Here is a 56,366-nt window from a genome sequence, read left to right on the forward strand (position 1 = left end):
GGCTGGGAAGTGGTCACGGGCGGCGGGGTCGGCGGAAAGGCGGCGATTTTAACAGGCCGCATTGGCGCTAGGCCCGCATTCGGGCAACAATTCGCCCCGGATACGCCGAGTACTGGACCCTTCATGCGCCGCAGCCTTGCCTTCCTCCTGTCTTTCGCGCTGTGCCTGCCCGCCGCGACCGCCCTGGCCCAGGCCGAGCTGCGCACCGAGGGCGACGTGGCCGGCGCCACCGGCCCCTACGATGCCGAGGTGCCGGTCAACAGCCAGAGCGAGGCCGACCGCAACGGTGCCCTGTCCCGCGCGCTCGGCGTGGTGCTGGGCAAGATCTCCGGCGACAAGGGGGTGATGTCGCGGCCCGGGGTGACCCAGGCGCTGCGCAACGCCAAGAACCTGGTCGACACCTTCGACTACCGCCAGGACCAGGGCACCTCGCCGAGCGGTGCGCCCACCTTCCGCACCATCCTGGTGGCGCGCTTCCGCCCGCAGGACGTGGACGGCCTGGCCGCGGCGCTGGGCCTGCCGGTGTGGCCGCAGCCGCGGCCCAAGCCGGTGGTGTGGCTGGCCATCGACGACGGCAGCGGCCCGCGCCTGGTCGGCGTGCAGCAGTCCAACGCCGCGCGCAGCCTGCTCGACCGCGCGATCGAGCGTGGCTTCCGCCTCGGCCTGCCCACCGGCAACGCCGCCGAGCAGGCCCTGGCCGGCGCGATCTGGCGCCAGGACACCGCGGCGGTGGCCAGCGCCTCGTCGCGCTACAGCCCGCCGATGCAACTGATCGGCAAGCTGTACCGCGGCAAGGCCGGCGGCTGGACCGCGGACTGGACCTTCGTCGATAGCGGCAAGGTGCTGTCGACCTGGTCGTCCAGCGACGCCGACGCGCGCCGCGCCATGGCCAGCGGTGCCGACGGCGCCGCCGATGCCCTGGTCAAGCGTTATGCCAAGGCGGTCAGCGCCGGCCCGGCCGGGATCTATCGGGTGGTGATCACCGGCATCCGCAGCGCCGACGATTACCTGCGCGCCTCCGCCGCGCTGCAGAACGCCTCGGTGGTGCGGCGCATCGTGCCGGTCCGCGCCAACGGCGATCGCCTGGAACTGGATCTGGATCTGCTCAGCGGCGTGTCCGGCCTGAACCGCATGCTCGGCCCGGACGCCGCGCTGCAGCCGGTGGTCGCGCCGGTCGACGGTCCGGTGATCCTCAACAGCGAGCCGACGGAGTACCGCCTGAAATGACGCTGTCGCCCGAAGCCGAGATCGCGCTGTTCCTGCGCCGCCTGAAATGGACGGCGGTGATCGTCGGCGTGCTGTGGGTGGTGTGGCTGCTGGCGCCGATCCTGACCCCGTTCGTGCTGGCGCTGCTGCTCGGCTGGCTCGGCGACCCGCTGGTGGACCGCCTGGAGCGCGCCGGGCGCTCGCGCAACATGGCGGTGACCCTGGTGTTCGTGCTGATGGTGCTGCTGCTGGTGCTGGCGCTGGTGATCCTGGTGCCGATGCTGGAGCGGCAGATCGTCACCTTCATCGACGTGCTGCCGCAGGCGCGCGACTGGTTCATCGGCACCGCGATCCCGTGGGCCGAGCGGAAGACCGGGCTGGAGCTGATGGGCTGGCTGGATCCGGAGCGGCTGATCGACTGGATCCGCGGGCACTGGCAGCAGGCCGGCGGCGTCGCCGCGACCTTCTTCGGCTACCTGTCGCGCTCGGGCTTCGCGATGGTGACCTGGGTGGTCAACCTGGTGCTGCTGCCGATCCTGACCTTCTACTTCCTGCGCGACTGGGACCTGCTGGTCGCGCGCGTGGCCGCCACCATCCCGCGCAACCACGTCGGCACCATCACCCGCCTGGCGCAGCAGTCCAACGAGGTGCTGGGCGCGTTCATCCGCGGCCAGTTCCTGGTGATGCTGGCGCTGGGCGTGATCTACGCCGGCGGCCTGACCCTGGTCGGGCTCAAGCTCGGCCTGTTGATCGGCATCGTCGCCGGCCTGATCAGCTTCATCCCGTACCTGGGCGCGACCACCGGCATCCTGCTGGCGGTGCTGGCCGCACTGGTGCAGGCCAAGGGCTTCGACCTGCAGTTGCTGATCCTGGTCGGCGTGGTGTTCACCGTCGGCCAGTTGCTGGAAAGCTACGTGCTGACCCCGCGCATCGTCGGCGACAAGATCGGCCTGCATCCGGTGGCGGTGATCTTCGCGGTGATGGCCGGCGGCCAGCTGTTCGGTTTCCTCGGCATGCTGCTGGCGCTGCCGGTGGCGGCGGTGGCCAACGTGCTGCTGCACTACCTGCACGAGCAGTACCGGCAGAGCGACCTGTACGCGGGCGAGAAGTCGGCGATCCTGCTGGATACGGTCACCGAGCGCACCACCATCATCGAACTGCCGCCGCGCAGCCCCGACCAGCCGTGAGCGTGCCGCAACTGCCGCTGGCACTGCGCTATCCGCCGGAGCAGCGCCTGGATCGCTATCTGGGCGCGCCGGACGGGCTGCTGGCGCAGCTGCAGGCGGTCGCCGACGGCGCCGCCGACGACTGGGTGTACCTGTCCGGCCCCGCCGGTACCGGCAAGACCCATCTGGCCCTGGCGCTGTGCGCGGCCACCGAACAGGCCGGGCGCAGCGCCGCCTACCTGCCGCTGCAGGCCGCCGCCGGCCGCCTGCGCGATGCGTTGGAAGCATTGGAGGGCCGCGATCTGGTCGCCCTCGACGGCCTGGAAGCGATCGCCGGGCAGCGCGAGGACGAAGTGGCGCTGTTCGATTTCCACAACCGTGCGCGCAGCGCCGGGGTGACCCTGCTGTACACCGCGCAGGCGATGCCCGACGGCCTGGCGCTCAGCCTGCCGGATCTGCGCTCGCGGCTGTCGCAGTGCACCCGCATCGCCTTGGCGCCACTGGACGACGCCGGCCGCGCCGCGGTGCTACGCGAGCGCGCCCAGCGCCGCGGCCTGGTGCTGGAGGATGCGGCGATCGATTGGCTGCTGACCCACGCCGGCCGCGACCTGGCCGGCCTGATCGGCCTGCTGGAGCGCCTGGACCGCGAATCGCTGGCGGCGCAGCGGCGGGTGACGGTGCCGTTTTTGCGGAGGCTGGGAATCGGGAATGGGGAATCGGGAATGGGTAAAAGCTGAAGCGCGAGGACTGAAGCAGTACGTAGAAGCCAGAAGAACAAAAAGTAGCTTGCAATCGATGCACTGGTTGCCGCTGCAGACAAAGATGGTTGCGGGGGCAGGATTTGAACCTACGACCTATGATGGGCGACGACGTATGCCGTGGTTGAGGCTGCCGAAGCTCGCGGGAAATCAGCTTTTCCCGATTCCCGATTCCCGTTTCCTCATTCCCAGCCCCTCATCCAACTCCGCCAGCCGCTGCGGCGTCCCCACGTCGGTCCAGCGGCCAGGGTGGTGCAGGCCGTGCAGCTGGCCTCGTTCGGCCTGCGCACGCAGCAGCGGCACCACCGAGAAGCGGGGCGGCACGCCCGGCGCGGTCGGCGCCGGGGCGGCGATGGTCTGCCAGTCGCGCAGCAGGGCGGGGCGGTACATGCCGATGCCGGCGTAGGTGAGCAGCGGGTCGCCGGCGTTGTGCACGTGCCCGTCCTCCTGCAGGGCGAAATCGCCGTGCGCCGCATAGGCCGGCGGATCCACCAGCACCAGTTGCGCCAGGCCCGGCGGTTCGGGCGCCAGTCGGGCGAAATCGAAGTCGGTCCAGATGTCGCCGTTGACCAGCAGGAACGGCGCCTCGCCGAGCAGCGGCAGCGCGTGCAGCATGCCGCCGCCGGTTTCCAGCGGGGTGGCGCCTTCGTAGGAATAGGCGATGCGCAGCCCGAACGCGCTGCCGTCGCCGAGCGTCTGCGGGAACTGTTCGGCCAGCCACGAGGTGTTGATCACCACCTCGCGCACCCCCAGCGCGGCGAGCTTGCGCAGGTGCCAGACGATCAGCGGCGTGCCACCCACCGCCAGCAGCGGCTTGGGCGTGTGCGCGGTCAACGGACGCATGCGCTCGCCGAGGCCGGCGGCGAAGATCAGCGCCTTCATGCGCCGGCCGCCGCGCGCTGCGCCAGGGCCGGCTTGATCCGCGTCTGCAGCAGTTGCGCCAGCGGCTGCAGGCTGGGGTGCCGCGGCAATGCCTCGTCGAGGTAGGCGATGAAGCGCGGCACGTTGTCCAGGTACCAGGCCTTGCCGTCGCGGTAGTTCAGCCGCGCGAAGATGCCCAGGTTCTTCAGGTGGCGCTGCACGCCCATCCACTCGGCGTCGCGCAGGAATTGCGCCAGCGGCGGCACCGGAATCCCGGCCTGCAGCGCACGCGCGTGATAGCTGGCGAGCCAGGCGTCGACCTGCGCCAAAGGCCAGCTGACCGTGGTGTCCTTGAACAGGCTGACCGGGTCGTAGGCCACCGGTCCGGTCACGCAGTCCTGGAAATCCAGCACGGCGGGACCGTCGGCCGCCGGCATCAGGTTGCGCGGCATGAAGTCGCGATGCACCAGCACCTGCGGCTGGGTCAGCGCGTTGTCCATGAGCTGGCGCTGCACGCCGTGCAGGGCCGCGCGTTCGTCGGCATCCAGGGTGATGCCCAGGTGGCGTTGCAGGAACCACTCCTCGAACAGGCCCGCGTCGCGTTGCAGCAGCGCCTCGCCGAACACGCCCATGCCCGGCGGCGGCGCGATCGCCTGCAGCCGCAGCAGCTGGCCGAGCGCGGCGTCGAAGTGCGCGTCCGCCGTGTTCGTGTCCAGGCTCTGCGCCAGGGTCGGTTGGCCCAGGTCTTCCAGCAGCAGGAAGCCGGCCTCCGCGTCCTGCGCCAGGATCGTCGGCACCCGCACGCCGCCGCCGTGCAGCAGCGCGTGCATGCGCAGCCACGGCCGCACGTCTTCCAGGTCCGGCGGCGAATCCATCACGATGCGGCTGACGCCCGGGCCATGGCTGCGCCAGTAGCTGCGCTGGCCGGCGTCCACCGAGGCGCGCTGCAGCGTCGCCTGTGCGTCGTCCAGGGCCGTGCGCGCCCAGGCCAGGCGTTGCGCGGCGCGTGCCGCAAGGACATCGGGAACCATCGGGCTGGCGCTCATCGGCAGGCTGCGGCGGAAACGAGCCGCACAGCGTAAACGGGCGCCGCCGCCGTGGCGAGCGGCGCGCCGTGCCTCAGCGCTTGCTGGAGAACAGCCGCAACAAGGCGAGCAGGGCGATGGCGCCGAGCAGCGCACCGAGGAAGCCCGCCGGCTCGCCACGGCTGTACCAGCCCATGTAGTGGCCGAACCAGCCGGCCAGCAGCGCGCCGGCGATACCCAGCAACACCGTGAACAGACAGCCGGAGCGTCCGCTGCTGGGGCCGAGGAAACGCGCCAGCAGGCCGACCACGAAGCCCACCAGGATGATGTAGAGCCAGCTGTCGCTGCCGAACAGAGTGTGCATGGAGAGCGTTCCGAGCGCGGAGGGGGATCAGCGTCGGATCGTGCCAGATCGACTGTGATGGCGTCGATGCTTGGATGCGCGGCGCAGGCGGCACGCCCATGGAAGGCGGCCGCCCGCGCTGCACCGATGACACCATCGGAAAGGCGCCGCTTCGGAGCCGACGCCTCTCCCGCCGCAAGCAGGGGACGGATCAGTCACTCAGGAAACAGGCTTCGCCAATCCCGACTCCCGCCATCCCGACTCCCGCCATCCCGGCCCCATCAACAGCACCCATGCCCACCATGCTGCTCGCCGCCGGCCACCGCCGCGCTGCCGGTGGTCTCGCCGCGCAGGCTGGCGGCATGGTGGGCGGCGATCACCCGCGACACGCAGGCGGTGACCCGCTTGCCCATCGGGATGTGCAGGAACTCGTTCGGGCCGTGCGCGTTGGAATGCGGGCCGAGCACGCCGGTGATCATGAACTGCGCACCGGGGAACTTCTCGCCGAGCATGCCCATGAACGGGATCGAGCCGCCTTCGCCCATGTACATCGCCGGCTTGCCGAACGCCGCCTGCGAGGCCGCTTCGATCGCGTCGGTCAGCCACGGCGACTGCGCCGGTGCGTTCCATCCGGAGGAGGACTTCTCCAGCGCCAGCGACACCTCGGCGCCGTACGGCGGATCGCGCAGCAGCACGTCCTTGAGCAGTTCGCCGGCGTGCTTGCCGTCCAGTGTCGGCGGCAGGCGCAGCGACAGCTTCACCGCGGTCTCGGGGCGCAGCACATTGCCGGCCGAGGCCAGCGGCGGCAGGCCGTCGGCACCGGTCACCGACAGCGCCGGGCGCCAGGTGCGGTTGAGCACCAGCTCGGACAGGTCCTCGTGCATCGGCCGCATGCCGGGCAGGAACGGGAACTTGCTGTAGACCTCGTCGCCCAGCACCTCGGCGACCTTGCGCGCCTGCGCCAGCCGCTCCTCGGGGATGTCGGCGTACAGGCCGTCGACCTTGATCTTGCCGGTGGCTTCGTCCTCCAGCCGCGACAGCAGGTCGCGCAGCACGCGGAAGCTCGACGGCACCACGCCGGAGGCGTCGCCCGAATGCACGCCTTCGCTGAGCACCTTGACGCTGAAGTTGCCGCCGGCCAGGCCGCGCAGCGAGGTCGTGCACCACAGTTGTTCGTAGTTGCCGCAGCCCGAATCCAGGCACACCACCAGCGACGGCTTGCCGATCCGTGCCGCCAGATGGTCCACGTAGGCGGGCAGGTCGTAGCTGCCCGATTCCTCGCAGGCCTCGATCAGCACCACGCAACGCGCGTGCGGGATGCCCTGGTCCTGCAGCGCCTGGATCGCCGCCAGCGAACCGAACAGGGCGTAGCCGTCGTCGGCGCCGCCGCGGCCGTACAGGCGGTCGCCCTTGAGCACCGGCGTCCATGGGCCCAGGTCGGCGTCCCAGCCGGTCATTTCCGGCTGCTTGTCCAGGTGCCCGTACAGCAGCACGGTGTCCTCGCCGGTGGCGTCGCTGCTGGCCGGCACCTCCAGGTAGATCAACGGGGTGCGGCCTTCCAGTTGCACCACCTCCACCTGCAGGCCGGGGATCGCCTGCGCGCGCGCCCAGCGCTCCATCAGCGCCACCGCATCGGCCATGTAGCCATGCGCGACCCAATCGGCGTCGAACATCGGCGATTTGTTGGGGATGCGGATGTAATCGACCAGTTGCGGGACGATGTCGTCATCCCACTTTTCGCTCAGGAAACGGTCGATCTTGGCACTGTCCATGAAAAGCTCCGAAGTGATTGCACACGTGTGCAGCCATTCTACGCCCCGGTGCCCGTGTAGGGTTTTTCCTACACGGCGACGCGCCGTTTACCTGCTGTTTGTGACGCGTTCCGACGATAGGCTGTACCCATGTGGCGAGCGATGCTGACAACGCCGGCAGGAAAGGCCGGCGAAGTCCCCATCCAAGTCACAAGGAGCGTTGCCATGCAGTCTTTTATCGTGGTCCTGAAGTCGCTGGTCGTTGCCCTGATGCTGTCCGGTTCCGCGCTCGCCGCGGACAAGGTCAACATCAACTCTGCTGGAGCGGAGGAAATCGACCAGGTGTTGGTGAACGTGGGGGCCTCCAAGGCCCAGGCGATCGTCGACTACCGGCAGGCGCACGGACCTTTCAAGAGCGCCGAGGAACTGGCACTGGTGAAAGGCATCGGACTCAAGACGGTCGAGCGGAACCGCGACCGGATCGATGTGGGCGCCACGAAGGCACCCGCACCGACAGCCGCCAAGCAGGCAGCTGCCAAGCCGGTGGAAAGGCGTTAAAGGGATTTGCAACGAAAGGATAGGGCCGGCGCTGGACGCGCGGCCGCAGCCTCACTGAGCAGGATGCGAAGGGGGAAGGCAGGAAGCCGACAGGGAGGTACATCGTCGCCCGGCGTTGCACAGTGACGTGCAGCCGGGCGATGTTTTTTTTGGGCGCCATGGCGCCTCTTGCGTCGCATATTCGGGCTGGCCAAGGACAGGCCCCTTGCCCTGATCGTGCAGAATGCGCGCATGGACTGGTGCACGCTGCCCGCGCGGGTGATCCCCGCCAATGAGTATCGCCGCGAACGCTGGCGCAACGGCCTGGGCTGGACCCGGGAGATCCTGCGACTGCCGGCCGCCGGCGATGACTGGGTGCTGCGCCTGTCCATCGCCGAGATCGAGCAGGATGCCGCCTTTTCGCCTTTCCCCGGGATCGACCGCGAACTGGTCCTGCTGCGCGGCAACGGCGTGCGCCTGCGTTTCGACGACGGCGAGGAACAGGTGCTGCAGGATCCTTGCGCGCGTCTGCGCTTCGCCGGCGAGCGGCCGCTGCGTGGCGAGTTGCTGGACGGGCCGACCCACGATTTCAACCTCATGTGGCGACGCGACCGGCTGCGCACGCAACTGCTGCACCGGCCGCTGGTCGGGCCGATGCTGTTCTTCGCCGAACCCGGTGTCGCCTGGGCCGTTCATCTTCTGGCAGGGCAAGCGCAGTTCGATGCGGCCAGCGGACTGCCGCCATTGGCGGCCGGCGACAGCGCCTGGTTGGCCGCCGATGCCAGGCGCCGCTTTGCTTTGAGCGGGGGCGGGGAGGTGTTGGCGATGCGCATCGAGGCCCTGCCGACGCCGGCGGACTGAGCCCGCTGCACCACGCGCGCGGCTCTTGCAGCGTCGACGCCGACCGCGTCCAATGCGCGAACGCGGCCATCCGGGCCGTACAGCGGAAGCCGACAGGTGCTCTCGGACAACAGGTGGTTGGCGAAAATTCTGGTGGCGGACGCGGACGCGGTCTTGCGCGACCGGATTCGCGATTACCTGGCGTGTTTCAACCTGCAGGCCCACGACGCCGACAGTGCGCCGCACCTGCAGGCGCAACTGGCGGCCGGGCATTACGACGCGGTGGTGCTCGATGCCGGCCTCGACGGTGCCGAGGGCCTGCGCTTGTGCCGGCAACTGCGCGACCGCGGCGACATCGCCATCGTGATGATGGCCGACCGCGCCGAGCCGGTGGACCGGGTGATCGGGTTGGATCTGGGTGCGGACGACTTCCTGGTGCGGCCGCCCGACCTGCGCGAACTGGTGGCGCGGCTCAACGCGGTGCTGCGTCGGGTGCGCGCGACCCAGCCGCCGGCAGCGGCGCATGGCGGCTGGCAGGTCGATGCCGCGCGGCACCAGGCGGTGGCGCCGGACGGGCGGACGATCCCGCTGTCGCCCGGCGAATTGCGGCTGATGGCGGTGTTCCTGGAGCAGCCGGGCGAGGTGCTCACGCGTGAGACGCTGCGCACCGCGCTGGGCGACGGCGAGGCCAGCATGCCTGCGGGCAGCCGCGGCATCGATCTGCAGGTCTCGCGGCTGCGCCAGAAGCTCGGCGACGACCCGCTGGTGCCGCAATGGATCCGCACGGTACGCGGCAAGGGCTATGTGTTCGAGCTGCAGCGCATGGGGTTGCCGGCGTCGCGCTGATGGCGCGACGGCGTGGCGTTCCTGGCGTCGCCGCGGCCGAAGCCGCAACCGTAGCAGTGGCGGTCGGGTCGCGGCGCGTTGTCCGGAACACGCCGGCGCCAGGTCTCGCGCGGTGCCCTGGTGTTCTCCCGGCCGCGGCTCATCCAGCAGCGTGCCGCGCTCAGCTCAGCCCCGTGCTAACGCCGCGAAGCCGCTGCTGAGCCGTTCCTGCACTGCGCCGTCCTGGCGCACCAGGAAGCGCACCGCCAGTCCTTCGCGCTCGGCGCAGGCCAGCCCGGCCTCCACACCGAGCACGCTCAGGGCAGTGGCCCAGGCATCGGCACGCATGGCATCGGCGGCCACCACCGTCACCGCGGCCAGCGTCGCGGCGATCGGTCGGCCGCGACGCGGATCCAGCAGGTGTCCATAGCGTCGTCCGTCCTGTTCGAAGTGGTGCCAGCGGTCGCCGGAGGTGGCCACCGCCAGGCCGTCGACCGCGAGCGCGCGCGGCGATGCGTCGCCATGCACCTGCTCGTCCGCAGCGGCCTCGATCAACACCCGCCACGGTTGCGCGTCCGGCTTGCGACCGTAGCCATAGAGATCGCCGCCGACCTCGACCAGTGCGCTTTCCACGCCATGCGCACGCAGCGCCGTCGCTGCCAGGTCGACGCCGTAGCCCTTGGCGATCGCCGACAGATCCAGATGCAGCCCGCCCGGCTGGTGCCAGCGGCCCGCGTCGTCGACGGTCAGCCGGCGCCAGTCGCCCGCGGCGCGGGCCTGTTGCAGTGCGGCGGGCTCCGGCACCCGCCGATCTCCGGCGGTGGCGCCGAAACCCCACGCGCCGACCACGGCGCCGATCGTGGGATCGAAGGCGCCGCCGCTGCGATGCGCCACTTCCAGCGCGCAGCGCAGCACCGTGTCGAACGCGGCGGGCAAGGCGTGCCAGGTATCGGCGTCGGCGCGGTTGTAGCGGCTGAGATCCGATTGCGCGTCCCACGTGCTCATCTGCGCGACGACCAGATCGAGCTGCGCCTGGATCGCATCGCGCAATGCGTGTAGGTCGCTGCGTTGGGGCGGCAGCAGCCTGGCGCTCCAGCGCGTGCCCATGCTGCTGCCGTGCAGCGTGGCGATGCCGGCGCTGGCGCGGACTGCGGTCGGTGAAGCGGGGCGACTCACGCGTCGACCCAGTGCGACCGTACAACGGCAGCGCGCAGGTGCCCTACGCTGCGCGACTGTGTGCCGGCGGCATGTTCGGCGTTCCGGTCGCCACGCCCGCTCATGTCTCCGACCAGTCGCGCAGCAGGTTGTGGTAGACGTTGGTCAGGCGCAGCAGCGCCGCCGCGTCCGCGCCGCTGGCGGTCAGCGCCTGGATCGCGGTGTCCAGGTCGAACAGGGTCTGCCGCCGGCCGGCGTCGCGCACCAGGCTCTGCACCCAGAAGAACGAAGCCAGCCGCGCGCCGCGCGTCACCGGCGCGACCCGATGCAGGCTGCTGGACGGATACAGGATCAGGTCGCCGGCGGGCAGCTTGACCTCGTGTTCGCCGTAGGTGTCGTGGATCAGCAGTTCGCCGCCGTCGTACTCCTCCGGCGCACTCAGGAACAGGGTGCAGGACAGGTCGCTGCGCACGGTCAGCGCCGGCTGCGCGGCGGTGGCGGTCTGGGTCATCACGGCGCCGTCGACGTGCAGGCCGTAGCTGCCGCCGCCGCTGTAGCGGTTGAAGCGCGGCGGGATGGTGCGCAGCGGCAGCGCCGCGGCGAAGTACAGCGGGCTGCGCGCCAGCGCGCTCAACACCGCCTGGCCGAGCTCCTGCTTCAGCGGCGAGGCGTCGGCCAGTTGCAGGTTGCGCTTGACCTGCGCGCCCTGCGCGCCGACGGTTTCGCGGCCGTCCACCCAGTCGGCGGTCTCCAGTGCCTCGCGAAACCGCGCGACTTCAGTGGCGGTGAGGATGTCGGGAATGTGCAGCAGCATGCGGCGCTCCGGCGGTGGACGCCCAGGATAGGGCGTCCACTGCGCGTTGGCAGGCGCGGTCGGTCAGAACCGGACCTCGGCGGTCAGCAGCACCGAGCGCGGCGCGCCGGGCGTGTAGCGGAAGCCGCTCTTGTTGATCGCGGCGACATAGTCCTTGTCGAACAGGTTGTAGGCGTTCAGGCGCAGCGCCACGTGGTCGTTGACTGGATAGCTCAGCACCGCATCCCACACGGTGTACGACTTCACGAACGCCGGCGTGCCGACCGCGCCGTCGCGGCCGCGCTTCATCTCGCCCGAGTAGCGCACGCCGCCGCCGACGGTCAGCCCGAACGGCAGGGTGTAGGTGGTCCAGGCGGTGAACGCGCTGTCCGGCGTGTAGGCCAGATCCTGGCTGCCGTCCTGCGAGACGGTCGTGCCTTGACGCACCCGCGCATCCAGCTTGGTGTAGCCGCTGGACAGCGACCAGCGCTCGGTCAGCTTGCCCACCGCCGACAGTTCGATGCCCTGCACGCGCTTCGCGCCGCTCTGGTAGTACAGCCCGTCGCTGCCCTGCACGATCTCGTTGTTCACGTCGGTACGGAAAAGCGCCAGCGTCGCGAACAGCGCGTCGTCGAGGAAGTTCCATTTCGTGCCGACCTCGGCGGTCTTGGCCTTCTGCGGATCGAAGCGCGGATTGTTGGCGTTGTTGGCCGAGGCGCTCAGTTCCAGCGTGCTGCCGCCGGGCGGCTGCTGCGAGGTGGCGAAGTTGGCGTATACGCTCACGTCCTCGTTGGCCTTGTAGACCGCGCCGAGCTTCCAGCTGAACAGCGTGTCGGCGATGTCGGTGTCCAGGCCGACCACGGTGGTGCAGGGCGCGGCGGTGGAGGTGGCGGAACTGCACACCAGGCTGTCGAAGTCGGTCTTGTAGCGATCCGCGCGCACTCCGGCCGTGACCAGGAAGCTGTCGCCGAACTTCAGCGTGTCGAAGGCATAGGCCGAGTAGGTGGTGGTGGTGCCATGGCTGCGCGCGCCGTTGCGCGCGGTGCGCAGCGGCGTGGTGTTCAAGTCCGGCGCATACAGGTTGGCCGGATTGGCCGCCAGCCAGGCGGCGCGGTCGACGATGTTGTGGCCCCAGCTGCGCAGTTCCTCGCGGGAGGCTTCCACGCCGGTGCTGAGGTTGTGCTGCACTGCGCCGGTGGCGAAGTCCACGCGCAGGTTCAACTGGTCGGCGAGGGTGGTGTACTGCTGGTCCTTGAAGGTCGGCAGGCTGCGCAGCATTGTCCAGGTCGCAGGATCCGCCGGATTCGGCGTGCGCAGGTTGGCGGCGTTGGGCATGAACGCGAACAGCAGGTAGTCCTGCTCGTTGCGGCCCCAGCGCGCGGTATTGGTCAGCTTGACCGTGTCGGACACGTCGTGCTCGATGCGGAAGGTGGCCATCTTCGCGGTCACGTCGTCGTGGTCGTCGCGGGTGCCGTAGAAGTTGCTGCTGTCCACGCGCGCCGCGCCGCCGAGCCACGGCCGTGCGGGGTCGGGCGAGCTGTAGCCGGGCAGGCCGATCGTCGGCACGCCGCCGTCGGGCACGTTGTCCTGCTTCACGTACAGCAGGTCGAGCAGGTAGCGCGTGTCGGTGCCCAGGCCGAACGCCAGCGACGAGGCCAGGCCCCAGCGCTTGTTGACGACATGGTCGCGGCCGATGGCGTCGCTGTCCTGGCCCATCACGTTCAACCGCAGCGCGCTGCTGGCGCCCAGCGCCTGGTTCCAGTCCGCGGTCGCGCGGCGCTGGCCATGGTCGCCGCCGGACAGCGTGGCGCTGCTGGCGTTGTCCAGGTGCGCCTGCTTGCTGACCAGGTTGATCGCGCCGGTCGGCGCGCTGCGGCCGTTGTCGGTGCTGGCCGGGCCTTTCTCGACCTCGATCTGCTCGATGTTGAACACGTCGCGCGAGATCGAGCCGAGGTCGCGCAACCCGTCGACGAAGATGCTGCTGGAACTGTCGAAGCCGCGCATGTAGATCGCATCGCCGGTGCTGGTGTTGCCGTTCTCGCCGACATAGAACGTGCCCACGCCCGGGCTGTTGCGCAGCGCTTCGGTGAGAGTGGTGGCGCCCTGTTCGTTGAACAGGTCCTTGCCGATGATGTTGAGGGTCTGCGGGGTGTCGATCAGCGGCTGGGTGAACTTCGGCGAGTCCGGCACTTCCACCAGGTAGCGCTTGGCGCGCTGGGCCTGCACGTCGACCTTGTCCAGCGTGGTGGGCTGGTCGCCGGTGTCCGCATGCGCGGGGGAAAGCAGGCTCAGCCCACCGAGCAGCACGGCGGTGGTGAGGGTCGGCGCGGCGGCCTGGCGGGTCACGGTGTGTTTGCGGCGCTTGATCGGGGAGGTCATGGGCGGTTCGGTTTGCAGGAGGGACGGCACCCCGATCGCGGACAGCGGCCGTCCCCCAGTGGGAGCGGCCGCGGCGGCGAGATCGGGCGGCTGGGCGAAACGGTGTCTGCCGCGCATGCGATGCAGGCAGTGCATTCATTTTCCATGCAAATGCGAATTGTTTGCAATCTCTTTGTCATCGGTGCCGGTCCGCCGCGGTTCGGATAGCCGGACTCGCCAGAAAATGCGGACCATCGACCGAGGCGCGCAATCGGCCAAAGGACCCGGCACTGAGTGGTTTGGGGCCCGTCCGTGCGGGCGCGCGACGCCAGCGCCGACCAGACGGGCGCTGCGGGTAGGTGGAAGTCCGAACTAGGGGCGGTAGAGAGGCGCGCCGGTGTCAGGCAGCCGATGCTGCCCGGAGATGGCGTGGTACCGACGGCGCAGGGTCGCTGCCGGATCGTCGCACCAGGTGCGTTTCAACGTATGCCGAAGGAGCGGGTGGTGCAGTGCCAGATTGCGTGTCGCCATGAGCGTCGCCAGTGTCGGCGGACCACGAAGCCAGGCCGATACTCGCCCTCTGTGCAAGGGCGGCACGCGCCAATGCTGTCGGGATTGGCCGCTTGCGGCGCCGTCCTGCGGCACCGCAAGCAGCGGGGTTCAGGCCGCCGCGGCCTGTGCCACGCGCGGGCCTTCGCGCAGGGCGCGGCCGATCAGCCCGACCAGCAGATCCAATTCCTGGCTGTCCATCGCGAAGTGCGGGGTGAAGCGCAGCGAGTTCTCGCCGCCGTGGATCACGTTGACGCCGTGCTGGCGCAGCCACTCCTCGGTGGAGCCGGCGCCGTAGCATTTGTACTGCGGGGCCAGCGCGCAGGAGAACAGCAGGCCGGTGCCCTGCACCTGGGTGATGGCGCCGCCGAGTTCGGCCTTGAGCTTCTCCAGCTTCTGCACCGCCTCGGCGCCGCGCTCGCGGATGTTGGCGCGCACCTGCGGGGTCAGCTGCGCCAGGGTCGCGGTGGCGACGTCGAGCGCGCGCGGGTTGCTGGTCATGGTGTTGCCGTAAGTGCCCTTGCGGTACACCTGCGCCGCGTGCTCGGTCACTGCCAGCACCGACAGCGGGTACTGCGCGGCGTTGAGCGCCTTCGAATAGGTTTCCAGGTCCGGCGGGTCGAGCTGCTCGAAGCCGGGATAGTCCACCACCGACAGCACGCCGTGCGCGCGCAGGCCGGCCTGGATCGAGTCGACCAGCAGCAGGCTGCCGTGGGTGCGGGTCAGTTCGCGCGCGGCGGCATAGAACGCCGGCGGCAGCGCGCGGCCGGGGTCGCCTTCGCCCATCACCGGCTCCAGGAACACCGCCTCGATGAACCAGCCGTGCTGCTCGGCCTCGGCGAAGGCGCGGCGCAGCGCGTCCACGTCGTAGGGCGCGATGGCGATCAGCCCATCGTCGCCGCGGTAGCTGGCCAGGTGCTGCAGATAGGTCTTGCGGCTGGAGTCGGAGTACATGCCGGGCCGGTCGGTGCGGCCGTGGAAGCTGCCCTTGACCACCAGGCGCTTGATCCTGGCGCCGGCGTGGCGTGCGCCCGGATCGGTCTGCAGCTTGGCGTTGATGTCGACGATGCGTGCGGCCAGGCCCACCGATTCGGAACCGGAATTGAGGCACATGAAGCGGGCGTACGGACAGCCGCCGCGACGGTGGCCGATCTCCGCACGCAGCGCGCGTTCGAAGCGCAGCTGCGACAGGTTGGGGGTCATCACGTTGGCCATCACCTGCGGCCGCGCCATCGCCTCCAGCACCGCCTCCGGGGTGTGGCCGAAGCCGAGCATGCCGTAGCCGCCGGCGTCGTACAGCACGGCGCCCTTCAGCGTGACCACCCACGGGCCGCGCGCGCTCAACGCCACGTACGGGGTCACCGCGTCGTCGGCGTAGAAATTGACGAACCCGGCCTGCAGGCGGCGGATCTGCTCGGTCTCGTCGAGGTCGAGCAGGTCGCCGAACTCCGCGGCGATGCGCGCGTAGTCCGCACCGGCCGCGTCGATCGCCGCGCGCAGCGACGGATGCGAGGCCGCCAGGCGCGCGATGCTGGCGTCGTCCAGGCCCTGGGTCAGGCGATCGCCGGCGTGGGCACGGAGCGGGGCGAGGGGGCCGAGTACGGTCATGGAGATCTCCTGAAGGCGGGCTGTCTGGCGACGATCCTTTCTATTATCGGGACAGGATCGTCGAATGGCAGCGTGAATCCGTGCAGGAATTGACGCATTTTCGTCGATTCGACGAAAATCGGTGGTCATGAAGATCACCGCCTCCGACGATGCCCTGCTGTCGCTGCTGCGCGAGGACGCGCGCGCCTCCACCGCCCAGATCGCCCGTCGCCTGGGCGTGTCGCGGACCACCGTGCAGAGCCGGATCGAGCGCCTGGAGCGCGAGGGCGTGATCTGCGGCTATACCGTGCGCACCCGCGACGACTACGAACAGGGCCATATCCGCGCGCACATCCTGATCACCGTGCTGCCGAAGAAGATGACCTCGGTGGTCAAGGCACTGCGCGAGATCGATGCGGTGCGCGTGCTGCATTCGGTCAGCGGCTCCTTCGACCTGATCGCGCTCGGCGTGGTACCGGGCGTCAACGACATGGACGAACTGACCGACCGCATCGGCGCGCTGGACGGGGTGGAGCGCACTACCTCGTCGATCATTCTGTCCACAAAATTCGAGCGCTGAAGCGCCGGGATTCGGAATTGGGGATTCGCAAGAGCGGGATCCCGCTTCTGCTTCAACGAATCCCCAATCCCGAATGCCCAATCCCGGCGCCGCTACAATGGCCGGCCCATTCCCGATCTCCCCCGGCGCCTTGAAAAAGTCCGATTTCCACTACGACCTGCCTGAAGACCTGATCGCGCAGGAACCGCTGGCCGAGCGCTCGGCCAGCCGGCTGCTGCTGGTGCCGCCGGCGCCGGCGCCCTTCGCCGATGGGCATGTGCGCGACCTGCCCGAGTTGCTGCGTGCCGGCGACCTGCTGATCTTCAACGACACGCGGGTGATCCCGGCGCGGCTGTTCGGGCAGAAGAGCACCGGCGGGCGGGTCGAGATCCTGATCGAGCGGCTGCTCGGCGGCCAGCGCGCGCGGGCGCAACTGGGCGTGAGCAAGTCGCCCAAGGCCGGCGCACGCATCGCCCTGGATGCCGGCGGCGAGGCCGAGGTGCTGGGCCGCGATGGCGAGTTCTACCAGTTGCAGTTCCATGTGGACGGCGCGCTGGAGCACTGGCTGCAGCAGGCAGGACGCTTGCCGTTGCCGCCGTACATCCGCCGCGAGCCGGGCCTGGACGACCGCGAGCGCTACCAGACCGTGTTCGCGCGCGAGGCCGGCGCGGTCGCCGCACCGACCGCCGGGCTGCATTTCGACGCGCCGCTGCTGCAGGCGCTGCAGCAGCGCGGGGTCGAGGTCGGGCACGTGACCCTGCACGTCGGTGCCGGCACCTTCCAGCCGGTGCGGGTGGAAGCGCTGGAGCAGCACCAGATGCATCGCGAGTGGCTCAACGTCGGCGCCAGCCTGGTCGAGCAGGTACGGCACACGCGTGCGGCCGGCGGCCGCGTGATCGCGGTGGGGACCACGGTGGTGCGCGCGCTGGAGAGCGCCTCCAAGGACGGCGAACTGCATCCGTTCGCCGGCGAGACGCAGATCTTCATCTTGCCGGGCTATCGCATCCGCAGTGTCGACGCGATGGTGACCAACTTCCATCTGCCGGAAAGCACGCTGCTGATGATGGTCTCGGCCTTCGCCGGCCGCGAGCGCATCTTCGCCGCCTATCGCCACGCCATCGCCGAGCGCTACCGCTTCTTCAGCTACGGCGACGCGATGCTGTTGTGGAGCAGCGAGACGCCGGCAGACCGCGTGGGCTGACTCGCGTGAGGTCGTGCGGTCGTGGCGGCCGTCGATCGAACGCGTCGGCGAAGATGGTGGCGTTGTTACGCCCAGCCGGTGAACGCATCGACGACGCGTGCGCCGCGCACCGATGAGCGGGCGTCGTCGCGCTGGCGGTGCATGACCTCGCGCCTCGCCTCTGGCCTGCCGCTGCACAAAATGCAAGCCACCGCAAAGCGTCGCGAAACCAGCCTGCATCCGCGTGATTGCACGAGGCGGCGCTCGTACCCTCATCCGCCCCTTCGGGGCACCTTCTCCCGAGGGGAGAAGGGAGAGGCCAAAGCCCCTCTCCCTCCGGGAGAGGGGGGTGAGGGTGAGGCAGTGCGCAGCGACAGCCCATCAACCCCGCATCGCGCAGACACGGTATCGCGCCCGTATCAACGACCATGCAGCAGCAGGGGCCAGACGTTCTTGCCAATCCTCAAGGGCTTCACCACGGCCGCAGGCCCGTCATCCCGACTCCCCGATCCCGACTACTTGATCGGCTCGTCCAGCATCAGTTCGCGCACGAACCGCACCGGCGGGGCGCCGTAGGACAGCACCTGGTCGTGGTAGGCCTTGAGGTTGAACTTGTCGCCAAGCTTGTCCTGCATCGCCTTGCGCAGGTCCAGGTGCTCCTGCACGCCGACGAAGTAGGTCGGCAGCTGCGCCGAGGTCAGCTGTGCGCGCACCCACTTGCCCTCGGCTTCGCTCTGCTGCTGGAAGGTGTCGTGGACCATCAGGTGCAGCGCCTGTTCCTTGCTCCAGCCGTCCACGTGCACGCCCTGGTCGAGCAGTGCGTTGGCGATGCTGCGCAGATAGAACTTCAGCTGCACCAGGTGGAACAGCGGATCGTTGTCCAGATAACCCTGCTCCTGCATCATCCGCTCGGTGTACACCGCCCAGCCTTCGGCGAACACGCCCGAGCGCAGCACGCCGCGCAGCGTGGACGGGAACTTGGCCGAATGCCAGCCTTCCACGTAATGCCCGGGCACGCCCTCGTGGATGCTCAGCAGGTGGATCATGCGGCTGTTGTACTCGCGCAGGAACGAGTCGGCCTGTTGCGCGTTCCAGTCGTCGGGGATCGGCGACACCGCGTAGAAGGTCTTCAGGTTCTTGTCCAGCGGACCGGGCGAATCGCAGTACGCCACCGCCACGCCGCGCTGGAATTCGGGCATCAGGATGATGTCCACCGGCGCGTCGGGCAGGGTCACCAGATCCTTCTTGCGCACGAAGTCGGTGGCATCGGCCAGCGAGGCCTTGGCGTCCTCGACCACCTTGTCGCGCGCCGGATGCTGCGCATAGGCCAGCTCCAGTGCGGCCTCGATCGCCTTCTGCTGCTGTTCGTCGCTGGGCGCATCGACCAGGGCCGGCGCGCCGGGTTTGTCCTTGAGCACGGTGCGGGCGATGCCGTACATGTCCTGGCGCACGCGCGAGAGCTCGGCCTCGGCGCGCTGTTTGATCTCGGCGCGCGACAGCGAGGAGTTGAGCGCGAACTTCAGCTTCTGGTCGTACTTCTCCGCGCCGAGGCGGAAGTCGCCCTTGGCGTTGGGCACCAGGGTCTGGTCCAGCCAGGTCTGCTGTTCGGCCACGGCCTTCTTCAGGCCCTCGATCGCCGCCTGCAGGCGCTGCGCGTCGGCCTGCGGCAGTTCCTGGATGTGCGGGGCGATGAAGCTGTCGACGATGCTGAGGATGCCGCGGTTCTGCTTGGCCACGGTCTTGGCGCTGATCTCCGACACGCGGGCCGGGTCCAGGTTGGCGCGCGCCTGCGCGAACAGCGCCGGGATCTTCTCCATGCGCGCAGTGGCCGACTTCAGCCGCTCCGGCAGCGGCGCGAACTCGCGCGCCATCAGCCCGTAGATCGCGCCGCCGGCCAGGCCGTTGTAGACCTGTGGATCGGTCGCCCAACCTTGTGCCACCTCGCTGTTCCAGATGTCCGACTGCAACTGGTTGCGCAGGATCGCCGCGTCCACCTGGTTCTCGCGCGAGAGCTTGGTGACGTCGAGCTTGTCCAGCTCGGCCAGCAACTGCTTGCTCGCGTCCAGGCTCTTCTGCCGGCCCGCGGCGCTGAGGTCGTCCAGTTCGCTGTCGTAGCGGTGATCGCCGGTCTGGGTGGCGCCGACCGGGGACAGCTGCATCCAGGTGTCGACGGCGCGCTTGGAAAGCGCGTCGAACGCAGTGTCGGCGGCCGGGTCCGCCGCGGCGGCGGCCGAGCCGGGGGCGGCGTTGCTGGCGGCAGGCGCGTCGGCGGGTTTCTGGCAGCCGGCAAGGGCGGCGAGCAGGGCGGCGGCGAGCAGGTGCTTGCGCATCGGGGTTCCTGGAGTGGGTCGATCCACCAGGGTAGCTGCGCCGTGCTGCCAGCGCCCCTGCCATTGGATTACCCTGAACGCTTTCGCCATTCAGGAGCACTGCAATGCAGGACAAGGGACGCCGCCATCGTGGCCATGTCGTAGGTGACACCGCGTTCGATCCGGATGGCGTCGCAGCAGCGGCTGGCACGCTCGATGTCGTCGCGCCTGCGCGTGGGCGCTGGTGTCGTTGGGGCGCTTCCCTGGCGCTGGCGGTGTCGATCGCTGCCTGCAGCCGGGGAGGCGAGAGCGCGGCGCTGCCGGCCGCTCATCTCTATTCCGCCGATGCCGCCAGTAGCGCGGCCAGTGCCGCCGAGGCCGCAGCGCAGGCGGCAGAGGCAGCCGTCGCAGCGCCGCCGCCGAGTCCCGGCGCTTTCGCCATGCCGTCCCTGGCCTATGAGCACGAGGTCGATGTGGCATTGCCGGTGGCGCAGATTCCCGCACGGCTCAAACAACTCCAGGAAAGCTGCCTGAAATCCAGTTTCGGCGCATGCACCGTGTTGCAGGTCGAGCAGCGCGGCGGCGAGCAGCCGCGCGGTGAGCTCAGCGTGCGGATCGCGCCGGCTGGGGTCGAGCCGTTGATCGCGCAGGCGGGCCAGGACGGCCAGATCGAAAGCCGTACCACCCATGCCGAGGACCTGGCGCAGGCGGTGCAGGACAACGACGCGCAGCGCCAGCGCCTGCAGGCCGAGCAGCGGCGCCTGCAGGAGTTCCAGCAGCGCCGCGATCTCAGCGTGGCCGACATGATCGCGCTGTCGGAGAAACTGGCCGCCGTGGAGACGCAATTGCTCGCCACCAGCCAGGAAGCCGCACAGCAGCGCCGGCGCCTGGATACGCAGCGGGTGACGCTGACGTTCTCGGCGCCGACCGCCGAGCGGAGCCGCAGCGACATCGGCGAGGCGCTGCACGACAGCGGCGAAATCTTCGCCGGATCGATCGCCTGGGCGATCCGCGCGGTGGTGGGGTTGGCCCCGTTCGTGCTGCTCGGCTATGCGTTCTGGCGGCTGATCGCCTGGCGCCGACGGCGGCGTCGTTCGGCCTAGGAGACAGGCGCGGTTCCCGTCCGATGAAATCGGGCGGGAGCGGATGGAGGTGAGCGCGCGCGGTGTTGCCACGCGTTGCCGACGGAACGGTGGCATGTCATCCAGGAGCCGTGAACGACGATGGGTGGCGGGTCGCGGCTGAAGCGGCTGCTACCGTTCTTCTCGTCTGACACTCAAGCTTGAGCAACAGCAAAACGACTCCTGCCGGGGCTCGCGATACATTGGCTGGGAGCACTGTGGGAGGGACTTCAGTCCCGACGCCTTGAAGTCGGGTACCTGAGGCACGGCTGGCCCCTCTGGAAATCCCGGATGCTGGCCATGGGCATGCCAGGACGCAGCGCCGCGCGGCGCAACGCCCCGGATGCAGGCCCTCAGCCTTCGTCCTGTTCGAACTCCACGACCACGTCCAGTTCGAACGCCAGGGCTTCCACGGCCTCGCGCACCTTCTGGGCGGTGGCGGCGTTGCCGGCCTCCACTTCCACTTCGTGGGTGCCCGGTCCCTGGTCGTCGGGCAGGCCGGCGGAACTGGAATCGTCGTCGTCCATGTGCGGCATCAGGTCGTCGATTTCCTCGACGTGCTCGATGCCGTCCAGGCTCGACAGCAGGTTGATGATGGCGCGGGCATCGTCCTCGCTGCCGGTGATGCGGATGCGGAGCTGGGGCATGGGCCTTCCTCTTGGGGGGAAGGCGCAGGCTAGGCAGGCGTCGGCTAAGGCGGGGTGATGACGCGCTCAATGCATCGGCGCGACCGCATCCGGCCCGGCATGCTCGGCGATGGGCAGCAGCAGCGCCTCGGCGGCCGCGCGCAGCAGCGTCGGGGCAATGTAGCGGCGATGCGCGGCGGCGATCAGTGCCATGTACAGGTGCCCGAAGCGGTTGCGGCAGGCCACCCGCGTTTCCAGGCTCAGTTCGGCGCTGCCGTCGTCGCGCAGCGTCACCCCGACGCAACTGCGGAACACCAGGTGGCGATCGTCGGCACCGAGCAGCACCTGCACGCGCCGCGCCTGCGCGGTGGAGGCCTGCGCCAGCACCGGGAACCGCCCGGCAAACAGTTGATCGCGCTGCGGCGACAGCAGCGAGGACACCGGGCAGCCCAGCGGCGAGGTGCGCAGCCGCAGCGGCGCCACCAGCACGTTGCGCAGGCGCATCAGCCAGGTCACGCCGCGCGGCGGGTGCTGCAGGAAACCGTCCAGCAACGCCGTCATCAGCGCATGCGCTCCCAATGGCCGCAGCGCCTGCGCCGGCACCGTCAGCCGCACGCTGTCCTGGTGATGGTGCGCGGGCAGCTGCGGTTCGAGCAGCGAGCCGGGCAGCAACTGCGGCGTCACCCGCGCCCGCGACAGGCGCGGCGCCAGTGCCGCGAAGCCGGCCGGATGCCGCCAGGCACCCAGCCGCTGCCGCAGGCGACCGCTGAGCGCGCGCAGGCCGCCGCACCAAGCCAGGCGCCGGCTGCCCGGCGAGGCCGCCAGCGACAATCGCACGATCGGTACGGCCAGCCCCTGCGCCTGCGGCGACGCCAGCAGGGTCGCGACCGGCGCCGGCAGCAATTCGGTGAGCGTCGCGATATCGGCGGTGCCGGCCAGCACCTGCGCGCGCACGTCCTCGGCCAGCGTGCCGCCGGCTTCGTCGCTGTGGCAGGACAGGGCGAAGAACGCCGGATGCCCCGACTGCGCGCGCAGCGGCGCGAACTGGTGCCAGGTGCCGCCGCCGAAGCGCACGCTGAACAGGCAGTCGGCGGGCAATTCGACATGCCGCAGCGCGGCGAGGAAATGCTGCGGATCCTGCGCCAGCTGCGCCGGCGAGGCGGTGCTGAAACGCAGCAGCGCGCCGCCGCTGCCGGTGATCGCGGTGAACATGCGATGCCCGGCATGGCAATGGAACGGATGGCCGCCGCTGCCGACCGCGAACGAATACAGCGCGGTCGACTCGCCGTTGCCGAAGTCGGTGCCGGCCAGGCGCGCCGAGGGTTCGTCCAGCGCGTCGCGGAACTGCGGATGCGCGCGCTGGCGCAGGCAGGCCTGGGCGATCAGCGGATCGCCGGCGCCGACGCCGAGCTGGGCGATCAGGATGACCTCCACCGGCAAGCCACCGCTGTAGGACGGCAGGCGCACCGAGGGGAATCCGGTTTGTGCGGCGGCGTGTTCGCTGAGCGGTGCGGCGGTCATCGGCGGACTCCTGTTGCCGTGGCGGAAGGGTCAGGCGGTGCGCTTGGCCTGCCTGCGCGACTCGCGCTTGAGCGGGCCGGCGCTGGGGCAGATCTCGAAGGCGAAACCGCTGAGAGTGTTGACCAGGTTGTCGGGGGTGAGCCGGTAGACCACGAACTGGCCGCGGCGCTCGCTCGCCACCAGCCCGGCCGCTTCCAGCACGGACAGATGCCGCGAGATCGCCGGCGCGCTCATCGCGAAGCGCTGCGCGATCTCGCCGGCCGTGAGTTCCTGTGCCGACAGGTAGGCCAGGATCTCGCGGCGGGGGCGCGAGGCGAGGGCTTCGAAGACGCGGTCGATGGACATCGGGGATTATCTAATTAACGAATTAGTTAATTAATGACGTGTTGCCTTGTCTATGTCAAGTGCCGAATCGGCGCGGTGACGCGGTTTCCCCCAAGGAGGTTCGCCATCCATGAGAAGAGCCGCCGTGTTGAAGAGGTGACGGGCGCAGCCCCCCGTTCGTCAACCTTCCTTGTGCGTCGTCACCAGGCGCAGGAAGGCTTCGTGCTGGTAGCGGCTCATGCGCAGTTGCTGCCCCGTCTCCATGGTGACCACGTGGTGACCGTTGAACCAGGGGTGGATCGCCCTCACCCGACGCAGGTTGACGATCGCCGATCGATGCACGCGGGCGAAGTGGCGCGGGTCCAGCCGTGCGGCCAGCGTGGCCATGGTCTCGCGCAGTTCATGGGTGCGGTCGGCCAGGTGGATCAGCACCGTGTTGCGACTGGCCTTGATCCAGACGATGTCCTCGACGGCGACCAGCACCACCGCTTCGTCGACGCGTACCGGAATCCGTTGCAGATAGTCGTCGCGTTGGCGCAGCGCATCCAGGGTTTGCAGAATGCGCGTCTCGACAAAGGAACCCGCGCCGCTGCTGAAGGACAGTCGTCGTTTGGCGCGTTGCAACGTCTCGGCGAAGCGTTCGCGGCTGAAGGGCTTGACCAGATAGTCCACCGCATTGGCCTCGAACGCACGGACCGCGTACTGCTCGTAGGCGGTAACGAAAATCGTCGCCGGCATGTTGGCCGCGCCGATCGTGGCGACGACGTCCATGCCGGTCATGGCCGGCATCTGGATGTCCAGGAACACCAGGTCGGGCGACTGGCTGCGGATCGCGATCACCGCGGAGGCGCCATCGCCGCATTCGCCCAGCAGTGCGATATCCGGATCGGCGCGCAGCAGTCGCACGATGGCGTGGCGCGCGATCGGCTCGTCGTCGATGACCAGCGCCGTGATGCTCATGCAGCGACGTGCTCCGGGGCGTCCTCGGCGTCCAGTTCGCGGAACGGTAGCCGGATACGGCAGGACACGCCCTGCGGATAGAGCATGTCGAGCCGGATGTCGGCGTTGTCGCCGTAGAGTTCCTTCAGCCGCAGGCGGCTATTGGAGAAACCGATGCCGTGTCCGCCCACACTGCTGTTGTCCTGCAGCGTGCTGTTGCCGTTGCGCACTTCGATGGACAGCGTTTCGCCTTCGCGTCGGCACTCGATCTCGATGCGGTCGCTGCCGACACGTTGGCCGATGCCATGGCGGATCGCATTTTCCACCAGCGGTTGCAGCAGCAGGCTGGGCACTGCGCAGTGCAGCGTGCCGGGCGCAACATAGAGCTTCGTGCTCAGGCGCTCGCCATAGCGCTTGCGCTGGATGCCGAGATACAGGTCTAGCAGGGCCAGTTCGCGTTCCAGGGTGATTTCCTGGCCGTCGTAGTCTTCCAGGAAGGCGCGCAGCAGTTCGCTCAACCGCAGCAGCATGTCCTCGGCGGCGACGGTGTCTTCATCCAGCAGGGTGACGATGGCATGCAGCGTGTTGAACAGGAAATGCGGTTGCAGCTGGCTCTTGAGCGCTTGCAGGCGCGACTGCGCGAGTTCGGCGGCCAGACGGCTGGCTTCCACCTCGCGCCGGGCCTTCTCGGCGTGAAAGTGCAGCGCTTGCTGGATCGCGAACAAGGTCCAGTAGGTCAGCAACCCGATGGCGAAGTGCTGCTCCAGGAAATACCTCAGTTGTTCAGCGAAACCGCTGGGCTCGAACAGAGTGGAGACCAGCGCGCCGATGACCATCGCGGCGAACGTCACGCACAGGCTTGCGGCTGCCTGCGCGCCAAGCCCGTGGAAGCGCTGGGCGCCGCGGACGGGGAAACGTTCGGCGAGCCGGAAGACGGTGGGCGCCAGGAGGGCCCAGCTGTACCACTGGATCAGCGACCACCGGATGAGCACCTCCAGAGGCCACCTGCCGGCAGACGCACCGTTGTTGATGATGTTCTGGAGCATGAACACCATGGCCACCAGCGTCCACAGCGCGACATAGCGCCACAGGCTGATTTGGGTACTGCCGAGTCGGACGTTCATCCAGGGATGGCCGAGGGGTGACGGGCGCATCCTAGGCGCAGCGACACGCCATGGAAAGCGCCGATGCGCGCGCACTACGATTGGGAGCGCGAGAACGACGATTCGTCCCGAATCGATTTGCAGCCGCACGGCCACGCGGCCTGATGGGCACGTCAGCACCAAGGGAATCTGTTCCCTCGCGGCTGGCGAATCCTTCCTATCGGAGCTCTGTCATGCCCTCGATCCGTGTCCTTGCCTTGACCCTTTCCCTGTCCGTCGCGACCGCAGCGGCGGCCGCCGCCGAGCCGGTTCGCTATCTGGAATTGAGCAACCGCGCCTACGACGCGCTGACGGCGCTGGCAGTCGCTGCCCCAGGCAGCCATGCCTTCCGTGACGTCGCGCTCGGTGCGCCGTTGCGGGGTGGCGGTGACGCAGCGACCTTCCCGCTCGCAGGCGCCGCATGCCGCTACGACCTCCGCTTCACCTTTCGCAACGGACGTTCGATGCTGTATCCGGATGTGGACGTCTGTGCCCACCGCGTGCGCATCCGGCCGTTGCCGCGCCTGCAGCCGGGCGCGCGTGCGTTGCAGGTCGCGGGAGCCGCAGGAACGTCGCCCTGACGCGCGCCGCGTTCGGCTTCGTCGCCGTGCGACTGTGTCGTCGCAAGGCGCTCTCCGTCGCGGCGGAGGCCGCGCCTGCGAATGCGTGCGGAGAGGGGCGCTAGCCCGCCTTCGGTGGCAGCCCGAGCAGTTCCGCCGGCAGCGCCGGCATCGGCGTGCGCTCGTCCAGCGCCTCGCGCTTGAGCCAGTCGACGAAGTGGCTGGCGGCCGGGCTGAGCAGGCGGTGGGTCGGATGCACGATGTAGTAGGAATAGCGCGCGGTCAGCGCCGGGCCGGGCAGGCGCACCAGTTCGTAACGCTGCAGGTAGGGCTGGGCGATGTGCTTGCGTGCCAGTACCGCGCCCACGCCGTACACCGCTGCGCGCATCGCATCGGTGCTGTCGTTGAAGGTGTGCATGGGCGGCAGCGCCACGCCGCGCACGCCGGCGGCGCGGAACCAGTCGCGCCAGCCCTGTGGCGACATGTCGGTGAGCAGCGGCAACTGCGCGATCTGCTCGGGTCGGCGCAGCGTCGCCAGTTGCGGCAGGGCGGGCGAGGCGACCGGGAACAGTTCGTCGTCCATCAGATGGTGCGAGGTCAGGCCCGGCCAGGCGCCCTGGCCGTAGCGGATGCCCAGATCCGGGCCGCCCTCCTCGAAGCGCGAGAACGCCGCATCGGTCTGGATGTCCAGCCGCACGTGCGGATACGCCTGGCAGAAGCGCGGCAGGCGTGGCAGCAGCCAGCAGTACGAGAGCGAGCGCAGCGTGGTGAGGCGCAGCGGCGCGGTGTCGGCCTGCGGATGCAGGTTGCCGGCGACCGCGGCGATGTCGGCCAGCGCCGCGCTGGCGGCATCGGCCAGTTGCCTGCCTTCGGCGGTCAGCTTGACCCCGCGCGCGTGGCGCTGGAACAGCGTGGCGCCGAGCAGGGCTTCCAGGCGCCGCACATGGTGGCTGACCGCGCTGGCGGTGAGATGCAGTTCCTCCGCGGCATGGGCGAAGTTCTGGTGGCGCGCGGCGGCGGCGAACACGCCGAGTGCGGGCAGCAGGGACGGGCGCAGTTGCATGAGCAGACACGCGGCAGATTTGTGGCTCGCGACGATACTACGCGCTTGTCGGCCCCGTGGTGCAGGGCGATGCTGGCAGCCGAACACGACATGCGCGGCGGGCAGCGGTGATGCGGAGTCGGTGCGGATGTGCCGCCCGGCGTCCTCAGCCGGCAGCGGATGCGTGGCGTCGCACGACCGCTGCGGCGCGTGTCCGATCGACCGCGAGCCTCTTCCATGCCCACCTCCGATCCTTCCCTGCAGCCGGCCATCGCCTCCGCGGCTGCTGCCTCCGCATCCGACGGCGCGCCCGCCCGCGACTGGCGCACGCCGCTGGAACTGGGTTTCCTCGGCGTCGTCTGGGGCTGCTCGTTCCTGTTCATGCGCGTGGCCGCGCCGCAGTTCGGCGCCTACGCGCTGGTGGAACTGCGCCTGGCGCTGGGCGCGGCGGTGCTGCTGCCGTTCCTGTGGCTGGCGCGGGCGCGCTTCCCGTTGCGGCGCTGGCCGACCCTGGCGGCGATCGGCTTGCTCAACTCGGCGCTGCCGTTCCTGCTCTTCGCCTGGGGCGCGCAACATGCGCCGGCGGCGATCGGCGCGATCTGCAACGCGATGACCGTGCTGTTCACCGCCTTGATCGCCTTCCTGTTTTTCGGCGAGAAGATCGGCACGCGCCGCGCGCTGGCGCTGTTGATCGGCTTCGCCGGCATCGTGGTGCTCGCCACCGGCAAGTCGGCCGGCATCAGCGTGGGCCCCGCCGCGCTGGCCGGCACCACTGCCTCCCTGCTGTACGGCATCGGCTACAGCCTGGTGAAGCGGCACATGAGCGATCTGCCGCCGGCCGCGGCGGCGGCGTCAACCCTGGGCTGCAGCGCGTTGCTGCTGGCGCCGCTGGCCTGGACGCACTGGCCGGCCGCACCGGTACCGGCGGTGGCCTGGGCCTGCGCCGGCGGCCTGGGCGTGCTCTGCACCGGCCTGGCGTTCCTGTTGTACTACCGGTTGATCCAGCGCATCGGCCCGGCGCGCGCGTCGACGGTGACCTATCTGGTGCCGGTGTTCGGCGCGCTGCTGGCCTGGGCGATCCTCGGCGAGCCGCTGACCTGGACCATGTTGCTGGCCGGCATGCTGATCCTGGGCAGCGTCGCCTTCAGCCAGCGCGCGCGGTAGCGGCGCAACTGGCAGGCGTGCGCGAGGACGTCGGCGCGCCGCAATTTCCGTGTCACCCCTTTGCCTGGAGAACGACGCAATGACCGATTCCCTGCTCGCATCGCAGTTCGCCTTCAAGGCCTGGGCCAACGCCGAACTGCTGCAGGCGCTGGCGCAGATCGATGGTGCGGCGTTTCCGGCGCAGCGGCAGCGCGCGATCCGGCTGTTGAACCATACCTACGTGGTGGACCGGATCTTCGCTGCGCACCTGGAGGGCGGCACGCATGCGTTCACCGCGAGCAATACGCCGCAGACGCCGGAACTGGAGGCGCTGGGTGCGGCGGTGGCCGAATCGGACCGGTGGTATGCCGACTATGTCGCCCGGATCGACGCGCCCGCCTTGCAGCAGACACTGGCCTTCCATTTCACCGATGGCGATGCCGGCCGCATGAGCCGAGAGGAAATGCTGTTCCACGTGCTCGCGCATGGCGCTTTCCACCGCGGCAACATCGCCATGCTGCTGACCGAGTGCGGCGTGGAGCAGCCGCGCGAACTGTTCACCCGCTTCCTGCACGCGCAGCAACCGCAGCGGCGCAGCGTCGGCGGCGCCTGAGCACGCACCGTCCGGCGCGCGCATGACGCGTCACTTCGGCGGCGTACGCACCGGCAGCGGCACATTGCACAGGTCGATGTGCCCGGCCGGGCGCTTGTAGAACGCGTCGCGGCGGTTGCGTCGCGCCTCGACCACCTCGCGGAAGGTGCGCGTATCCGTGCGCAGCAATTGCAGCGGGGTGCGTTCGTTCTCCGGCACGTCGCTGGCCAGGCGGATGGCGCGGATCGGGGTGCGTTGTTCGGGTTTTTCGTAGAAGCCCATCGGGTCCGGCCCGCGCGGGATCACGCTGAGCAGTTCCATGCCCTTGACCACGCGGCCGACCACGGTGATGTTGCGGTCCAGTTGCCGCGGCGATTGCCCGGTGACCACGTACAGTTCGGCGCCGATGCTGCTGTCTTCGTCGTTGTTGCGGCCGGCGCCGAGCGTGCCGTAGCAATGCGCCAGCCAGGCGGTGCCGGCCTTGGGATCGCGCGCCACCGGAAAGCCGTCGACGAAGCCCACCTGCGGCGCCCAGCCGTCGCGGTCGGGCAGGGGCTGGAACGCCAGGCCCGCGGCCGGGCGCTGGAATTCGGCGGGCAGGTGGGTCTTGGCGCTGCCCAGCGACCTGGCCTTGCCCGGCTCCTCGCCGTCGGGGTCGCCGAACTGCACCACGAAGTTGTCCTGCGCGCGGTAGATGCTCAGGCCGTCCCAGAAGTGCTCGTGGGCCAGGGTGCGGATGTTGCCGACGTGTTGCGGCGCGAACGCCGGCGCCAGTTCGATGATCACCCGGCCGGTGTCCAGTTCCAGGTACAGCGTGTTCGCCGGATCCAACGTGCGCCAGTCGCTGGGCTTGGATGCGTCCAGGATCTGTTGCGGGCTGCGGTAGGGCACGGCCGGCGGCGGTGCCCCGGCCGACGCGGCGAAGGTGGACAGCGACAACGCGAGGGCGAGCAGGGAAGTGCGCAGCGGCATGAGGGCGGCCCGGTCGGTGAGCGCCCGATTCTCACCGAAGCGGCGGCCGCTGCCAATGTGCCGGCGGCATGGCGCGACCGCCGTGCCGCCGACAGCGCTGTCTACGACAGCGCGCGCTTCTGCGGTTCCTGTGTGTCCTGCACCGGCGCCTGGTTCGGCAGCGGCGGCAGCGCGGCCAGTTGCCTGGCGCTTTCCGCCGCCGGAATGGTGGCCGCCTGCGCGGCGTCCACGTAGGCCACCCGCTTGTCGCCGGCGCCGGGGTCGCCCTGCACCGCGAACACGCGGCCGTTGTCGTTGCGCAGCACGTGATCGACCTGGGTCAGGCCGTCGCGCCTGGCCGCCAGCAGCAAGTTGCTGGCGACGTTGGCGTCGTACGGGGTGAGCTTGCGCTCGATCGCCTGCTGCATCGCCTGTTGCCGCGGGTCGGCGGCGGCAGCGGCGTGCGGCTCCGGCCCGCTGCCGGTGGCGCGTGTCGGCGCCGTCGGCGACTTCTGCTCTGGCGTTTCGGCCTTGGCGTCGATGCGTTGCAGATCGCCGCCCGGCGTGCCGCCGGCGCTGTCGGCCACGCGGAACAGGCGCTCGCTCAGGCCGTACTGGGAATTGCCAAGGTTGCGCGCCAGGCCGATCGCGAAGTCCTGCGGACTTTGCTTGGCGTACTGCGTCGCCTCGTGCGCGGTCATCGGGCTGGCCTGCGCTGCGCGCTGGTACTGCTGACGCAGCGCATCCATCTGCCGCTCGGAGAAGTGCAGGGTGAGGTCCTGGCCGGCCTTCGCCGGACCCGCGGCACCGGCCTTGCCGGCGAGCACCGAGTTGAGCAGCTGCGCTTGGTTCTCGTCGACCTTGTCGAACTTGAACTGGTAGCTGCGTTCGTCCACGCGCTCGTTGTTCGCGGCGTCGAACTGGCGGGTCATGGTCATCGGCACGTTGCCGGCGTACTGCACCTTGCCGACCAGGCTGTAGCTGCCGTCGGCATAGGTGGTGCGCACGTTCTCCCCGGTGTTGCGCTGGCCGCCCAGCTCGGCCTTGAACGGGCCTACCCCGAGTTGGGCGCGGGTTTCCGAACTCATCGTGAGGCTTTCGACCTTCTGTACGTCGCTGACGCCGGGTACGTTGGCGGCGAGCTTGCCGCTGGCCAGGAAGTCGCGATAGGCGGCTTGCGCCTGCGGCTCGCGCAGGTCGAAGGTGGCGGTGCGCATGGTCGCCTGGCCGAGCGCGTCCTGGCGGCCAAGCATGGCCTGAGCGATGTCGGTCTTGAATCCGACCGCCTCCAGCCGCTCCAGCGCCTGGGTCGGGCCGACCGCCACGCGCACGCTGTGCTCGTCCACGCGCTGCACGGCGTAGCTCATGCCGGCCGCATCGGTGCGCTCGCTGGAGGTGGCCAGGCCGCGAAACGTCGCCTCCATCGAGGTCTTGGCGAAGGCCTGGCCATCGAGCTTGACGCTGCCGTCCACCGGGATGGTCTGCGGGTCGAACGGATTCACCTGGGCAGCGGCTTCGGCCTTGGCCTCGCCGGGCAGGCGCACCTCGTAGCGGCCGCGCTCGCCGACCGCCTGGGTCAGGCTACCGTCGGCGGCCAGGCGCCCGGCCTTGAATGCGCCCTCGATGCGATGGCCCTGGGTGAACTCCATCTCCACGTTGAACACGGTCTTGCCGTCTTCCTGCTTGCTGCCGGCGCCGACCTTGCCGGTCTGCACCAAGGCGTACTCCAGTGGGCCACGCCTGGCTTCGGTGACCGTACGGCTGTACTCGAGGGAGCCTGCGCCAGCGTTCGGATCCCGCTTGATCGGGCCAGCGGAGTATTGGTTGCCGGAACTGGCGAAGCTCGGGTCGGTGGCCTGGCCGGGTTGCTGTTCGGTGGGGGACGGGCTCATGCGATACCTCCTGGAATGCATGTGGAACGGAACCGTCACGAGTGTAGGGCGCGCGACGTTGTCGAAACGTTTGCCGCGGCAATCGCGGCGCCTGAGCGGTGTGCATGACCAATGGCACGATCACTATGTCGAACTCGTTACTAGTATCTAGCTCAACCTAGCGAGGGCGTCATGGTCGAGCCGGATGCACAGCTGAAGAAATTCCAGAAGGAGCTGAGCGCCGGCACCGTGTCGCTGGCCCTGCTGGCGGTCTTGGCCGCGGCCGAGGCGCCGCTGTACGGCTACCTGATCGCCAAGCGCCTGGAGCAGGTGGGCGAGGGTGTGCTCAGCGGCAAGCAGAGTGCGCTGTATCCGGTGCTGCGCAACCTGGAGGCGGCCGGCCTGCTGTCCAGCCATGTCGAGCCGTCGGTGGCGGGGCCGCCACGGCGTTACTACCGCATCACCGCGGCGGGCCTGGCCACGCTGCGGCAGTGGGCCGCGGCGTGGCGCGCCACCCGCGATTCCGTCGATTCCGTGCTGAAGGGGATTTCAGAATGAGCAGCGCACACACCGCACCGCGGCCCTTGCCGACCACCATTCCCGACTACCTGGCGCAACTGCGCGCGGCACTGGCCGGCGCCGACCCGGCGCTGGTCCAGGACGCGCTGTACGACGCGGAGGAATACCTGCGTTCGGAACTGGCCGAGCAGCCGGGCAAGAGCGAAGCCGAGGTCATCGCCGGCGTGGCCGGCAGCTACGGTGCGCCGGACGAGGTGGCCGAGATCTACCGCGATACCGAAGTGACGGTGAACCGCGCGCTGAAGCCGCCGGCGCCGCCCAAGCGCAAGTCGTTGCTCGGCCGCTTCTTCGGCGTGGCCGCCGACCCGCGCACCTACGGCAGCCTGTTCTACATGTTGCTGTCGCTGGTCACCGGCATCTTCTACTTCACCTGGGTGGTGACCGGGGTCAGCGTATCGGCGGGCATGCTGATCCTGATCGTCGGCGTGCCGCTGCTGGTGCTGTTCTTCGGTTCGGTGCGGCTGCTGTCGCTGGTGGAAGGGCGCGTGGTGGAAGTGCTGCTGGGCGAGCGCATGCCGCGGCGGCCGCTGTACAGCGAGCCCGCACAACCCTGGCTGCGGCGCATCGGGCAGATGTTCACCGATGCGCGCACCTGGACCACGATGCTGTATTTCCTGCTGATGCTGCCGCTGGGGATCTTCTACTTCGCGGTGTTCGCGGCCTTGCTGAGTACGTCGCTGCTGATGCTGCTGGCGCCTGCCGCGCTGTTTGCCCCGGACGTCGCCGATCTGACCGTTCATGTCGGTCCGCTGCACTGGATCGGCAGCGAGGCGTGGCTGCCGTTGCTGCTGGCCAGCGTGCTGGGCGCAGCGCTGTTCTTCGTCACCCTGCACCTGTCGCGCGGCTTCGGCAAGGCGCATGGCCTGCTGGCCAAGCACCTGCTGGTGCGCAGCGAGGCGCCCTGATGTCCTGATGCACGATCGCCCGCGGCGTGGTCGCCACGGGCGAGATGCCGCTCAGCCGGCCTTGCGGCTGCCGCGACGCTTGAGCGGGGTGACGTTGCCGGCCGCCGGCGCGCGGCTGGCGCCGGCGTTGGCGTTGGCGGCGATGAAGCTGCGCACCTGCGGATACACGATGTCGCGCCAGCGACGGCCGCTGAAGATGCCGTAATGGCCGGCGCCTTGCACTTCCAGGTGCTGGCGGCGCGCGGCGGGAATGCCGGTGCACAGGTCCTGCGCGGCGGCGGTCTGGCCCAGGCCGGAGATGTCGTCCAGTTCGCCTTCGATGCTGAGCAGCGCGGTGTCGCGGATCGCGGCCGGGTCGACGCGTTCGCCGTCGATCACCCATTCGCCGCGCGGCAGCAGGAATTCCTGGAACACCACGCGGATGGTGTCCAGGTAGTAGGTGGCCGGCATGTCCAGCACCGCGTTGTACTCGTCGTAGAAGCGGCGGTGCGCCTCGGCGTCCTGCAGGTCGCCCTTGACCAGGTTGGCGTAGAAATCCCAGTGCGACATGAAGTGCCGGCTCGGGTTCATCGCCAGGAAGCCGATGTGCTGCAGGAAGCCCGGGTAGACGGCGCGGCCGTGGCCGGGGTAGGCCGGCGGCACGGTATGGATGACGTTGTGCTCGAACCAGGACAGCGGATTGCGCGTGGCCAGGTTGTTGACTTCGGTGGGGCTGCGGCGCGCATCGATCGGGCCACCCATCATCACCAGCGAGCGCGGCGTGGTCTCGCCGCGCCCGGCCATCAGCGACACCGCGGCCAGCACCGGCACGGTCGGCTGGCACACGCTCATCACGTGCAGCGATTCGGCGCCGATGTGGCGGATGAAGTCCTGCACGTAGCGCACGTAGTCGTCCAGGCCGAAGTCGCCTTCGGACTGCGGCACCATGCGCGCGTCGATCCAGTCGGTGACGTAGACCTTGTGGTCGCGCAGCAGGGTGCGCACGGTGTCGCGCAGCAGCGTGGCGTGGTGGCCGGACAGCGGCGCCACCACCAGCACGGCCGGCTGCTTCTTGAGTCCGTCCACGACCTTGGCGTCGTCGCTGAAGCGCTTGAAGCGCAGCAGGCGGCAGAACGGCTTGCGCAGCACTTCCTGCTCGACGATCGGCAGGGCGTGGCCGTCGACTTCGACATGGTCCAGCGCCCAGGCCGGCTTCTCGTAGTCCTTGCCGAGGCGGTGCATCAACTCGTTGCTCGCGGCCAGGCGCTCGGCGCCGGGCAGCGTCGACCACAGGCTGTTGGGGTCGGAGAAGATCTTGGCGTTGGCTTCGGCCTGGTGCACCCAGGGGGCGAGCAGGTTACGGGTCAGTTCGTGCCACTGGTAGAGCATGCCGGTGTTTCCATCCTGAGCGTATGCTGCCGTGCAGCATAACGCATCCGCGCGGTTTGCACCGTAATGGGGCACCAGACCAATCGTCTCCAGCGCCGCCGCATCCCCCGCCAGCGCTGGCGCCAGCCAGCAATGACTGCCCACCGGGCGCAGCCCGAGCGCACCGAACTGGCGCCGGTACCAGCGCGCCGCGCGGGGCTGGAAGCCGGCGTGGTCGCCGTCGAAGTCGTCCTCGGCGGCGAAGGTCTCCAGGAACGCCACCCCGCCGCACAGCTCCACCAGGCCGGGCAGGCCCTGGCGCAGTTCGCGGCTGGGCACGTAGTGCAGCACGTCCGAGCACACCAGCAGGTCCACCGGCGCGCACGGCCGCAGCCAGGCGAAATCGCCGAAGCGCGCCGGGTGCAGGTTGCGGTGGCGGCCGTAGCGGGCGACCGCGTAGTCGCTGCTGTCGAAGCCGAGGTAGCGCAGTTTCGGCCGCAGCTTCAGCAGCGGCGCGCGCCAGGCGCCTTCGCCGCAGCCGATGTCGAGCACGCTGCGGATCGGCCGTTCCAGGTAGTACTCGGCCTGGGCTACGGCGAGCGCGACCTTGCGCGCCAGGCGTGCGGCATCGCCGATGCCGTCGCGGCGATACCAGCGTTGGAAGTAGTCGGCGTCGTACTGTTTGTCCATGCGGGCGTGTGATCCGTGCGGGCGCCGGACGAATCGGCGAAAATGGCCGCACATCCTACGCCAGCGACACGGAGCCAGCGCATGCAACTCTACCTGTGGATCAAGTCCCTGCATCTGCTGTTCGTGATCGCATGGATGGCGGCGGTGTTCTACCTGCCGCGGATCCTGGTCAACGTCGCCGAGAGTGAGGGCCAGCCGCAGGTGCAGGAGCGCCTGGCGCTGATGGGGCGGCGCCTGTACCGCTTCGGCCACAGCATGTTCGGCCTGGCGCTGCTGCTGGGGCTGACCCTGTGGCTGGGCTACAAGGTGCTGCCGGACTTCCCGACCATGGTCGCGCCCGGCCACAGCGGCTGGCTGCACGCCAAGCTCGGCCTGGTGGCGCTGATGCTGGCCTACTACATCTTCACCGGCCGCTGGCTCAAGCGCGTCGGCCAGGCCGGCGCGCTGCCGTCCTCGCGCGCGCTGCGCCTGTTCAACGAGGTGCCGGTGCTGGCGCTGCTGGTGGTGATCTGGTTGGTGCTGGCGAAGCCGTTTTGAGCGGGGATTTGGGATTTGGGATTTAGGATTGGGGATTCGAAAGTCCCCGTTTCCGACCCTTTCCGGGTTTGCGCCAGCAGCTAGGCGTTGCGGCTGTCGAGTTGCTTCAGTTCGCTGCGGGCCAGGTCGATCCACTGGCGTTGGTCGCGCTGGTAGTAGCGCGGGGCCAGGCTGGAGCGCTTCAGTACTTCGTTGAACACTTCTCCGGCGCGCTGGGGCTGGCCCGCGCGCTGAAGCAGTTGCGCGTAGCGCACGCGCGCTTCTTCGCCGGGGTAGTCGTCGGCGAGCGCGGCGTATTCCTCCAGCGCCGCGTCGGTCTGGCCCAGCGCCTCGGTGGCGCGCGCGTAGAGCAGGTGGCCGTCTTGCGAGCGGAACTGCGGGTTGGCGGCGATCAGCCGGTCCAGCGTGGCTTTCACCGCGGCCGGCTGGTCCAGGCCGAACTGCGCCTTGGCCAGTCCGAGCAGTAGTCCGGGGTCGTCGCGGTGGATGCCGCGCAAGCCGCTCTCGAACACCTCGGCCGCCTGCGCGTACTCGCCGTTATCCAGGTGCACCTCGGCCAGTTGCCGGCGGTTGTCCACGGTGTCGGCCAGTTCCAGGCGATTGCCGGCGGTGCGCTTGTCGCGGTTCGGATCGAGCGTGGCGCCGACCTTGCGCAGATGGCGGCGCGCGCGCGGATCGTTGCGCCACTCCGGCAGCAGTTCGGCGATCACGTAGATCAGGATCCCCAGATACGAAAAGATCAGCAGAATGAAGATCCAATACAGCGGGCGGCCGCTGCGCACCACGTGCACGCAGCAGGCCAACTGCAAGGCCAGCGACAGCAGGACGATGGGATTCATGGGCAACGCTTCCTTGTGTCGCGATCAGGCCGCTTCGTACGCCCCGTAGCTGCGCAGGCGCGCGTAGCGCTTCTCCAGCAACTGCTCGATCGGCTGCTGTTCCAGGGCGTGCAGTTCGTTGAGCAGGACCGCCTTCAGGCGCTTGGCCATCTGCGTGGGGTTGCGGTGGGCGCCGCCGATCGGTTCGCGGATCACCTTGTCGACCAGGCCCAGTGCGGACAGACGCTTGGCGGTCAGGCCGAGTTGCTCGGCGGCGTCCTTGGCCTTGGAGGCGTCCTTCCACAGGATCGAGGCGCAGCCTTCCGGCGAGATCACCGAATAGGTGCCGTATTCCAGCATCAGGGTGCGGTCGCCGACGCCGATCGCCAGTGCGCCGCCGGAGCCGCCTTCGCCGATCACGGTGCAGATCACCGGCACCTTCAGCTCGGCCATCTCCAGCAGGTTGCGCGCGATCGCTTCGCTCTGGCCGCGCTCCTCGGCGCCGATGCCGGGGTAGGCGCCGGGGGTGTCGATGAAGGTCAGCAGCGGCAGCTTGAAGCGCTCGGCCAGCTTCATCAGGCGCAGCGCCTTGCGATAGCCCTCCGGGCGCGGCATGCCGAAATTGCGCGCGATCTTGCTCTTGGTGTCGCGGCCCTTCTGGTGGCCGATGATCACCACCGCGCGGCCATCGATGCGGCCGAGGCCGCCGACGATGGCCTTGTCGTCCGCGAACGCGCGGTCGCCGGCCAGTTCCTGGAACTCGTCGCAGAACACGTTGATGTAATCCAGCGTGTACGGGCGCTGCGGATGCCGCGCCAACTGCGAGATCTGCCACGAGGACAGGTCGCGGAAGATCTGCGCGGTGCGCACCCGCAGCTTGTCTTCCAGCGCACCCACCTCGGCGTCGACGTTGACCGCCGGGCCGGTGCTGGCGTTGCGCAGTTCCTGGATCTTGGCTTCCAGATCGGCGATGGGTTGCTCGAAGTCGAGGTAGTTCGGGTTCATTGGAAGCCGTTGGATGGATCAAAGGTGGGGAAGCTTAGCCGAATGTACGGCAACTGCCCGTACGCTCCGGTGTGGAAAGGCCGGCGGGGCGCGGCTGGCCGGGGGCGGCGGCGGTTCAGGGAACGACCAGCGCACTGCGCCCGGTCAGCTCGCCGAAGGCGTGCACGAAGGTGTTGCAGGCCTCGTTGGCCGAGGGCGGCAGCGAGGCGCCCAGCGTCGCGGTGGCGGTGGTGAACGCCATCTGCGCCTGGAAGGCTTCCTTGCGCAGGGCACGCTGCGCGTCGGCGCCGGTCGCGCGCAGGTGGCGCGCGTAGAGCGCGCGCAGCGGGCCGGCATGGGCCTCGTAGGCCGGGTCCAGCGGCGGCAACGTCGCCGGGGCCTTCTCCAGCGCGAAGCGCGGCGTCACGTAACGGCCCGGCCGCGCGCGCTCGAACGCGCCGGGCTGGCCCATGCCGGTCTCGACGTAGGCGATGAAGTCCGGCGCAGTGAAGATCTTGCGGTCGATCTTGCCGCCGCTGGCATCGACATGCGCGACGACCTGCTCGTCCGGGAACGGCTCGCGCACGCCGAAGGTCCAGTCCTTGTCGATGAACAGGTCGTGGGTCTGTTTGAAGGGGCCTTCGAAGGTGACGCCGTTCAGTTCGATCCGCGCGTTGATCGAACCGAAGTTCTTCGCCTTGTCCGGGCCGGTGAGGTAGATCGCGTTCGCGGTCACGTACTCGCTCAGGGTCGGATTGATCAGTCCGCCCCTGGTATCGGCGTAGACGATGAAGCGCACATCGCCCAGGCGTTCGCTGCGCAGGTGGTGCTCGCCGGCCGCCAACGTCACCGGCTGCGCCTGCTGTGCCGGCACCTGCAGGGTCTTGCCGTCGAGCGTGATCGACAGCGGCGCGGCGGTGGGGTTGTCGATCTGGAAGTCGACCTTGGACGAGGAACACGCCGCCAGCGCGAGCGCGGCAGCGAACGGGAACAGCACGGTCTTCATCGCGGCATCCTTCCTTCGGTCATGCGCAACGGGCGCGCCGCGCTGCGCGCCAGGCTCAGTTCGCCCATGGCGGGTTGTATTTGACCTTCACCGCGCGCACCGCTGGGTCGCCACGCAGGGCGTCAAGCAGTTGCGGGTCCACGCGCACCGAATGGCTGCCGTTGAGGTCGAGCATGCCGGCGATGCCGCCCTGCGCCGACTGCAGCAGCAGATCCAGGCGCAACGGCGTCTTGCCGGGACGGTGGCGGGCGAGCAGGCCGTCGATGCGCGGCCAGGCGCTGCGCTGGCGCAGGTCCAGGCGCAGCGACAGGCGCTGCGCGTGGTGCGTGCAGATCTGTTCGTAGTCCCAGCACTGGCGGATGCGCATCGCATAACCGCCGTTGAATTCGTCCTCGCGCACACCGCCTTTGACGATGAGGATGCGGTCGCGGGTCAGCAGGTGGCCGAACTCGGCGATGGCGTCGGAAAACGCGCTGCACTCGATGCGGCCGCGGCCGTCCTCCAGTTGCACGAACACCTGGCTGTCGCCCTTGCGGCGCACGCCGACCACCTGGCCGGCGAGGATCGCGCTGACCTCCGGGCGCCACGCGCGCTTCTCGCCGTCGCCGCCGCCACCGCGGCCGCCGCCGGATTGCGCGCAGATCTTTTCCAGCGCGCTCAGGTCGCAGCCGACCAGCTCGCGCACTTCGTCGCGGTACGGATCGAACGGATGGCCGCTGAGGTAGAAGCCCAGCGTCTCGCGCTCGCCGGCCAGCAACTGGCCCAGCGGCCATTCCTTGCTTTCCGGCAGGTCCAGGCGCAGCGCCGGGGCGCTGGTGTCGGCGCCGCCGAACAGCGAGTTCTGCCCGGAGGCGCGCTCGCGCGCCATCTGCTCGGTGGCCTTCATCACCTCCGGCAGCTGCAGCATCAGCGTGGCGCGGTTGGCGCCGAGTCCGTCCATCGCGCCGGCGTTGATCATCGCCTCGAGGGTGCGCTTGTTGAGCTTGGCCGATTCCACGCGGGTGCAGAAATCCAGCAGCGAGGCGTACTCGCCGCCGCGCTCGCGCTCGGCCACGATCGCCTCGCAGGCGCCGCGGCCCACGCCCTTGATCGCGCCCAGGCCGTACTGGATGGTGTCCGGCGTGGCCGCCTCGAACATGTACGCCGAGGCGTTGATGCGCGGCGGCAGCACGGTCAGGCCGAGGTTGCGCACCTCGTCGAGGAAGCCGACCACCTTGTCGGTGTTGTCCATGTCCGAGGACAGCGTGGCCGCCATGAACTCGGCCGGGTAGTGGCGTTTCAGCCACGCGGTCTGGTAGCTGACCAGCGCGTAGGCGGCGGCGTGCGACTTGTTGAAGCCGTAGCCGGCGAACTTCTCCATCAGGTCGAAGATTTCGTCGGCCTTGGCCTCGCCGACGCCGCCCTTGGCCGCGCCCTCGCGGAAGATCTCGCGGTGCTTGGCCATTTCCGCCGGCACCTTCTTGCCCATCGCGCGGCGTAGCAGGTCGGCGCCGCCCAGCGAGTAGCCGCCGACGATCTGCGCCATCTGCATCACCTGCTCCTGGTACACCATGATGCCGTAGGTGTCCTTCAGGATCGCTTCGGTGCGCGGATCGGGATAGACGATCTCCTCCTGCCCGTGCTTGCGCGCGTTGAACGAGGGGATCAGGTCCATCGGGCCGGGGCGGTACAGCGAGACCAGCGCGATCAGGTCCTCGAAGCGGTCGGGGCGTGCGTCCTTCAGCAGCCGGCGCATGCCCGAGGATTCGAACTGGAACACCGCACCGGTGTTGCCCGAGGCGAAGATGCCCTTGTAGGTCGGCGCGTCGTCGAGCGGGATCGCGGCGATCTCCACCGGCGGGATGCCGGCGCGCGCGTGGCGCACGTTGATCGCCTTCACCGCCCAGTCGATGATGGTCAGGGTGCGCAGGCCGAGGAAGTCGAACTTGACCAGGCCGACCTGCTCGACATCGTCCTTGTCGAACTGGGTGACCGGGTTCTTGCCGAAATTGTCGACGTCGTGTTCGGCGAACAGCGGGCAGAAGTCGGACAGCGGCGTCGGCGCGATCACCACGCCGCCGGCGTGCTTGCCGGCGTTGCGGGTGAGGTCCTCGAGCTGCCGCGCCAGGTCCATCAGGTCGCGGACGTCGTCCTCGGCCTGGTAGCGCTGGATCAGCTCCGGCGAGGCCATCTCGCTGTCCTTGCCTTCGCCCATCGCATCCTTCAGCGTGATGCCGAGGATGTTGGGGATCAGCTTGGCGACGCCGTCGACCAGGCCGTACGGGAAGCCGAGCACGCGGCCGCAGTCGCGCACCACCGCCTTGGCCGCCATGGTGCCGTAGGTGATGATCTGGCTGACCCGGTCGCGGCCGTACTTGCGCGCCACGTAGTCGATCACCTCGTCGCGGCGATCCATGCAGAAGTCGATGTCGAAGTCGGGCATCGACACGCGTTCCGGGTTGAGGAAGCGCTCGAACAGCAGGTTGTACGGCAGCGGATCCAGGTCGGTGATCTGCAGCGCCCACGCCACCAGCGAGCCGGCACCGGAACCGCGGCCCGGGCCGATCGGGATGCCCTGGTTCTTGCCCCACTGGATGAAGTCGGCCACGATCAGGAAGTAGCCGGGGAAACCCATCTTGATGATGGTGTCCAGCTCGAACTCGAGCCGGTCCACGTAGTCCTGGCGGGTCTTGCCGGGCGCCAGCGGGTTCTTCTCCAGGCGCGCGGCCAGGCCGTCGCGCGACTGGCTGCGGATCCAGCTGTCCAGCGTCTCGTCGTCGGGCACCGGATAGGCGGGCAGGAAGTAGGTGCCCAGCTGCATCTCGATGTTGCAGCGTTGCGCCAGCGCCAGGGTGTTGTCGATCGCGTCGGGGATGTCGGCGAACAGCGCGGCCATTTCCTCGGCCGACTTCAGGTACTGCTGGTCGCTGTAGTCGCGCGGTCGCTTGGGATCGTCGAGCACGCGTCCGGAGGAGATGCACACGCGCGCCTCGTGCGCGGCGAAGTCGCTGGCGTACAGGAAGCGCACGTCGTTGCTGGCGATCACCGGCAGGCCGCGGGTGCCGGCGGCGTGCAGGGCGAACTGGTTGAACGCCTCCTCGCCGTCGCGGCCGGTGCGGGTCAGTTCCAGGTGCAGGCCGTCGCCGAAGATGCGCTGCCAGTCGGCCAGTTGCTGCTCGGCCAGGTCGTGGCGGCCTTCGCTGGCCAGGCGCCCGGCCAGGCTCTCGCGGCCGGCCAGCGCGAACAGGTTGTCGCTGCCGGTCTGCAGCCATTCCGGGCGCAGCGCCACGCCGCCTTCGCTGCGGTGGCCTTCCAGCCAGGCGCGGGTCAGCAGCCGCGACAGGCTCAGGTAACCGTCGCGATCGCGGCACAGCACGGTCAGCCGCCACGGCGCCTGGGTGCCGTCGGCGATCAGCAGGTCGGCGCCGGCGATCGGCTTGATGCCCACGCCCTCGGCGGCCTTGTAGAACTTGACCAGCGCGAACAGGTTGTTGAGGTCGGTGACCGCCAGCGCGGGCAGGTCCAGCTCCACCGCGCGGCTGAGCAGGTTGGCCTGCTTGGCTTTCTTCGGGTCAGCCTGATCCGGTTTCTCGGGCACACGGATGGTCGAATCCGCCAGCGAGAACTCGGTGTGGATGTGCAGATGGGCGAAGCGGGAAGTGGACATGCGGAACCAGAGCGATGCCCGGGCAGGGTAGCGGCGGGGGGCGAGCCGGGCAAGGCTTGACAGGTGGAAGAGCCGGGACCGGGGACCCGGGGCCCGGGACCCGGAAAAGCAAAAGCCAGGACTGCCGTCCGCGCACGTGCTTGGGAGCATCGCGTGATCGGCGTGGACACCGGTAAGTGGCGTCGAATTCGGAGCCTATGCGACCAGTTGCCGTTCCGGGTCCCGGGTCCCGGGCTCCGGGTCCCGGCTTTTCAGGGCCATCCGCACCGGCGCGAAACTGCGCCGGTGGTGGATGCAGGGGCCGTGCGCGGCCAGTGCCGCCAGGTGCGCCGGGGTGGCGTAGCCCTTGTGCAGGTCGAAGCCGTAGTGCGGGTGTTCGTCGTGCAGGCGCTGCATGATCCGGTCGCGGGTGACCTTGGCGACGATCGAGGCGGCCATGATCGCGCGGTCGCGGGCATCGCCGCCGACCAGCGCCTCGGCGGCGCAGGGCAGACCCTTGGGCACGCGGTTGCCGTCGATGCGGGCGAAGCCGGCCACGTGGGCCACGCCCTCGACCGCGCGGCGCATGCCCAGCATGGTCGCCTGGTAGATGTTCAGCCGGTCGATCTCCTCGGCCTCGATCAGCACCACCTGCCAGGCCAGCGCGCGCTCGACGATGCGCGCATACAGCGTCTCGCGCCGCGCCGCGGTCAGCTGCTTGGAATCGTCCAGCCCGTTGATGCGGGTGCGCGCCGGATCGAACACCACCGCCGCCACCGCCACCGGCCCGGCCAGGGGGCCGCGGCCGGCTTCGTCGACGCCGGCGTAGAGCCGGGAATCGGGAGTGGGGAATGGGGAATGGGACAAAAGCGACTGCTGCGGCGACGGCGGGGGAAGGGAGCGCTTCATGCCGTTGCTCCTGTCGATTCCCGATTCCCGATTCCCGATTCCCGGCCCTCCAGCAATTCGAGCACCGCATCGGCCGCGCGCGCCGAGGCGTCCTGGCGCAGCAGCAGGTGCAGGCGTTCGTACTCGGGCTGCAGCGCCGCCACCGCCTGCGGGTTGCGCAGCCAGTGCAGCAGCGCGGCGGCCAGGGCGTCGGGGGTGCAGGCGTCCTGCATCAGTTCCGGCGCCAGGTCGTGGCCGGCGAGGATGTTGGGCAGGGCGTAGCGGTCGACCTTCAGCAGGCCCAGCGCCTTGACGATGCGGTAGGTGAGCGGGGCGACCTTGTAGCCGACCACCATCGGCCGCTTCACCAGCATGGCTTCCAGGGTCGCGGTGCCGGAGGCCAGCAGCACCGCATCGGCGGCGAGCAGCGCGGTGCGGGCGTGGCCGTCCAGCACCCGGGTGGCGGCCGCCGGCAAGGCCGAGCGCGCGAGTTGTTCTTCGATCAGCGCCTTGCACGCGGCATTGGCGGCCGGCACCAGCACGCGCGCGTCCGGAAGCTGCTGCAGCACCTGCGCGGCGGCGGCGAAGAAGGTGTCGCCGAGCTTGCCGATCTCGCCCAGGCGGCTGCCCGGCAACACCGCCAGCACCGGCACGTCGGCGGCCACGCCCAGGGACGCACGCGCCGCGCCGCGGTCTTCGTGCAGCGCGATCGCATCGGCCATGGGGTGGCCGACAAAGCGCGCGTCCACGCCGTGCTTGGCGTAGATCGGCGGCTCCATCGGGAACAGGCACAGCACCCGGTCGGCGCTGGCGCCGATCTTGGCCGCGCGCTGCTCGCGCCAGGCCCATACCGATGGACTGACGTAATGCACGGTGCGCAGCCCGCGCTGCTTCAGCCAGCGCTCCACGCCCAGGTTGAAGTCGGGGGCATCGATGCCGACGAACACGTCCGGGCGCCAGGCCAGCAGCCGCTCGCGCAGCGCGCGGCGCAGCTTCAGCAGGCGCGGCAGGTGCCGCAGCACTTCCAGCAGACCCATCACTGCCAGCTCGCTGGCGTCGAACCAGGTCTGGCACCCGGCCTGGCGCATCGCCTCGCCCCCGACCCCGGCGAACTCCGCGTCGGGATAGCGCGCGCGCAACGCCTCGATCAGCCCCGCACCCAGCAGGTCGCCGGAGGCTTCGCCGGCGACCAGGGCGATGCGCAGCTTCGCTGCGCGGTGAGTGGGGAATGGGGAATGGGGAATGGTTGAAGCAACAGCGGAGCCGGGGCCGGGCGGGCGAACGCTCTTCCCATTTCCCATTCCCGATTCCCCATTCCCGGCATTCATCGCAACAACGGCCGCTCGCTGGATTCGATGAATTCCAGCATCGCGCGCACGTCCTCGCTGCCTTCGGCCAGCACCGCCAACTGGTGCTTGGCCTCGGCCAGCGGCAGGCCGGCCACGTACAGCGCGCGGTACGCACGCTTGATCGCGGCCACGCGCTCGGGATCGAAGCCGCGGCGCTTCAGGCCTTCGCTGTTGATGCCGCGCGGGCGGCCCAGGGAATTGCCGCCGACCATGGTGAACGGCGGCACGTCGCCGTTGATCAGCGCGCCCATGCCGAGGAAGGCGTGATCGCCGATGCGGCAGAACTGGTGCGCGCCGGCGAAGCCGCTGATGATCACGTGGTCGCCCACTTCCACGTGCCCGGCCAGGGTGGTGTTGTTGGAGAACACGCAATGGTTGCCGACGATGCAGTCGTGGGCGACGTGGGTGTAGGCGAGGAACCAGTTGTCGCTACCCACGCGGGTGATGCCGCCGCCGCTGCCGGTGCCGCGGCTGACGGTGACGAACTCGCGGATCACGTTGCGGTCGCCGATCACCAGTTCGGTGCGTTCGCCGGCGAACTTCTTGTCCTGCGGGTCGCCGCCGAGCGCGACGTGGCCGACCAGGCGGTTGTCGCGGCCGAGCCGGGTCGGGCCGACGATGCTGCAATGCGAGCCGATCTCGCAGCCTTCGCCGATCTCCACCTCGGCGCCGATCACGGTGAAGGCGCCGACGCGCACGTTGGCGGCGAGTTTCGCGCCGGGATCGATGATCGCGGAGGGGTGAATCAGGGGAGCGTTGGCGCTCATCGCAGGTCTCCTGCCAGGGTCATTCGCGGGTGCCGGCGCACAGCACTTCGGCGCAGGCCACGACCTTGCCGTTGACCTTGGCCTCGCCGTAGTACACCGCCATGTTGCGGATCACCCGCTTGATTTCCACGTGCAGCTCCAGCACGTCGCCGGGCACCACCTGGCTGTTGAAGCGGGCGTTGTCGACCTTGACCATGTAGAACAGCTTGGACTGCGCGTCGCGGCCCATCGCCAGCTGGGTCAGGATGCCGCCGGCCTGCGCCAGCGCCTCGATGATCAGCACGCCGGGCATGATCGGCTGGCCCGGGAAATGGCCCTGGAAATACGGCTCGTTGATGCTGACGTTCTTGTGCGCGACGATCCGGCGGTTCTCGAAATCCAGCGAGACCACCTTGTCCACCAGCAGGAACGGGTAGCGGTGCGGGAGCAGTGCGCGGATCTGGTTGATGTCCGGCAGGGTGGCGTCCGGCAGGGGCTGATCGTGGCTCATTCCTTCTCCTTGCTGACAGACAGGATGCGACGGGCCAGGGCATCGAGCTGTTTGAAGCGCGCGGCGTTCTTGCGCCACGTGCGGTTGTCGGTCAATGGGGTGCCGGACGAGTACTCGCCCGGCTCGTGGATGGAGTTGCGCACGACCGACTTGCCGGTGACCACGACCTTGTCGCAGATCTCCAGGTGGCCGACCACGCCGACCGCGCCGCCGAGCATCACGTAGCGGCCGATCTTGGCGCTGCCGGCGATGCCGGTGCAGCCGGCGATGGCGCTGTGCGCGCCGATGTGCACGTTGTGCGCGACCTGCACCAGGTTGTCCAGGCGCACGTCTTCTTCGAGGGTGGTGTCTTCCAGCGCGCCGCGGTCCACGCAGGTGTTGGCGCCGATCTCGCAATCGTCGCCGATGCGGACGCCGCCGAGCTGCGGCACCTTGATCCAGCGGCCGGCGTCCATCGCCAGGCCGAAGCCGTCGGCGCCGAGCACCGCACCGGGATGCACGCGCACGCGCTTGCCCAGACGCACCCGGGTCACCAGGGTGACGCGGGCGATCAGTTCGCTGCCTGCGCCGACCTGGCAGTCCTCGCCGATCACGCAGCCGGGGCCGATCACGCAGCCCTCGCCGACCACGCTGCGCGCGCCGATGCTGACGAACGCGCCGATGTGCGCGCTGGCCGCGACCTGCGCGCTGGGATCGATGCTGGCGCTGGGATGGATGCCGGGCGGTCGCAGCGGGGCCACGTCGAACAGCGCGGCGATCTTGGCGAAGGCGACGTACGGATCGCGCGCGATCAGTGCGGTCCCCGGCGCCGCCTCGGCGTCGTCGGCACGCAGCACCACGATCGCCGCAGTGCTGTCGGCCAGTTGCGCACGATAGCGGGGATTGGCCAGGAAGCTGAGCTGTCCCGGGCCGGCCTGCGCCAGCGTGGCCACGCCGCGCACCGCGACGCTGCCGTCGCCATGCACCTGCAGGCCGAAACGCTCGGCGATCTCGTCAGCGGTATAGGTCGAAGTATTCACCGGGAGATTCTACCGTGTGCCACCAGCACGGTCATACGTACGCCCGCGTAGGGCGTGGGACCCGCTCGCGTACACCAAGCCGAATAGGCTCGATCACCTGCAAGTCACGATCGACCGACTCGAGCAAAGCCCCCTTTGGTAAAGGGGGCGCGCCGAAGGCGGGGGGATTCGGAAGGCGATGAGCCGGGGCCCGCGATTCGCAGTGCGAATCGTGGGGCGTCAGCGCGAATGCGGTGACGCGCTCGGGGCGCGCCGACAGGCGCGGGGATTAGGCAAGCCAAGCCCCAGCAGGTTTTCGCGCAGCGAAAACCTGGCTGCCAGGGCGCAGCCCTGGCAGCGGGTGGGCAGTTCTTTTAGAACTGCCCACCAAAGGTGAACTGCAGGCGCTCGATCTCGTCGTTGTCTTCCTTCTTCAACGGAATCGCATAGCTGATCGAGATCGGGCCGACCGGGGCCCGCCACAGCAGGGCGATACCGGTGGAGGCGCGCAACTGGTTGGACTTGAAGTTGTCCACGCCATTGAACACGTTGCCGACGTCCACGAACGCCGAAATGCGCGCCGACGGGCTGTCGAACAGCTTCGGGAAGTACATTTCCGCCGAGCCCACGGTCTTGAACGAGCCGCCCAGCGGCTGGCCGCGTCGGTACGAGGCGGTGGCCTCCGAGCGCGGGCCGAGGGTGTTGTCCTCGAAGCCGCGGACCGAGTTGGTGCCGCCGGCGTAGAAGTTCTCGTAGAACGGCAGGCCCGAGGCGGTGACGCTGCGGATCAGGTTGGAGCCGTTGCAGGCCTGCGGGTTGTAGGTCGTCGTGCCTTGCGCATCGCTGGTGTAGGTGCCGCAGATGTCGCGCGACACGTCGCTGCCGTAGCTGTCGCCGTAGCCGAACTCCGCGCGGGTGTTGAGCACCAGCGCCGGCGAGATCGGCCAGTACTTGGAGATCTGGTAGTTGAGCTTCCAGTACTCGACGGTGGAACCGGGCAGGGTGGCTTCCAGGCCCACACGCTGGTACATGCCGCGGGTGGGCATGAAGTAGTCGTTGCGGGTGTCGCGCGCCCAGCCGAGCTCGCTGCGCCAGGCGTGGAAGGTCTTGGTCCCGATCGCGTCGATGTAGTTGATGATCGCCTGCGGGGTGAAGCCCGGATAGGTGGTGATCTGGTTGCTGTCCACGCCGAACATCAGCGAGACGCTGTCGGTCTCGGTGATCGGCACGCCGAAGATCACCTGCGCCGCGCCGTTGGTGCTGTTGTACTGCGCGGTGCCGAAGTCGGAGTAGTCCAGCTTGCGCCAGGACAGGTTGTAGCCCAGCGACACGCCGTCGTCGGTGAAGAACGGGTTGGTGTAGGAGAACGCGTAGCGCTCCTGGTAGCTGCTGCGCGAGGCGTCCACCGCGACGCGGTTGCCGCCGCCGAGGAAGTTGTTCTGCGACAGCTGCACCGAGGTGGTGACGCCGTAGGTCTGCGAATAGCCCAGGCCGAAGGTGAAGCTGCCCGAGGTGGTCTCCTTGACGTTGTAGACCACGTCGACCTTGTCGTTGCTGCCCGGCACCGGCGGCGTTTCCACGTCCACCGACTCGAAATAGCCCAGGCGCTGCAGGCGGATCTTGGAGCGGTCGATCGCCGCCTGCGAGTACCAGGTGTCCTCGAACTGGCGCATTTCGCGGCGCAGCACTTCGTCGGAGGTGCGGGTGTTGCCGCGGAACACGATGCGCCGCACCGACACGCGCGGGCCCGGGGTCACCTGCAGGTTCACCGCCACCGTGCGCTTCTCGCGGTCGGTGGTCGGGATCGGGGTGACCTTGGCGAAGGCGTAGCCGATGTTGCTCAGGGTATTGGTGATGGCGTCGGAGCTGTATTCCAGCAGCGCGCGCGAGAAGGTGTCGCCGGCCTTGGGGATCACCAGCTTCTCGATCTCTTCCTGCGGCAGGATGGTGTCGCCGGTGACCTTGATGTCGGAGATCTTGTACTGCTCGCCTTCGGTGATGCCGGCGGTCAGGTACATGTCGCGCTTGTCGGGGCTGATCGCCACCTGGGTGGAGTCGACGCTGAAGTCGACGTAGCCGCGGTCCAGGTACCAGGAGTTGAGCTTCTCCAGGTCGCCGGACAGCTTTTCCTTGGAGTACTGGTCGTCGCGGCGGTACCAGGACAGCCAGTTGTGCTCGCGCGACTCCCAGTTCTCCAGGATGTCCTTGTTGAGGAATTTCTCTGTACCAATCAGGTTGACGTGGCGGATCTTGGCCGCCTTGCCTTCCTTGATCGCGATGGCCACGTCGACGCGGTTGCGGTCCATCGGGCTCACCGTCGGGGTGATCTCGACGTTGTACTTGCCGCGGTTATTGTACTGGCGGGTCAGCTCCTGGGTCACCCGGTCCAGGCTCAGCCGGTCGAAGGTGCCGCCTTCGCTGAGGCCGATGTCGGACAGGCCCTTGAGCAGTTCCTCGCTCTTGATGTCCTTGTTGCCGGTGACGGTCAGCTTGTTGATCGCCGGACGCTCCTTGACCGTGACCACCAGGATGTTGCCCTGGCGGTCGACGCGCACGTCCTCGAAGAAGCCGGTGCGGTACAGGGCACGGATCGCCTCGGCGACCTTGGCCTCGTCCACGGTGTCGCCGCGTTCCACCGGCAGGTAGGTGAACACGGTGCCGGACGAAATGCGTTGCAGCCCGTCGACGCGGATGTCGCTGGCGGTGAAGGGCTCCGCTACCTGGGCCAGGGCCGGCAGGCTGAGGCTGGCGGCGAGGGCGAGGGCAAGCAGGCGGCGAGTGGGAAATCTCGTCATGTCACGTCCGGTAGAGGTCGATATCGTTGTTGCATGGGCGCCGGCGCAAGACGACAGCGGGTCGAGTGGATCGGCGCGGGTCATCGCAGGGCCTGGCCGAAGAGGTCGTTGTAGAACGCCAACCCCATCAGTCCTGCCAGCAACGTCAGGCCCACGAATTGCCCCGCCGCCATGGCGCGCTCGCTCAGCGGGCTGCCCTTGACCAACTCGATAAGGTAATACAGCAAGTGCCCGCCGTCCAAGATCGGGATCGGCAGCAGGTTCATGATCGCCAGGCTCAGCGACAGCAGCGCCAGGAAATTCAGGAACCAGTCCGGGCCCTGCTTGGCCGAGACGTTGGCGACCTTGGCGATGGTGATCGGGCCGGACACGTTCTTCAGCGAGGCCTCGCCGGTCAGCATGCGGCGCAGGATGCCGAGCGTGTCGCCGGCCAGCCGGCCGGTCTCGCGGAAGGCGACCGGGATCGCCGCCAGCGGGCCGTAGCGCAGGGTGGCGTCGTAGGCCGGGCGGCGCTGCTCGCCGATGGCCACGCCCAGCGTCCAGCGCGGCGCGCCGGGGCCGGCGGCCTGCTTGAGATGGACGTCCAGGGCCAGGCGCTCGCCGTTGCGCTCGACCTCGATCAGGCCGTTGCCGCCGCCGCGGCCCAGGGCCTGCACCTGCGGCGCGACCTGGTCGGCGCTGGTGATCGGGGTGCCGTCCACCGCCAGCACGCGGTCGCCGGGGCGCAGCACGCCGTCGGCGGCCGAGCCGGCGGTGACGTTGGCGATGACCGCCGGCTGCAGGGTGAAGCGCCAGGTCAGGCCGGCCAGGGCCGGCACCTGCTGCTCGTCGAAGCCGACCGGCAGCTGCGACAGGCGCAGGGTCCGGGTATGGCTGGCGCCGTCCTGCGCGTCCTCGGTCTGCACCGGCACGTCCTCGCGGTCCATGGCGGCGACGGTCAGCTGCATGGCGGCCTCGCTCCAGGTGGCGACGTCGCGGTCGCCGACGCGGACGATGCGCTCGCCGGGCTGGAACCCGGCCTGCTGCGCCAGGCCCTCGGCGCGGCCGACGATGGGCGCGTAGTCCTGCTTGCCGATCACGAACATCGCCCAGAGGAACGCCACGCACAGGATCAGGTTGGCGATCGGGCCGGCGGCGACGATGGCGATGCGCTGCCACACGCTCTTGTTGTTGAAGGCCTGCGCACGCTCGGCCGGGGCCACCTCGCCCTCGCGTTCGTCGAGCATCTTCACGTAGCCGCCGAGCGGAATCGCGGCGATCGCGAACTCGGTGCCGTGGCGGTCGTAGCGCGACCACAGCGGCTTGCCGAAGCCCACCGAGAAGCGCAGCACCTTGACCCCGCAGCGGCGGGCGACCCAGAAATGGCCGAACTCGTGGAAGGTCACCAGGATGCCCAGGCTGACCAGCATCCACCAGATGGAGCCGACGACATTACCCATGCGCGTGGCTCATGGCGGCGTGGGGATCAAGCATGGGCGAAGTGGCGGGCAATGGCGAGTTCGGTGATCTTGCGCGAGTGCGCATCCGCCGCCAGCAACGCGTCCAGGGAATCGGCCGCGACCGCAGGCAGCTCGGTCAGGGCGTTCTCGACCAGCGCAGGAATCGATAGGAAACCGATCCGGCCCTGAAGAAAGGCTGAAACAGCCACTTCGTTGGCCGCGTTCAGGATCGCCGGGGCGCTGCCGCCGGCCTGCATCGCGCGCCAGGCCAGGCCCAGGCAGGGGAAAGCGTCCAGGTCCGGCGCCTCGAAATCCAGCCGGCCCTGCGTCAGCAGGTCCAGCCCGGCGACCCCGGAGGCGATGCGGTCCGGCCAGCCCAGGCCCACCGCCAGGGTGGTGCGCATGTCCGGCAGGCCCATCTGCGCCAGGGTCGAACCGTCGATGAACTCGACCAGCGAATGCACCAGGCTCTGCGGGTGCACCAGCACCTCGATGCGCTCGGGCGCCAGCGCGAACAGGTGGTGGGCCTCGATCACTTCCAGGCCCTTGTTCATCAACGTCGCCGAATCGACAGAGATCTTCGGCCCCATCGACCACTTCGGGTGCGCCACGGCCTGCGCCGGGGTCACCGTCTGCAGGCGCGCGCGGTCCCAGCCGCGGAACGGGCCGCCGGAGGCGGTCAGCAGCACCCGCCGCACCTCGGCGCCGGTCTGGCGCGAGCGCAGGCACTGGAAGATGGCGTTGTGCTCGCTGTCGATCGGGATGATCTCGGCGCCGGCCGCGGCCGCCGCGGCGGTGACCAGTTCGCCGGCCAGCACCAGCGCTTCCTTGTTGGCCAGCAGCAGGCGCTTGCCGGCGCGGGCCGCGGCCAGGGTCGAGGCCAGGCCGGCCGCGCCGACGATGGCGGCGACCACGCTGTCGCAGGCGTCGCTGGCCACCAGTTGGTCCAGTGCGGCGTCGCCGGCATGCGCCTGGGTCGACAGCCCGGCCGCGCGCAGGCCGTCGCGCAGCGCCGGGTACAGCGCCGGATCGGCGATCACCGCATGCGCGGGACGGTGCGTGGCGCACAGCGCCAGCAGCGCGTCGACGTTGCGCCCGGCGGCCAGCACGCCGGCGCGCAGGCGCTGCGGATGGCGCGCGATCACGTCCAGCGCCGAGGCGCCGATCGAGCCGGTGGCGCCGAGCACGGCGATGGTGCGGACCGCTGGGGTCTTGCTGCGTTGCGTGTTCACTGGCTCAGAACCCGAAGATGTCCTTGCCCAGTGCGAAGATCGGCAGCGCCGCCAGCACGCCGTCGATCCGGTCCAGCACGCCGCCGTGACCGGGAATCACGTTGCCCGAGTCCTTGGCGCCGACGTGGCGCTTGAGCAGGCTCTCGAACAGGTCGCCGACCACCGAGGCCAGCACGCTGACCGCGGCCACGATCAGCAGCCCGGGCAGGTGCGGCAGGGTCACCCCGGCCAGCCAGCCGAAACCGGCGGCCACGATCAGGCCGGCCAGCAGGCCGCCGACCAGGCCTTCCACGGTCTTGTTGGGGCTGATCCGCGGCGCCAGCTTGTGCTTGCCGAACTGGCGGCCGGCGAAATACGCGCCGGAATCGGCGGCCCACACCGTGGCCAGCGCGGTCAGCAGCCAGCGGTGGCCGTTGGGCTCGCTGGCGTGGATCAGGCCCAGGGCGGCCCAGGCGGGCACGATCGCCAGGGTGCCGGCGGCGAGCTTGAACACCCGCGCATAGGTGGCGTGGTCGGAGCCGAAGCGGTAGAAGCCCAGCCACAGCAAGGCCACGCACCACCAGCCGACGCCGATCAGGGTGGTCAGCTGGAACAGCACCAGCGAGCCGGCCGAGGCCCACACCAGCAGCACCATCAGCAGCAGGTTGAGCATCAGCAGGATGGTGCGCGGCAGGGTGTCGTCGACCTCGGCCAGCTTCAGCCATTCCCACAGGCCGATCAGGAAGATCAACGCGGCCAGCGCGACCAGCCACTGGGTCGGCAGCAGCAGGATGGCGCAGATGGCCAGCGGGGCCATGATCAGCGCGGCGATGACGCGGGTACGGGTCATGCGGAAACGTTCTCCGTCGCCGCTTCGGCGACCTGCGCGCTGGTGAGGCCGAAACGCCGCTCGCGGCGGGCGTAGTCGTCCAGGGCTTGTTGCAGCACCTCGGGGCCGAACTCGGGCCAGAGGGTCTCGGTGAACCACAGTTCGGTATAGGCCAGCTGCCACAGCAGGAAATTGCTGATGCGCAGGTCGCCGCCGGTACGGATGAACAGGTCCGGCGGCGGCAGCTCGGCCAGCGCCATGCGCGCCGACAGCGCCTCCTCGTCGATCTGCTCCGGGCGCAGGCGCCCGGCGGCGACGTCCTCGGCCAGCGCGCGCGCGGCCAGGGCGATGTCCTGGCGGCCGCCGTAGCTGGCGGCGATCGACAGGTGCAGGGCCTGGTTGTCGCGGGTGCGCGCCTCGGCCTGGGCCATGCGCTCGCACAGCGACGGCGCGAAGCGCGAGCGGTCGCCGATGAAGCGCACGCGCACGCCGCGCCGCTGCAATTCCTCGACCTCGCGGTCGAGCGCATGCAGGAACAGCTTCATCAGCGCGTCCACTTCCTCCTGCGGCCGTCCCCAGTTCTCGCTGGAGAAGGCGAACAGGGTCAGTGCGCCGATGCCGCGCTCCAGGCAGAAGTCGATGGTGCGATTGACCGCGCGGGCGCCGGCACGGTGGCCGATCACGCGCGGCCGGCGCCGGCGCTGCGCCCAGCGGCCGTTGCCATCCATGATGATGGCCAGGTGGCGGGGCAGGGACATGGGGACGGGGTCGGAAGGCATGGCCGGCAGGCGCAGGCTCAGACCGCCATCAGTTCCTGTTCCTTGCCCTTGACCACGTCGTCCACGTCCTTGATCGCCTTGTCGGTCAGCTTCTGGATGTCGTCCTCGCTGGCGCGGGCCTCGTCCTCGGTGACCTTCTTGTCCTTCAGCAGATCCTTGACCTGCTGGTTGGCGTCGCGGCGGATGTTGCGGATCGCGACCTTGGTGTCCTCGCCTTCGCCATGCACGACCTTCGACAGCTCGCGGCGGCGCTCCTCGGTGAGCGCGGGCAGGTTGAGGCGGATGGTGGTGCCGGCGGTGTTCGGGGTCAGGCCCAGGTCCGAGGCCAGGATCGCCTTCTCGACCGCGCCGACCATCTGCTTTTCCCACGGGGTGATGGTCAGCGAGCGGGCGTCGGCGACGGCCACGCTGGCGACCTGGCTCAGCGGCATCTCCGAGCCGTAGTAGTTGACCTTCAGGTGCTCGACCAGGGCGGTCGACGCGCGCCCGGTGCGCACCTTGATGAGCGTATGACGCAGCGCGTCGATGCTCTTGGCCATGCGGGTCTGTGCGTCTTGCTTGATTTCGTTGAGCATCGCCGGTGTCCGTGCTGAATCTGAATCGGACGATTATAGCCTGCCGGGAGTGGGGAATCGGGAATGGGGAATGGCAAGGGCGGATTCCGGCGCGCCCAACTGAACGCCAATGTGGCGGGGAATCGTGGCCAGCGCCAATGCTGCAGTGCGCAACGCTGTGGCGATTCCCGATTCCCGATTCCCGATTCCCGATTCCCGGCTTTTCAGCCCCGACCTTTGACCAACGTGCCGATCTCGGCGCCGCGCAGGATCTTCAGCAGTTCGCCGGGCTGGCCCATGTTGAAGATGCGCAGCGGCAGGTCGCTGTCGCGGGCCAGGGCGAAGGCGGCGGTGTCCATCACTTCCAGGTTGCGGGCGATGACTTCGTCGTAGGTCAGGCTGTCGAAGCGCACGGCGTCGGCGTGCTTCTTCGGATCCTTGTCGTACACGCCGTCGACCTTGGTCGCCTTCAGCAGCAGGTCGGCACCGATCTCGATCGCGCGCAGCGCGGCGCCGGAGTCGGTGGTGAAGAAGGGGTTGCCGGTGCCCGCGGCGAAGATCGCGATGCGGCCCTTTTCCAGGTGGCGGATCGCACGGCGGCGGATGAAGTCCTCGCACACGTCGTTGATCTTGATCGCGCTCATCACCCGCACCTTGGCGCCGAGCTTTTCCAGCGCGTCCTGCATCGCCAGCGCGTTGATGACGGTGGCGAGCATGCCCATGTGGTCGCCGGTGACCCGGTCCATGCCGTTGGCGGCCAGACCGGCGCCGCGGAAGATGTTGCCGCCGCCGATCACCAGCGCCACTTCCGCGCCGGCCTGCTGCGCCTCGATCACCTCATGGGCGAGGCGATTGATGATCTTCGGGTCGATGCCGTAGTCCCCGTCTCCCATCAGCGCTTCGCCGGACAGTTTCAACAGGATACGGCGATAGGCGAGCTGGGACATGGCGACCTCGTTGGGGGATGACGGGCAAACCACACGATTTTAGCCGATGCGCGCCAGCGCGTCTGTGCCGCCGGCGATGCTTCAGCGTTGCGCCTCGCCGGACGAACGCGCGGTGACGCGATTGCGGCCGCCGTGCTTGGCGCTGTACAGCATGTCGTCGGCCGCCTGCAGCAGTTCCTGCGCGCTGTTGAAACGCTCGCGGCCGCCCTGGGTGGCCACGCCCGCGGAGAAGCTGATGTGCAGCGGCCCCTGCTTGGTGTCGGCCATCGGCCGCTGCGCGATCTCGGCGAGGATGCGCCGCATCACGCCCAGCGCGGCCTCTTCGCCGGTGTTGGGCAACAGCACCAGGAATTCCTCGCCGCCGAAGCGCGCCACGGTGTCGCTGGCGCGCAGCATCGGCTGCAGGGTCTGCGCGAATGCGCGCAGGACCTGGTCGCCGACCAGGTGCCCGTGCGCGTCGTTGATCTTCTTGAAATCGTCCAGATCGATGAAGGCCACCGACAGCGGCCAGTCGTGGCGATTGGCCAGTTCGAACTGCTGCTTGAGCAAAGTGTCCAGCTGGTGCCGGTTGAACACGCCGGTGAGCGCGTCGCGGCTGGCCTGTTCGGCCAGGCGCCGTGCGTGCTGCTCGTACTCGTCGGCGCGCTGGCGCACGCGGTTGGCTTCCTGCACTTCGCGCAGGTTGCGTAGCACCATCAGTTCGCGGGCATGGCTGATGATCGCGTCGACCCGCTCCGGCTGCGCGATGCGCACATCGAAGATCGGGCTGACCGCCGGCAGCGCCTCGGCGATGTGGCCCACCACCTCGTCGAAACGGCGGCTGTCCAGTTGCAGGTCGCGATAGGCGCACTGCATGGCGTGGGTGCGCGCGGCTTCGGGATCGTCGCTGAGCCAGATGTCGGCGACGGCGCCGGACAGGCGCACGCAGATGTCGAAGGGTTCGGTCGCGGCGCCGGCAGTGCCGCCGCCGCCGATACTGCGCTGCAGGTACGCGGGCAGCTTCCATTTCTGCGCCAGCCAGGCGCCGACCTCGGCGCGGTCGGCGCCCAGGTGCTCGCGCTCCAGCGCGCTCAGCCGTTGCGGATCGCCAGCCGCCTCGTGCAGCAGGGCGGCGTACTGGTCGTGGCAGACGTGCAGCAGGGCCAGTGCGCCCATGTCCTGCAGCAGCCCGGCCAGCATCAGTTCCTCGTGCTTG

General features: G+C 69.3%; 50 protein-coding genes and 1 pseudogene (1 of these 51 running past the window's edge). 15 read left to right on the forward strand and 36 right to left on the reverse strand.

What is annotated here, in order from left to right:
* The first annotated feature begins 123 nt into the window (after positions 1–123).
* Genes CEK66_RS14230 through hda form a run of 3 tightly spaced genes read left to right on the forward strand, consistent with a single transcriptional unit; the run spans position 124 to position 3,109 of the window.
* Positions 124–1,227 (forward strand): DUF2066 domain-containing protein, encoded by a 1,104-nt coding sequence (locus CEK66_RS14230; protein ID WP_152237353.1) that lies wholly within the window; start codon positions 124–126, stop codon positions 1,225–1,227.
* Positions 1,224–2,393, forward strand: a complete 1,170-nt coding sequence (locus CEK66_RS14235) for an AI-2E family transporter (protein ID WP_017915780.1) — start codon at positions 1,224–1,226, stop codon at positions 2,391–2,393. The genes CEK66_RS14230 and CEK66_RS14235 overlap by 4 nt, the downstream gene beginning before the upstream one ends.
* Positions 2,390–3,109, forward strand: coding sequence for a DnaA regulatory inactivator Hda (gene hda / locus CEK66_RS14240; RefSeq protein ID WP_152237354.1), 720 nt, complete (start codon positions 2,390–2,392; stop codon positions 3,107–3,109). Before CEK66_RS14235 ends, hda begins: the two co-directional genes overlap by 4 nt.
* Positions 3,110–3,280: 171 nt before the next feature.
* Here hda and murU read toward each other — a convergent pair whose 3' ends face one another.
* The 4 genes from murU to CEK66_RS14260 form a co-directional block, all read right to left on the reverse strand.
* Positions 3,281–4,012 (reverse strand): N-acetylmuramate alpha-1-phosphate uridylyltransferase MurU, encoded by a 732-nt coding sequence (murU, locus tag CEK66_RS14245; RefSeq protein ID WP_152237355.1) that lies wholly within the window; start codon positions 4,010–4,012, stop codon positions 3,281–3,283.
* Entirely contained in the window at positions 4,009–5,037 is a 1,029-nt protein-coding gene (locus tag CEK66_RS14250; RefSeq protein WP_152237356.1) for a phosphotransferase, read from the reverse strand. The genes murU and CEK66_RS14250 overlap by 4 nt, the downstream gene beginning before the upstream one ends.
* A 73-nt stretch (positions 5,038–5,110) precedes the next feature.
* Entirely contained in the window at positions 5,111–5,380 is a 270-nt protein-coding gene (locus CEK66_RS14255; protein ID WP_010344083.1) for a GlsB/YeaQ/YmgE family stress response membrane protein, read from the reverse strand.
* A gap of 260 nt (positions 5,381–5,640) precedes the next feature.
* Positions 5,641–7,131, reverse strand: coding sequence for a M20 family metallopeptidase (locus tag CEK66_RS14260; protein WP_017909202.1), 1,491 nt, complete (start codon positions 7,129–7,131; stop codon positions 5,641–5,643).
* Positions 7,132–7,335: 204 nt separating this feature from the next.
* Between CEK66_RS14260 and CEK66_RS14265 the strand changes: the two genes are divergently transcribed.
* The 3 genes from CEK66_RS14265 to CEK66_RS14275 all read left to right on the forward strand — a co-directional run bounded on the left by CEK66_RS14265 (position 7,336) and on the right by CEK66_RS14275 (position 9,333).
* On the forward strand, positions 7,336–7,668 hold the full coding sequence (locus tag CEK66_RS14265) for a ComEA family DNA-binding protein (RefSeq protein ID WP_017909203.1): 333 nt from the start codon (positions 7,336–7,338) through the stop codon (positions 7,666–7,668).
* 231 nt (positions 7,669–7,899) lie between these two features.
* Positions 7,900–8,508: a HutD family protein gene (locus CEK66_RS14270; protein WP_152237357.1), complete on the forward strand. Its 609-nt coding sequence runs from the start codon at positions 7,900–7,902 to the stop codon at positions 8,506–8,508.
* Between the two features lie 132 nt (positions 8,509–8,640).
* Complete coding sequence (locus tag CEK66_RS14275; protein ID WP_017913796.1) at positions 8,641–9,333, forward strand: response regulator transcription factor; 693 nt, start codon at positions 8,641–8,643, stop codon at positions 9,331–9,333.
* A 165-nt stretch (positions 9,334–9,498) separates the two neighbouring features.
* Here the strand turns inward: CEK66_RS14275 and CEK66_RS14280 are convergent, their stop codons facing one another.
* From CEK66_RS14280 to CEK66_RS14295, 4 genes are all read right to left on the reverse strand, one after another.
* Positions 9,499–10,419, reverse strand: a complete 921-nt coding sequence (locus tag CEK66_RS14280) for an FAD:protein FMN transferase (RefSeq protein WP_152237381.1) — start codon at positions 10,417–10,419, stop codon at positions 9,499–9,501.
* A 169-nt stretch (positions 10,420–10,588) separates the two neighbouring features.
* Positions 10,589–11,281 (reverse strand): Fe2+-dependent dioxygenase, encoded by a 693-nt coding sequence (locus CEK66_RS14285; RefSeq protein ID WP_152237358.1) that lies wholly within the window; start codon positions 11,279–11,281, stop codon positions 10,589–10,591.
* Positions 11,282–11,344: 63 nt separating this feature from the next.
* Positions 11,345–13,639 (reverse strand): catecholate siderophore receptor Fiu, encoded by a 2,295-nt coding sequence (locus CEK66_RS14290; RefSeq protein WP_152237359.1) that lies wholly within the window; start codon positions 13,637–13,639, stop codon positions 11,345–11,347.
* Between the two features lie 639 nt (positions 13,640–14,278).
* Positions 14,279–15,775, reverse strand: a complete 1,497-nt coding sequence (locus CEK66_RS14295; protein ID WP_152237360.1) for an aminotransferase class III-fold pyridoxal phosphate-dependent enzyme — start codon at positions 15,773–15,775, stop codon at positions 14,279–14,281.
* Positions 15,776–15,902: 127 nt separating this feature from the next.
* Between CEK66_RS14295 and CEK66_RS14300 the strand changes: the two genes are divergently transcribed.
* Entirely contained in the window at positions 15,903–16,334 is a 432-nt protein-coding gene (locus tag CEK66_RS14300; protein WP_017909210.1) for an Lrp/AsnC family transcriptional regulator, read from the forward strand.
* A gap of 130 nt (positions 16,335–16,464) precedes the next feature.
* Entirely contained in the window at positions 16,465–17,514 is a 1,050-nt protein-coding gene (gene queA / locus CEK66_RS14305) for a tRNA preQ1(34) S-adenosylmethionine ribosyltransferase-isomerase QueA (RefSeq protein ID WP_152237382.1), read from the forward strand.
* 494 nt (positions 17,515–18,008) lie between these two features.
* Here queA and CEK66_RS14310 read toward each other — a convergent pair whose 3' ends face one another.
* Complete coding sequence (locus CEK66_RS14310) at positions 18,009–19,823, reverse strand: DUF885 domain-containing protein (RefSeq protein ID WP_152237361.1); 1,815 nt, start codon at positions 19,821–19,823, stop codon at positions 18,009–18,011.
* A 419-nt stretch (positions 19,824–20,242) separates the two neighbouring features.
* On the opposite strand from CEK66_RS14310, the gene CEK66_RS14315 reads away from it, so the two are divergent.
* Positions 20,243–20,905 (forward strand): DUF4349 domain-containing protein, encoded by a 663-nt coding sequence (locus CEK66_RS14315; RefSeq protein ID WP_226978615.1) that lies wholly within the window; start codon positions 20,243–20,245, stop codon positions 20,903–20,905.
* A gap of 371 nt (positions 20,906–21,276) precedes the next feature.
* On the opposite strand, the gene CEK66_RS14320 is transcribed toward CEK66_RS14315, so the two are convergent.
* The 5 genes from CEK66_RS14320 to CEK66_RS14340 form a co-directional block, all read right to left on the reverse strand.
* Positions 21,277–21,570, reverse strand: coding sequence for a hypothetical protein (locus CEK66_RS14320; RefSeq protein WP_017909065.1), 294 nt, complete (start codon positions 21,568–21,570; stop codon positions 21,277–21,279).
* Between the two features lie 66 nt (positions 21,571–21,636).
* Entirely contained in the window at positions 21,637–23,070 is a 1,434-nt protein-coding gene (locus tag CEK66_RS14325) for a DUF2867 domain-containing protein (protein WP_152237363.1), read from the reverse strand.
* A gap of 30 nt (positions 23,071–23,100) precedes the next feature.
* Positions 23,101–23,415 carry a metalloregulator ArsR/SmtB family transcription factor gene (locus CEK66_RS14330; RefSeq protein ID WP_019798027.1) on the reverse strand — a complete coding sequence of 105 codons (315 nt, stop codon included), beginning with the start codon at positions 23,413–23,415 and terminating at the stop codon, positions 23,101–23,103.
* 159 nt (positions 23,416–23,574) lie between these two features.
* Positions 23,575–24,354 (reverse strand): LytTR family DNA-binding domain-containing protein, encoded by a 780-nt coding sequence (locus CEK66_RS14335; protein WP_150409006.1) that lies wholly within the window; start codon positions 24,352–24,354, stop codon positions 23,575–23,577.
* Entirely contained in the window at positions 24,351–25,457 is a 1,107-nt protein-coding gene (locus CEK66_RS14340; protein WP_152237364.1) for a histidine kinase, read from the reverse strand. The genes CEK66_RS14335 and CEK66_RS14340 overlap by 4 nt, the downstream gene beginning before the upstream one ends.
* A gap of 212 nt (positions 25,458–25,669) precedes the next feature.
* On the opposite strand from CEK66_RS14340, the gene CEK66_RS14345 reads away from it, so the two are divergent.
* Positions 25,670–26,056 carry a hypothetical protein gene (locus tag CEK66_RS14345; protein WP_152237365.1) on the forward strand — a complete coding sequence of 129 codons (387 nt, stop codon included), beginning with the start codon at positions 25,670–25,672 and terminating at the stop codon, positions 26,054–26,056.
* Positions 26,057–26,156: 100 nt separating this feature from the next.
* Here the strand turns inward: CEK66_RS14345 and CEK66_RS14350 are convergent, their stop codons facing one another.
* A complete protein-coding gene (locus tag CEK66_RS14350) occupies positions 26,157–27,098 on the reverse strand; it encodes a LysR substrate-binding domain-containing protein (RefSeq protein ID WP_017908809.1) in 942 nt (313 codons plus the stop codon).
* A 216-nt stretch (positions 27,099–27,314) separates the two neighbouring features.
* Between CEK66_RS14350 and CEK66_RS14355 the strand changes: the two genes are divergently transcribed.
* The gene (locus CEK66_RS14355) at positions 27,315–28,241 is read left to right on the forward strand and encodes a DMT family transporter (protein WP_017915767.1); all 927 of its coding nucleotides are present in this window, start codon (positions 27,315–27,317) and stop codon (positions 28,239–28,241) included.
* 79 nt (positions 28,242–28,320) lie between these two features.
* Positions 28,321–28,833, forward strand: a complete 513-nt coding sequence (locus CEK66_RS14360) for a DinB family protein (protein ID WP_152181955.1) — start codon at positions 28,321–28,323, stop codon at positions 28,831–28,833.
* Between the two features lie 30 nt (positions 28,834–28,863).
* Here CEK66_RS14360 and CEK66_RS14365 read toward each other — a convergent pair whose 3' ends face one another.
* Entirely contained in the window at positions 28,864–29,784 is a 921-nt protein-coding gene (locus tag CEK66_RS14365) for a peptidylprolyl isomerase (protein WP_148829574.1), read from the reverse strand.
* A gap of 101 nt (positions 29,785–29,885) precedes the next feature.
* On the reverse strand, positions 29,886–31,655 hold the full coding sequence (locus CEK66_RS14370) for an XVIPCD domain-containing protein (protein ID WP_152237366.1): 1,770 nt from the start codon (positions 31,653–31,655) through the stop codon (positions 29,886–29,888).
* A gap of 171 nt (positions 31,656–31,826) precedes the next feature.
* Between CEK66_RS14370 and CEK66_RS14375 the strand changes: the two genes are divergently transcribed.
* Both CEK66_RS14375 and CEK66_RS14380 read left to right on the forward strand, forming a co-directional pair.
* Positions 31,827–32,192: a PadR family transcriptional regulator gene (locus CEK66_RS14375; RefSeq protein WP_152237367.1), complete on the forward strand. Its 366-nt coding sequence runs from the start codon at positions 31,827–31,829 to the stop codon at positions 32,190–32,192.
* Entirely contained in the window at positions 32,189–33,118 is a 930-nt protein-coding gene (locus CEK66_RS14380; RefSeq protein WP_152237368.1) for a sensor domain-containing protein, read from the forward strand. Before CEK66_RS14375 ends, CEK66_RS14380 begins: the two co-directional genes overlap by 4 nt.
* Positions 33,119–33,169: 51 nt before the next feature.
* On the opposite strand, the gene phaZ is transcribed toward CEK66_RS14380, so the two are convergent.
* A complete protein-coding gene (gene phaZ, locus CEK66_RS14385) occupies positions 33,170–34,486 on the reverse strand; it encodes a polyhydroxyalkanoate depolymerase (RefSeq protein WP_226978616.1) in 1,317 nt (438 codons plus the stop codon).
* 81 nt (positions 34,487–34,567) lie between these two features.
* Positions 34,568–35,155, reverse strand: a pseudogene (locus tag CEK66_RS20660) (class I SAM-dependent methyltransferase); the annotation flags it as partial.
* 81 nt (positions 35,156–35,236) lie between these two features.
* On the opposite strand from CEK66_RS20660, the gene CEK66_RS14390 reads away from it, so the two are divergent.
* Complete coding sequence (locus CEK66_RS14390; RefSeq protein ID WP_152237370.1) at positions 35,237–35,692, forward strand: CopD family protein; 456 nt, start codon at positions 35,237–35,239, stop codon at positions 35,690–35,692.
* Positions 35,693–35,772: 80 nt separating this feature from the next.
* On the opposite strand, the gene CEK66_RS14395 is transcribed toward CEK66_RS14390, so the two are convergent.
* The 17 genes from CEK66_RS14395 to CEK66_RS14475 form a co-directional block, all read right to left on the reverse strand.
* Positions 35,773–36,531 carry a tetratricopeptide repeat protein gene (locus CEK66_RS14395; RefSeq protein ID WP_017908799.1) on the reverse strand — a complete coding sequence of 253 codons (759 nt, stop codon included), beginning with the start codon at positions 36,529–36,531 and terminating at the stop codon, positions 35,773–35,775.
* Between the two features lie 24 nt (positions 36,532–36,555).
* Positions 36,556–37,515, reverse strand: coding sequence for an acetyl-CoA carboxylase carboxyltransferase subunit alpha (locus CEK66_RS14400; protein ID WP_152237371.1), 960 nt, complete (start codon positions 37,513–37,515; stop codon positions 36,556–36,558).
* Between the two features lie 115 nt (positions 37,516–37,630).
* A complete protein-coding gene (locus tag CEK66_RS14405) occupies positions 37,631–38,500 on the reverse strand; it encodes a hypothetical protein (RefSeq protein WP_152237372.1) in 870 nt (289 codons plus the stop codon).
* A 55-nt stretch (positions 38,501–38,555) separates the two neighbouring features.
* Positions 38,556–42,146, reverse strand: coding sequence for a DNA polymerase III subunit alpha (dnaE, locus tag CEK66_RS14410; RefSeq protein WP_152237373.1), 3,591 nt, complete (start codon positions 42,144–42,146; stop codon positions 38,556–38,558).
* A 195-nt stretch (positions 42,147–42,341) separates the two neighbouring features.
* Entirely contained in the window at positions 42,342–43,034 is a 693-nt protein-coding gene (locus CEK66_RS14415; RefSeq protein ID WP_193312663.1) for a ribonuclease HII, read from the reverse strand.
* Positions 43,031–44,314 carry a lipid-A-disaccharide synthase gene (gene lpxB / locus CEK66_RS14420; protein WP_193312664.1) on the reverse strand — a complete coding sequence of 428 codons (1,284 nt, stop codon included), beginning with the start codon at positions 44,312–44,314 and terminating at the stop codon, positions 43,031–43,033. Before lpxB ends, CEK66_RS14415 begins: the two co-directional genes overlap by 4 nt.
* Before the next feature lie 23 nt (positions 44,315–44,337).
* Positions 44,338–45,129, reverse strand: a complete 792-nt coding sequence (lpxA, locus tag CEK66_RS14425; protein ID WP_152237374.1) for an acyl-ACP--UDP-N-acetylglucosamine O-acyltransferase — start codon at positions 45,127–45,129, stop codon at positions 44,338–44,340.
* Between the two features lie 19 nt (positions 45,130–45,148).
* Complete coding sequence (fabZ, locus tag CEK66_RS14430; RefSeq protein ID WP_010344048.1) at positions 45,149–45,619, reverse strand: 3-hydroxyacyl-ACP dehydratase FabZ; 471 nt, start codon at positions 45,617–45,619, stop codon at positions 45,149–45,151.
* Complete coding sequence (gene lpxD, locus CEK66_RS14435; RefSeq protein ID WP_152237375.1) at positions 45,616–46,638, reverse strand: UDP-3-O-(3-hydroxymyristoyl)glucosamine N-acyltransferase; 1,023 nt, start codon at positions 46,636–46,638, stop codon at positions 45,616–45,618. The genes fabZ and lpxD overlap by 4 nt, the downstream gene beginning before the upstream one ends.
* 353 nt (positions 46,639–46,991) lie before the next feature.
* Entirely contained in the window at positions 46,992–49,412 is a 2,421-nt protein-coding gene (gene bamA / locus CEK66_RS14440; protein ID WP_152237376.1) for an outer membrane protein assembly factor BamA, read from the reverse strand.
* Between the two features lie 80 nt (positions 49,413–49,492).
* Positions 49,493–50,851: an RIP metalloprotease RseP gene (gene rseP / locus CEK66_RS14445; protein ID WP_017914566.1), complete on the reverse strand. Its 1,359-nt coding sequence runs from the start codon at positions 50,849–50,851 to the stop codon at positions 49,493–49,495.
* 26 nt (positions 50,852–50,877) lie between these two features.
* Entirely contained in the window at positions 50,878–52,083 is a 1,206-nt protein-coding gene (locus tag CEK66_RS14450) for a 1-deoxy-D-xylulose-5-phosphate reductoisomerase (protein WP_152237377.1), read from the reverse strand.
* A gap of 4 nt (positions 52,084–52,087) precedes the next feature.
* Positions 52,088–52,912: a phosphatidate cytidylyltransferase gene (locus CEK66_RS14455; RefSeq protein WP_017911571.1), complete on the reverse strand. Its 825-nt coding sequence runs from the start codon at positions 52,910–52,912 to the stop codon at positions 52,088–52,090.
* Positions 52,909–53,649, reverse strand: a complete 741-nt coding sequence (gene uppS / locus CEK66_RS14460) for a polyprenyl diphosphate synthase (protein WP_152237378.1) — start codon at positions 53,647–53,649, stop codon at positions 52,909–52,911. The genes CEK66_RS14455 and uppS overlap by 4 nt, the downstream gene beginning before the upstream one ends.
* 38 nt (positions 53,650–53,687) lie before the next feature.
* On the reverse strand, positions 53,688–54,245 hold the full coding sequence (gene frr / locus CEK66_RS14465; RefSeq protein WP_152237379.1) for a ribosome recycling factor: 558 nt from the start codon (positions 54,243–54,245) through the stop codon (positions 53,688–53,690).
* Between the two features lie 203 nt (positions 54,246–54,448).
* On the reverse strand, positions 54,449–55,171 hold the full coding sequence (gene pyrH, locus CEK66_RS14470; RefSeq protein WP_010344040.1) for a UMP kinase: 723 nt from the start codon (positions 55,169–55,171) through the stop codon (positions 54,449–54,451).
* Between the two features lie 81 nt (positions 55,172–55,252).
* Positions 55,253–56,366: the 3' portion of a GGDEF domain-containing protein gene (locus CEK66_RS14475; RefSeq protein ID WP_152237380.1), read on the reverse strand. The gene runs 383 nt beyond the window's last position; 1,114 of the gene's 1,497 nt are visible here — the last part of the coding sequence; its start codon lies beyond the right edge, outside the window; it ends in the stop codon at positions 55,253–55,255.

This window comes from Xanthomonas sp. LMG 12460, assembly GCF_009192895.1.
GTDB lineage: Bacteria > Pseudomonadota > Gammaproteobacteria > Xanthomonadales > Xanthomonadaceae > Xanthomonas_A > Xanthomonas_A sontii.

Excerpts from the sequence above, each read along its gene's own strand:
- CEK66_RS14230 (WP_152237353.1), top strand. The coding sequence starts at position 124 with ATGCGCCGCAGCCTTGCCTTCCTCCTGTCTTTCGCGCTGTGCCTGCCC.
- CEK66_RS14235 (WP_017915780.1), top strand. The coding sequence starts at position 1,224 with ATGACGCTGTCGCCCGAAGCCGAGATCGCGCTGTTCCTGCGCCGCCTG.
- murU (WP_152237355.1), bottom strand. The coding sequence starts at position 4,012 with ATGAAGGCGCTGATCTTCGCCGCCGGCCTCGGCGAGCGCATGCGTCCG.
- CEK66_RS14250 (WP_152237356.1), bottom strand. The coding sequence starts at position 5,037 with ATGAGCGCCAGCCCGATGGTTCCCGATGTCCTTGCGGCACGCGCCGCG.
- CEK66_RS14255 (WP_010344083.1), bottom strand. The coding sequence starts at position 5,380 with ATGCACACTCTGTTCGGCAGCGACAGCTGGCTCTACATCATCCTGGTG.
- CEK66_RS14260 (WP_017909202.1), bottom strand. The coding sequence starts at position 7,131 with ATGGACAGTGCCAAGATCGACCGTTTCCTGAGCGAAAAGTGGGATGAC.
- CEK66_RS14265 (WP_017909203.1), top strand. The coding sequence starts at position 7,336 with ATGCAGTCTTTTATCGTGGTCCTGAAGTCGCTGGTCGTTGCCCTGATG.
- CEK66_RS14270 (WP_152237357.1), top strand. The coding sequence starts at position 7,900 with ATGGACTGGTGCACGCTGCCCGCGCGGGTGATCCCCGCCAATGAGTAT.
- CEK66_RS14280 (WP_152237381.1), bottom strand. The coding sequence starts at position 10,419 with ATGGGCACGCGCTGGAGCGCCAGGCTGCTGCCGCCCCAACGCAGCGAC.
- CEK66_RS14285 (WP_152237358.1), bottom strand. The coding sequence starts at position 11,281 with ATGCTGCTGCACATTCCCGACATCCTCACCGCCACTGAAGTCGCGCGG.
- CEK66_RS14290 (WP_152237359.1), bottom strand. The coding sequence starts at position 13,639 with ATGACCTCCCCGATCAAGCGCCGCAAACACACCGTGACCCGCCAGGCC.
- CEK66_RS14295 (WP_152237360.1), bottom strand. The coding sequence starts at position 15,775 with ATGACCGTACTCGGCCCCCTCGCCCCGCTCCGTGCCCACGCCGGCGAT.
- CEK66_RS14300 (WP_017909210.1), top strand. The coding sequence starts at position 15,903 with ATGAAGATCACCGCCTCCGACGATGCCCTGCTGTCGCTGCTGCGCGAG.
- CEK66_RS14310 (WP_152237361.1), bottom strand. The coding sequence starts at position 19,823 with ATGCGCAAGCACCTGCTCGCCGCCGCCCTGCTCGCCGCCCTTGCCGGC.
- CEK66_RS14315 (WP_226978615.1), top strand. The coding sequence starts at position 20,243 with ATGCCGTCCCTGGCCTATGAGCACGAGGTCGATGTGGCATTGCCGGTG.
- CEK66_RS14320 (WP_017909065.1), bottom strand. The coding sequence starts at position 21,570 with ATGCCCCAGCTCCGCATCCGCATCACCGGCAGCGAGGACGATGCCCGC.
- CEK66_RS14325 (WP_152237363.1), bottom strand. The coding sequence starts at position 23,070 with ATGACCGCCGCACCGCTCAGCGAACACGCCGCCGCACAAACCGGATTC.
- CEK66_RS14330 (WP_019798027.1), bottom strand. The coding sequence starts at position 23,415 with ATGTCCATCGACCGCGTCTTCGAAGCCCTCGCCTCGCGCCCCCGCCGC.
- CEK66_RS14335 (WP_150409006.1), bottom strand. The coding sequence starts at position 24,354 with ATGAGCATCACGGCGCTGGTCATCGACGACGAGCCGATCGCGCGCCAC.
- CEK66_RS14340 (WP_152237364.1), bottom strand. The coding sequence starts at position 25,457 with ATGAACGTCCGACTCGGCAGTACCCAAATCAGCCTGTGGCGCTATGTC.
- CEK66_RS14345 (WP_152237365.1), top strand. The coding sequence starts at position 25,670 with ATGCCCTCGATCCGTGTCCTTGCCTTGACCCTTTCCCTGTCCGTCGCG.
- CEK66_RS14350 (WP_017908809.1), bottom strand. The coding sequence starts at position 27,098 with ATGCAACTGCGCCCGTCCCTGCTGCCCGCACTCGGCGTGTTCGCCGCC.
- CEK66_RS14355 (WP_017915767.1), top strand. The coding sequence starts at position 27,315 with ATGCCCACCTCCGATCCTTCCCTGCAGCCGGCCATCGCCTCCGCGGCT.
- CEK66_RS14360 (WP_152181955.1), top strand. The coding sequence starts at position 28,321 with ATGACCGATTCCCTGCTCGCATCGCAGTTCGCCTTCAAGGCCTGGGCC.
- CEK66_RS14365 (WP_148829574.1), bottom strand. The coding sequence starts at position 29,784 with ATGCCGCTGCGCACTTCCCTGCTCGCCCTCGCGTTGTCGCTGTCCACC.
- CEK66_RS14370 (WP_152237366.1), bottom strand. The coding sequence starts at position 31,655 with ATGAGCCCGTCCCCCACCGAACAGCAACCCGGCCAGGCCACCGACCCG.
- CEK66_RS14375 (WP_152237367.1), top strand. The coding sequence starts at position 31,827 with ATGGTCGAGCCGGATGCACAGCTGAAGAAATTCCAGAAGGAGCTGAGC.
- CEK66_RS14380 (WP_152237368.1), top strand. The coding sequence starts at position 32,189 with ATGAGCAGCGCACACACCGCACCGCGGCCCTTGCCGACCACCATTCCC.
- phaZ (WP_226978616.1), bottom strand. The coding sequence starts at position 34,486 with ATGCTCTACCAGTGGCACGAACTGACCCGTAACCTGCTCGCCCCCTGG.
- CEK66_RS14390 (WP_152237370.1), top strand. The coding sequence starts at position 35,237 with ATGCAACTCTACCTGTGGATCAAGTCCCTGCATCTGCTGTTCGTGATC.
- CEK66_RS14395 (WP_017908799.1), bottom strand. The coding sequence starts at position 36,531 with ATGAATCCCATCGTCCTGCTGTCGCTGGCCTTGCAGTTGGCCTGCTGC.
- CEK66_RS14400 (WP_152237371.1), bottom strand. The coding sequence starts at position 37,515 with ATGAACCCGAACTACCTCGACTTCGAGCAACCCATCGCCGATCTGGAA.
- CEK66_RS14405 (WP_152237372.1), bottom strand. The coding sequence starts at position 38,500 with ATGAAGACCGTGCTGTTCCCGTTCGCTGCCGCGCTCGCGCTGGCGGCG.
- dnaE (WP_152237373.1), bottom strand. The coding sequence starts at position 42,146 with ATGTCCACTTCCCGCTTCGCCCATCTGCACATCCACACCGAGTTCTCG.
- CEK66_RS14415 (WP_193312663.1), bottom strand. The coding sequence starts at position 43,034 with ATGAAGCGCTCCCTTCCCCCGCCGTCGCCGCAGCAGTCGCTTTTGTCC.
- lpxB (WP_193312664.1), bottom strand. The coding sequence starts at position 44,314 with ATGGGAAATGGGAAGAGCGTTCGCCCGCCCGGCCCCGGCTCCGCTGTT.
- lpxA (WP_152237374.1), bottom strand. The coding sequence starts at position 45,129 with ATGAGCGCCAACGCTCCCCTGATTCACCCCTCCGCGATCATCGATCCC.
- fabZ (WP_010344048.1), bottom strand. The coding sequence starts at position 45,619 with ATGAGCCACGATCAGCCCCTGCCGGACGCCACCCTGCCGGACATCAAC.
- bamA (WP_152237376.1), bottom strand. The coding sequence starts at position 49,412 with ATGACGAGATTTCCCACTCGCCGCCTGCTTGCCCTCGCCCTCGCCGCC.
- rseP (WP_017914566.1), bottom strand. The coding sequence starts at position 50,851 with ATGGGTAATGTCGTCGGCTCCATCTGGTGGATGCTGGTCAGCCTGGGC.
- CEK66_RS14455 (WP_017911571.1), bottom strand. The coding sequence starts at position 52,912 with ATGACCCGTACCCGCGTCATCGCCGCGCTGATCATGGCCCCGCTGGCC.
- uppS (WP_152237378.1), bottom strand. The coding sequence starts at position 53,649 with ATGTCCCTGCCCCGCCACCTGGCCATCATCATGGATGGCAACGGCCGC.
- frr (WP_152237379.1), bottom strand. The coding sequence starts at position 54,245 with ATGCTCAACGAAATCAAGCAAGACGCACAGACCCGCATGGCCAAGAGC.
- pyrH (WP_010344040.1), bottom strand. The coding sequence starts at position 55,171 with ATGTCCCAGCTCGCCTATCGCCGTATCCTGTTGAAACTGTCCGGCGAA.